Here is a 44,257-nt window from a genome sequence, read left to right as displayed (position 1 = left end):
GGCCACGGGCCGGCGCGCACACCGTCCGTCCCGCCGCAGCCCGGTCACGGTCACTCCGGTTCGGCGCTCGGGCCGCGTGCCGGGAACACCTGGCGGGCGGCTCGATCGCACTTCATCCCGATCGCCCGGCCCTCGATCCGGCGCGGACAGGGACGGTGCTCTTGATGTTGGCGAAGGTGCCGAGCACGTAGCGGCGCGCCCCGACGAACACGCCCTGGTAACCCGGCTCGTCGCCCGCCTCGATCGCTTCGCGCGCCTGGGTGAGCGTGAGCCTTGCCTGGTCGATCAGACCCCTGGCGTGCGTATGCGGCGACGGACTCCAGGTAGCGCCGCTGCGACTCCGCGCAGAGGGTGCCGAAGGCGAGGGAGGACTTGCCCGACCCCGAGGCGCCGGTGAAGACCACCGTCGCGTCGCGCGGGACCGTCAGGTCCACGTCCTTGAGTTTGTGCTCGCGAGCGCCCCGCACCCGGACGTGGGCCCGGACGGGCAAGGGCTGCCGGGGGGAGGGCGGGCGCCGCCGCGTCGGTGATGTCTCGAAGCCGAGGGCGCGCGGAACTGCCCGGGGGACGGTGACGTGGCTGGTCAGGGAGCTTGCCGGGCGATGTCAGGGCGATGGCACGCAGGGCGTGGAGGGTGCGGTTCCGGCGTGCGTAGGTTGAGTGGCAGTCCTACGTTGGGAAGGTCGCCGAGGGCGGGGGTGAGCGACGAGTTCATCATCGACCCGCACGGCCTCATCCCTGCCTGAGGCCCACCTCCCCGGCCCGCAGTCCCCGTTCGGGGAGACCGCGGGCCGGACCCCTGCCCTGCCGCGGGGCCCCGGAAGTGCCCTGCGGCGCACGCTGGGACAGGGCGCCGTGAACGTCGGGCGGATCGGCCAGGAGCAGCCAAGTCGCCGCCGTGACCCAGGAGTGCCGAAGCACTCCGAGCAGGCGCTTCCCGCAGCCGTCGTACGGCGCTCGACATCGTCCTCGGGGTCATCCCAGAAAGCTCAACCGGACCTGACGGTTCGGATTATCGACGTTCGTGTCCACCACGCACACCGACTGCCACGTCCCCAGCTCCAGGCTTCCGCCGATCACCGGCAGGGTGGCGTGGGGTGGGACGATCGCGGGGAGGACGTGGTCGCGGCCGTGGCCGGGGCTGCCGTGGCGGTGCTGCCAGCGGTCGTCGGCCGGGAGCAGGGTGTGCAGGGCGGCGAGCAGATCGTCGTCGCTGCCGGCGCCGGTCTCGATGACGGCGACACCGCAGGTCGCATGGGGTACGAAGATGTTGAGGAGGCCATCGCGGCCCGCCGCGGCCTCGCCCAGGAAGTGCTCGCACTCCTGAGTGAGGTCCACGACCCGCTCGCGGGACCCGGTGGCGATGTCGAGGACGCGCGTGGTGAAGGCAGCTGACATGCCTCCATCCTCACCCGCCGGCCGCGTTTCACGCCCCTCGGCGCGACCGTTCCTCGATACGGGCCGTCCACGGGACGAGACACCGTTGACCGGTGAACGCCCGCCTGGCTAGGTTCACCGGCATGTCGCGTTCAGCCCTGCTCACCACGCGCGGTCACATCGACCTGCTTCGGGTGGCCTCCGCCGCGTGTCGCCGCGGCCGCTGACGCCCTTTCCTCGTTCCATCACCGCCCTCCTTCCGGGCTTCCCAGCGCTTTCCGCACGCCACGCGTGACCCTCCGCTGAGCCGAGGGTGACCGCCGGCGGCGGCGACCAACGCAGCCTCATTTCCCCGCTCTCCACCGCGTGGAGCCGCCATGAGCATCAGCCATGCCCCACCTCACCCCTCCGATACCACCGGTATGCCCAAGACCTCCCCCACCTTGCAGCGCCTCGTCCCCGCCTCCTCCCGGCGCACCCGGCTCCCCCGCTGGCTGCGCCGCACCACCGGCCCGCTCGCTCTCCTCGTCCTGTGGCAACTCCTCAGCGCCACCGGTGTTCTGGCGTCCGATGTGCTCGCCTCACCGGGCCGGATAGCCCAGGTCGCCGGTGATCTGACAGCCGACGGTTCGCTGCCCTCGGCCATGGCCATCTCCCTGCAACGCGTCGCCGCCGGACTGGTCCTCGGCACGGTGATCGGCACCGGACTCGCCCTGATATCAGGGCTGTTCCGGATCGGCGAGGACGTGGTCGACGCCCCGGTCCAGATGCTGCGGACGGTGCCCTTCGTGGGTCTCATCCCGCTCTTCATCATCTGGTTCGGTATCGGTGAGGCCCCCAAGATCGCCATCATCACCCTGGGCGTGACCTTCCCGCTCTATCTGAACGTCTACGCGGGCATTCGCGGCGTCGACTCCCAACTCATCGAGGCCGGAGAGTCACTGGGGCTCTCCCGCCGGGGTCTCGTCCGCCATGTGGTGCTGCCGGGCGCGCTGCCCGGCGCACTCACCGGCCTGCGCTACTCCCTGGGCATCGCCTGGCTCGCCCTCGTCTTCGCCGAACAGGTCAACGCCGACTCAGGCATCGGCTTCCTGATGGTCCAGGCCCGCGACTTCCTGCGGACCGACGTGATCGTGGTCTGCCTGATCGTCTACGCCTTCCTCGGCCTCCTCGCCGATTTCATCGTCCGCTCCCTCGAAAGGCTGCTGCTGCGATGGCGACCGACGTTCACGGGCCGGTGAGCCCCACGACCACCGGGGCCGCCCAGGCCGTCCATGTCGAGGGGCTGACCCGGGCCTTCGACGGTCGCGCCGTCATCGACGACCTCCAGGTCGACCTGGCGCCGGGCGAGTTCGTCGCCCTGCTCGGCCGCAGCGGCTGCGGCAAGTCCACACTGCTCCGGGTCCTCGCCGGGCTCGACCGGGACATCGCGGGCACCGTACTGGTCCCCCGCCGCCGTGCCGTCGCCTTTCAGGCGCCCCGGCTGATGCCGTGGAAGAGGGTGTGGCGGAACGTCCTGCTGGGTCTCCCGGGCAAACCCGAACGCGCCTTGGCGGAGCAGGCGTTGGACGAGGTCGGACTCGGTCACCGGGTGGACGCCTGGCCGAAGACCCTCTCCGGCGGAGAGGCCCAGCGCGTCTCGCTCGCCCGTGCCCTGGTCCGCGAACCCGATCTCCTGCTGCTGGACGAGCCGTTCGGCGCGCTGGACGCGCTGACCCGTATCAACGCCCAGCGGCTGGTGGGTGAGTTGTGGCAGCGCCGGGGCTGCGCGGTGCTGCTCGTCACGCATGACGTGGAGGAGGCCGTACTGCTCGCCGACCGCGTCCTGGTGATGGACGGCGGCCGCATCGCCCATGAGCAGCGTGTCGAACTCGACCGGCCGCGCGACCTGACCGACCCGCGTTTCGCCGCGATCCGCGCCGATCTGCTGGCCCGCCTCGGCGTCACACCGTCGGCGGAAGCGGCCTGAACCCCTTCCCCTTCCGCACTCTGACCCTCGCACTCATGACCCTCGTACTCATACCTCTCACACTCATGCCTCTCGCACTCATGCCTCTCGCACCATGAACGGAACCTTCATGCGACGACTCCTGGTCCCCGCAGCGCTGCTCCTTCCCCTGTCCCTGCTGCTCACCTCCTGCGGTGGAGACTCCGCCGCCGACACGGGCACACGGACCGACGGCTCTGGCTCCCTCGCTCTCAGCGTCGGCGACCAGAAGGGCGGCTCCGAGGCCATCCTGCGAGCCGCCGGCGAGCTGAAGAACCTGGACTACCAGATCAAGTGGTCGACCTTCACCTCCGGACCACCGCTGCTGGAGGCGGTCAACGCCGGGGCCGTGGACATCGGCGGCGTCGGCAACACCCCGCCCGTCTTCGCGGCGGGCGCCGGCTCCAAGATCGCGGTGGTGGCCGCGTGGCACGGCACGTCCCGGGGCGACGCCATCCTCGTCCGGAACGGCTCCAAGCTGACTGACCCGAAGCAGCTCAGGGGCAAGTCGGTGGCCGTCGCCCAGGGCTCCTCCGCGCACTACCAACTGGTCGCCTCCCTCGAAGCCGCCGGGCTCCATCTGAAGGACATCAAGGTCAAGTACCTCCAGCCGGCCGACGCACTCGCCGCGTTCAACTCCGGCAAGGTCGATGCCTGGGCGGTCTGGGACCCGTACACCTCGCAGGTTCTCCAGAGCAAGCAGGGCCGGGTCCTCACCACCGGCGAGGGTGTCACCAACGGGCTCACCTTCCAGGTCGCCTCGCCCGGCGCGCTCCGGAACTCGAAGAAGGCGGCCGCCGTCAAGGACTACCTCGCCCGGCTGCGACGCGCACAGGCCTGGGTGCACGGACATCAGGAGGAGTGGGCCAAGGTGTGGTCCAAGGACACCGGGCTGCCGTACGAGGTGGCGCTGGCCTCTGTACAGCGCACCAACTCCACTCGCGTCTCCGTCGCCGTGGACAAGCCTCTGGTGGCCTCCGAGCAGAAGATCGCCGACAGCTTCACCGAGCTGAAGCTGATCCCCAAGAAGGTCGACTTCGGCGACTTCGTGGACTCGCGTTTCAACGGCGACCTGCCGCCCTCCACCACTCCGGCCAAGCACTGACACAGGAGGCCCCCCGCATGACCGTACGACTCCACTGGTTCCTGCCGACCGGCGGCGACGGCCGCACCCTGGTCGACCGGCACGCCTACGGCTCCAACATCGGCCGCGAGACCCGCGGCGTACGCACGCCCGACATCGAGTACCTGGCGCAGATAGCCAAGGCGGCCGAGCAACTGGGCTTCGAGGCGGTACTCACCCCGACCGGCACCTGGTGCGAGGACGCCTGGCTCACCACGGTGGCCCTCGCCCAGCACACCGAACGCCTGAAGTTCCTCGTGGCCTTCCGCCCCGGTCTCCTCTCTCCCACCCTGGCCGCCCAGATGGCCGCGACCTACCAGCGCCTGACCCGCGGACGGCTGCTGCTCAACGTCGTCACCGGAGGCGACTCGTCCGAACAACGCCGCTTCGGCGACCACCTCGATCACGACCGGCGCTACGAACGCACGGACGAGTTCCTGTCCATCGTGCGCGGTGTCTGGCGTGGCGAGCCCTACGACTTCCACGGCGCCCACTACGAGGTCGACGGCGGCCTCACCTCCCTCCCGCCGGACCCGGTCCCGGAACTGTTCTTCGGCGGCTCGTCCCCGGCCGCCGGACCGGTGGCCGCCCGCCACGCCGACGTGTACCTCACCTGGGGCGAGCCGCCGGCGCAGGTGAAGGCGAAGATCGACTGGATTCGCTCACTGGCCGAGCGGGAGGGGCGCACGGTCCGCTTCGGCATCCGGCTGCACACCATCTCCCGTGATTCCTCCGCAGACGCCTGGTCGACGGCGAACCGGCTGCTGGACGACCTGGACGCCGACAGCATCGCCGCCGCACAGGCAGCCCTGGGGCGCAGCGAGTCGGTGGGACAGCAGCGGATGCTGGAACTCCACGGCGGCTCCCGCGACCAACTGGAGATCTACCCCAACCTCTGGGCGGGCGTCGGCCTGGTCCGGGGCGGCGCGGGTACGGCGCTGGTCGGCAGTCACGCTGAGGTCGCCGACCGGATCGAGGAGTACCACGCACTCGGCGTCGAACACTTCGTGTTCTCCGGGTATCCGCATCTGGAGGAGGCTTACTGGTTCGGCGAGGGCGTGATCCCCGAACTGGCCGCCCGCGGTCTGCTGTCCGCCGACACGGCGTCCCGGACCACCGGGCGCGAGGCCCCACTCCTGGCCGCCCGCGGCCGCTAGCCCTCGGAGCACCGCTCACCACCGGCCGCCCCGGCCGCTCACCGGGGCGGTCGCGTGACCGGGCTCGCGCTGCCGGACGGCGAGCCCGACCGCACGCCGGCCTTCTGCAGGGCGTTGAAGTCGGCCACGTTCCGCAGGTGGCGGGTGTAGTCGGCGGTGAAGCGGGTGTCGCCTGGCTTGACCGTGACGAAGTACAGCCAGTCCCCCTTCGGCGGACTGGTCACCGCCCGCATCGCGTCCTCCCCGGGGTTGTCGATCGGCGTGGGCGGCAGCCCCATGCGCTGGTAGGAGTTGTACGGGCTCTCGATCCGGGTGTCGTCGACGCTGGTGTGGATGGTGCTGCGCTTCAGTGCGTAGTTGAGGGTGGAGTCCATCTGAAGCGGCATCCCGCGCTCCAGCCGGTTGAAGACGACACGGGCCACCTTCCCCATGTCGCTTTTCGTGGCCGACTCGGCCTGGACGATGCTGGCGACGGTCACTGCCTCGTAGACGTTCATCGCGTTGCGCTGCGCCCCGGCGGCGACCGGTGCGCCGTTGAACCTCTGGTCGGCCGTCTCGACCATCTGCCGGAGCAGCGACTCGGCGGTGGCGCCTTCTGTGACGGTGTACGTCGCCGGGAACAGATAGCCCTCCGGGTTTCCTTCGGCGGCGGACGCCAGCTTCAGACCCGCCTTGGCGACGGACTTGCGGGTGCTGCCGGGCGGCAGCTTCAGCACCTTGTCGACCGCGTCGTAGATCTGGCTCGCGCGCCAGCCCTCCGGGATGACCAGGGTGGCGGGCTGCGCGTCCCCCAGGCCCGACAGCGTCAGCGTCACCCCCACGGCGGTGCCGGCCAGGACGGCGGCGGCTCCGACAAGGGCGAGCTTGCCCCGGCGCGTCAGTCGCATCATGCTCCGTGACGGAGTCTTCGTCTGCATGCGGGCACGGTAATACGCACATCACCACAAACCCGGCATATTGTCAGCTTGTCGGCTTTTGATCGCCCGTCATGACTGGTTGTCAGGCAGTGGGTTCGAGCTGAGCGTCGCGGCGCACCAGGGCGGCGTAGCGTCCGTCGCGCTCCAGCAGCTCGTCGTGTGTTCCCAGTTCGGCGACCCGGCCGGAGTCGAGCACGGCTATCTGGTCGGCGTCCCGGACGGTCGAGAGCCGGTGGGCGATGGTGATGGTGGTCCGGTCGGCCGACAGCGCGTCGATCGCCTCCTGCACCGCCGCCTCGGTGCGGGTGTCCAGGGCGCTGGTCGCCTCGTCGAGGATGAGGACGGGCGGGTCGCGCAGGATGGTGCGCGCGATCGCCAGGCGCTGCTTCTCCCCGCCGGAGAACCGGTGTCCGCGTTCGCCGACGATCGTGTCGTAGCCGTCCGGCAGGGCGGTGACGTGGTCGTGGATCTGTGCGGCGCGGGCCGCCGTGTACAGCTCGTCGTCGGTGGCGTCGGGCTTGGCGAAGCGGAGGTTGTCGGCGACAGAGGCGTGGAAGAGATAGGTCTCCTGCGCGACGACGCCGACCGCTCGGGCGAGGGTGTCGAAGTCTAGGTCGCGGACGTCCACCCCGTCCACGGTGACGCGGCCGCCGGTGACGTCGTACAGCCGGGGCACCAGGCAGCCGAACGTCGACTTTCCGGCACCGGTCGGCCCCACGACGGCGAGACTGCCGCCGGCTGGCACGACGAGGTCGATGCCGTCGAGGACCGGGCCGCTCTCGTCGTCGTACCGGAACTCGACCCCCTCGAAGCGGACCTCTCCCTTGATGTCGTCGAGACGGACCGGATCGACGCGCTCGGTGATGTCGATGGGCAGGTCGAGGTACTCGAAGATGCGCTGGAAGAGCGCGAGGGACGTCTGGATCTGGACGCCGGTGGAGAGCAGGCTCACGGCGGGCCGGAACAGACCTTGCTGGAGCGAGACGAAGGCGACGAGCGTGCCCAGCGAAACCCCGGGACCGCCGAACTGGAGGGCCAGCCCCGCTGCCCAGTAGATGAACGCGGGCATGGCCGCCATGACGATCGTGATCACCGCCATGCGCCAGCGGCCTGCCATGCTCGCCCGGACCTCCAGGTCCACCAGACGCTCGGACTCCTCGGCGAAGCCGGCGGTCAGCGAGTCGGAGCGGCCCATGGTGCGGCCGAGCAGGATGCCGCTGACCGACAGCGACTCGGTGACGGTGGCCGCCATCACGGCCATCTGTTTCTGCCGTCGGGTGGTGATTCTCTTGCGCTCGTCGCCGACGCGGCGGCTGATCCAGACGAACACCGGGAGCAGGACCAGCGAGACGATCGTGAGCCGCCAGTCGAGGGCGACCATCGCCACGATCGTGGCGACCACGCTGGTGGTGTTGGAGACCAGGGAAGTGGCGGTGGAGGTGACGGTGGCCTGCATACCGCCGATGTCGTTGGCGATGCGGGACTGCACCTCGCCTGTGCGGGTGCGGGTGAAGAAGGCGAGGGACATCCGCTGGAGCCGGCCGTAGACGGCGGTGCGCAGGTCGTGCATGACGCGCTGGCCGACGGTGGTCGAGATCAGCGTCTGGAGGACGCCGAAGACGCTGGAGAGAACCGCGCTGACGATCATGCCGAGCGCGAGCAGGCTCAGTAGTCCGGTACGGCCCTGCGGGATGGCGACGTCGAGGATCTCCCGCAGGAGAAAGGGCGTGGCGACCGAGACCAGCGAGGAGGCGCCGACCAGCAGGCCGACGACCCCGAGGCGCCCGCGGTAGGGACGGAAGAGTTTGAGGATGCGGCGTACCTGCCGGGGCTGCTCCCCGGTGCCGGGAGGCGACATCCTAGACGTTTCTCGTTCGAGGCTCAAAGGACTCCTAGGGAGGCGAGAAGAGCCGGACCAGGGGCGGCCGACTCCGGTTCGTTGAGCATAGCTCATTGTTACCTATACTCACAATGATCGGGGTCCTGATATTGTTCCCGCATGTCGACCCCAGATCCCGAGGGGGTGCTAGCCGAGCAGCTGTTGCGGCTGACCCGCCGGGTGCACCGCATCCAGAAGCGCCACCTCGAATGGCGGGATCTGGACGTCACTCCCGCTCAGTCCCGCCTGCTGCGCACCCTCGCGTACTACGAGTCCCCTCCGCGCATGGCCGACCTCGCCGAGCGGCTGGAGGTGGTGCCGCGTGCGGTGACGACCCTGGTGGACGGTCTCGAGGCGCACGGCAAGGTCCGCCGGGTCCCGGACCCGGCCAACCGCAGGGTCACCCGGATCGAGCTGACGGACGAGGGCCGTGCCACTCTGGGCGAACTGCGCGGAGCGCGCCGTTCCGCCGCCGAGGAGATCCTCGCTCCGCTGACCGAGAAGGAGCGGCAGGTACTCGGCGTCCTGCTGGACACCCTGGTCGACGGCGACACATCGAAGCGGTGAACGTCCCGCCCTGGGCTCCCTTGGTACTCGCCACCCCCGCTGCTCTCGTCCGCGCGTCCTTGATCTGCGGATAGCCGGGCGGCTGGGCCTGGCCGGAACCCGGCGACGGCCGGGCCGCACCGGTAAAACCGTTTGAAATTCACCTCCACGCAAGGCGAACCTTTCACGGCTTGCCGCCACCTTCCGGTGTCGCCGCAGCCTGCCCCTCCCTGACACGAGCCACTGGGACGCCATGCAGATCCAAGACCTTCCGTACTCAGATCCCGGCGTACCGGACGCCCGCTCCGGCCCCCGCCTGCTGTGGTGGCTCGGACGCAACCAGCTGGGCGGGCAGTGCAAAGCGCTCTTGTGGGGCATGCTGCACTTCGTCTCCGTCTGCGCCCTGCCCTTCTGTGTGGGCCTCGCCGTCCAGGCGGCCGTCGACCGCTCCGCCACCCGGCTGGCCCTGACGGGAGGCCTGATGCTGCTGTGCGGCACAGGCATCGCGGTGGGCGACACCTTCCTGCACCGCGCCGCGGTCACCAACTGGATCACGGCGGCCGCCCGCCTCCAGCAACTACTGGCACGCAAGGCCGCGCACCTCGGCTCCGCGCTGACCCGGCGGGTCGCAGCGGGGGAAGTGGTCACCGTCTCGACGGGCGACGTGGAGAAGATCGGATGGTTCGTCGAGGCGGTGTCCCGCTTCACCGCGGCCGCGCTGACGGTGGTCGTGGTCTGTGTCGCGCTCGTGGTGTACCAGCCCGCGCTCGGCTTGATCGTCGCCGTGGGCCTGCCGGTGGTCGCACTCGCCGTACTGCCTCTGCTGCCACCGGCCACCAGCCGCGCCGACATTCAGCGTGAGAAGGCCGGCCGTGCCACCGAACTGGCCTCGGACACCGTGGCCGGACTGCGGGTACTGCGGGGCATCGGCGGCGAGGAACTCTTCCTCGACCGCTACCGCCGCGCCTCGCAAGAGGTACGGCACGCCGCGGTGCGCAGCGCCCGGATGTGGTCGGTCATCTCGGCCCTCCAGGTACTGCTGCCGGGTCTGCTGCTGATCGTGGTCGTCCTGCGCGGTGTCCAACTGGCCCGCGAGGGCCGGATCACGGTCGGTGAAGTGGTCACCGTCTACAGCGCGGTCACGATCGTCAACTATCCGCTGCGGCACTTCGTCGAGATCGCCATGGCGTACTCCTTCTCCCGGCCGTCCGCCCAACGGGCCGCACGGGTGCTGTCGCTGGAACGCCTCACGGACGCGGAGGGCTCGGGCGCGAGCGACCTGCCGGACGGCGATCTGTCCGACCCGGCCACCGGTCTGCTCGCCCCCGCACATGAACTCACGGCGGTGGTGTGCGGCGACCCCGACATGGCGGGGCGCCTCGCGGATCGCCTGGGCGGCCATCCAGCCGAGCCCGCCCTGTCGGTACTGCTCGGCGGAGTGCCGCTGGACGAGCTTCCTCTCGACCGCGCCCGCACCGTCGTCCTCGTCCAGGACAAGGACCCGGTACTGCTGTCCGGAACCCTGCGCGAACTGCTCGACGTACCCGCCTCCGGCGCCGTCCGCCCGCAGGACGCGCTGTCAGCCGCCCAGTGCGAGGACGTACTGGAGGCCCTGGTGCAGGGGTCGCTGGACGCTTCCGACCCGATGGACGCGCGGATCACCGAACGCGGACGCTCCCTGTCCGGCGGGCAGCGCCAGCGTCTCGCCCTGGCCCGTTCCCTCGTCGCGGACCCGGACGTCCTGGTGCTGGACGAACCGACCTCCGCCGTGGACTCGCACACCGAGGCCAGAATCGCGGACGGGCTGCGCCGGCTGCGCTCGGGCCGTACGACCGTGGTGCTCACCTCCTCCCCGCTGCTGCTGGACCGCGCGGACGGAGTCGTCTTCCTCCACGAGGGCGAGGTCGCGGCGACGGGGACGCACCGCGAGCTGATCGGCACTGAGCCCCGGTACCGCGCCGTCGTGACACGGGAGACCGAGGACGAACAGCGGCGGGCCGAGGACACCACCGGGCCTCCCTCCGCACCGGACCGACCGGCCACCACGGATGGAGCCGCTCTTCTGGGCGCCCTCGCACCGCTCGAAGAGATCGAGGAGAGCGCATGATCGGCGTGACACCACCGGCCTATGACCCGGCGGCTCCGACGACCACCACGACCCTGCCCATCGGCGCGGCGGCGACCGTGCGCGCCTACGTGGCGGAACTCTTCCGCCGTCATCGGCGGGCCTTCTCGCTGCTCATCGCCGTCAACACGATCGCGGTCATCGCCTCCATGGTGGGGCCGTACCTGCTCGGCGGTCTGGTAGAACGCGTAGCCGACCGGGCGCCGAACGCCCGGCTGGGGCTGACGATCGGGCTCCTCCTGGTCGCCCTGGCCGTCCAGGCGCTGTTCACGCTGCAAGTGCGGCTGCGCGGCGCGATGCTCGGTGAGCGGATGCTGGCCGACCTGCGCGAGGACTTCCTGATCCGCTCGGTACGGCTGCCGCCGGGCGTACTGGAGCGGGCCGGCACGGGGGATCTGCTCTCGCGCATCACCACCGACATCGACCGGCTGTCCAACGCCATGCGGGAAGCCGTTCCCGAGCTGGCGATCGGCGTCGTGTGGGCTCTTCTGCTGCTCGGCGGCCTCGTCGTGACAGCCCCGCCTCTCGCGGCCGCCATCCTGCTCGCGGTGCCGGTGCTGGTGGCCGGATGCCGCTGGTACTTCAAGCGCGCCCCCTCCGGCTACCGCTCGGAATCCGCCGGATACGCCGCCGTGGCCGCCGCGCTCGCGGAGACCGTGGACGCCGGCCGCACCATCGAGGCCCACCGCCTCGGCGACCGCCGCATCGCCCTCTCGGACGAGCGGATCGCACAGTGGACGGCCTGGGAGAGGTACACCCTGTGGCTGCGCTCGGTGCTGTTCCCCGTGATCAGCGTCGTCCACATCATCGTGCTGGGCTCGGTCCTCATGGTCGGCGGGGTCCTCGTCCTGCGGGGCTGGATGGACGTGGGTCAGCTGACCACGGGCGCGCTGATCGCCCAGATGCTCGTCGACCCGGTCAACCTGATCCTGCGCTGGTACGACGAGGTGCAGGTCGCCCAGGTGTCGATGGCCAGGCTCGTCGGGGTCCGGGACATCGAGCCGGACGCCGGTGACGCCTCGCTCGTGCCGGACGGGCGGGACGTGGACGCGGACCGGGTGCACTTCGGCTACCGCGACGGCGTCGACGTGCTGCGTGCGGTGTCCCTGCGGGTCGCACCGGGCACCCGGCTGGCGCTGGTCGGGCCGTCCGGCGCGGGTAAGTCCACGCTGGGCAGGCTGCTCGCCGGTGTCTACGCGCCGAGGACCGGTCATGTCACGCTGGGCGGCGCGGAGCTGTCCGGGATGCCCGCCGAACGCGTCCGCTCGCATGTCGCCCTCGTCAACCAGGAGCACCACGTCTTCGTCGGCTCCCTGCGCGACAACCTCCTTCTGGCCCGCACCGAGGCGGGGGACGCCGAGCTGTGGGCGGCGCTGGGCGCGGTCGACGCGGACACCTGGGCGCGGGCGCTGGACGCCGGGCTCGACACCGAGGTCGGTTCCGGAGGTCTGCCTCTGACTCCGGCGCAGGCCCAGCAGATCGCGCTGGCGCGGCTGGTGCTGGCCGATCCGCACACGCTGGTGCTGGACGAGGCAACCTCGCTCCTCGATCCACGCGCGGCACGCCACCTGGAGCGTTCCCTGTCCCGCGTCCTCGACGGGCGCACGGTGGTCGCCATCGCCCACCGCCTGCACACCGCCCACGACGCCGATGTGATCGCGGTCGTCGAGAACGGCCGTATCAGCGAGTTGGGCAGCCACGACGATCTGGTCGCGGCGGACGGCGCCTACGCGGCGCTCTGGCGATCGTGGCACGGGTGAGGAGCAGCCGGACGGACCAGGCAAGGCGCACACGGCGGGGCCGACCGCGGCTGTGCGGCGGACTGGTCCACGGCCGGCTCTCCCGCACCGCACGGCGTTGCCGTTGCGAGGTTCCGAACCGGGGTGGAAGGCTGGATGAGGGCACAGGGCCCGGAATGCGGGTGATGTTTCCCGGCCGTTTCGCGGGACAGCAGGGTCGTGACTGCCAACAGGCCCGCGCAGGTCATCACGGCGCCGGGCCGTGCTTACCGGATGGAGGTCTCCGTGAACAGCGCCGACGGATGGGGTGACGACGTCTACCAGCCCGGCACCGACGAGATCCAGGAGGACTCGGGTGTGCTCGACGTCGAGGACACGTTGGACGCCGATGGCGTAGAGGACCCCCTCGACCGGGGCTGGTCCCCTCCCGAGCGGCCGTGGGCGGTTGAGCACGACGGCGTGACGGCGGCGGAGCGCGCGGCCGGGGAGACGCTGGACCAGCGGCTCGCCGAGGAGTTGCCCGATGCGGCTGCCCCCGACGGCGACGGCCTCGGCGACTGCGACGGCACCGACGGAGAACTGCTCGACAACGAGGTGGGCCTGCGTCGGTCGGGCCGCCTGGTGGCCCCCGACGAGGGCACGCACGAGGACGAGGAGAGCGCGCTCGTGGCCACCGATGTGGGCATCGACGGGGCCGCCGCCTCCGCGGAAGAGGCCGCCGTGCACATCGTCGACGAGGATTCCCTTCCCGGCTGATCCGGACCCCTCCCGTCCCACAGCCTCGATCGAGGAGCCGCCATGCAGCAGGACCAGCAGCCCTCCTACCGTCCCGTCGTCTTCCGCGACCGCTCGGCGGGCTACGCCTTCCTCACCCGGTCCACCGCGGTCAGTGAGCAGACCATCGAGTGGGACGACGGTGAGACCTACCCGGTGGTGGACGTGGAGATCTCCTCGGAGAGCCACCCCTTCTACACCGGCAAGGCCCGCACGCTCGACAGCGAGGGTCGCATCGACCGCTTCGAGCGCCGGTACGGCGGGAAGCCCCCGGAGGCGACCGCCTGACGGCGAGCGCTTCCTCAGATGAAGTTGAGGGCCGCCGCGCCGCCCACTCCCCCGAGCACCATGAACGCGGGCATGAGTACCCGCAGCTCGACCCAGCTGCCCGCCCGAAAGCGCAGCGGCTTCGGCGGCCCGATCGGGTACCAGCGCTTGCGGCCCACCGGGATCGGCCACAGGACGGGACAGCCGGACACGGTAAGTGCGTCCCCGAGATCGTGCACCAAGGCGCCCAGCACGACTGGCAGCCCCAGCCACATGTACTCCTGGCCAGGAGCCGTGAACAGCCAGTTGGCACCCAGGCCCGGCTTGTCCAGCGTGCCCGCCAGGATCCAGGCACTGGTCGCCGCGAGCAGCCAGACCAGGACATCGCTGCTGGACCCACGTGCCGCTCGCCACAGCAGACCTTCGATGGCCAGCACCATGTACACGAAAAGGATGCCCAGGACCCCCCAGCGGCCCCCGGTGATCGCCACCGCTGAGCTGCCAGCGCCGATCAGGACCGCCCACAGCCAGGTGTGGGTGAGGGTGCGGTGACCGCCCGACCGGCGCGCGTCGCCCGGCTTCCGGGTCGCCTTGTAGACGGCGTAGGACAGCTTGTCGACGATCTCGCAGATCCAGCGGGACACCGGCCCGAAGGCCCGTGAGATGGTGGCCGCCTTGTGGTCGAGGTCCGGGGCCAGGGCGGCGCCCGCACAGACCAGGGCGCCCACCAGCAGGACCGGCCAGGGCATCGGGTACCCGGCGGCAGCGGCCGCCGCCCCGACACCGAGCCACGCGGCGGCCCCCGACAGTGAGTGTGCTGGTCCCATCATGGCCGCGTCCCGCCCCATTCCTCATGTGCCGCTGTCCAGTTGACCTGCGGTGCTGATGCCGTGTCGGCGACACAGCGTAGCTTCCATGATCTTGACGCCCACAGCCGATTCCCTGGTTGACGGCACGGGCAGGCAAGATGGGGGCGTGACCCTCATCGATCAGCTGCCGCAGACCGCCGACCCCGACGCCCTGTACGAATCTTTCGAGTCGTGGGCCCAGGATCGCGGCCTCACCCTCTATCCCCACCAGGAAGAGGCGCTGATCGAGGTGGTGTCCGGGGCGAACGTGATCGTCTCGACGCCCACCGGGTCCGGCAAGAGCATGATCGCCGCCGGCGCGCACTTCGCGGCGCTGGCCCGTGACGAGGTCACCTTCTACACCGCTCCGATCAAGGCCCTGGTGTCGGAGAAGTTCTTCGAGCTGTGCAAGATCTTCGGCACCGAGAACGTGGGCATGCTGACCGGCGACGCCTCGGTGAACGCCGACGCACCCGTGATCTGCTGCACGGCCGAGGTTCTGGCCTCCATCGCGCTGCGTGACGGCAAGGACGCGGACATCGGCCAGGTCGTCATGGACGAGTTCCACTTCTACGCGGAGGGCGACCGGGGCTGGGCCTGGCAGATTCCGCTGCTGGAGCTGCCGCAGGCGCAGTTCATCCTGATGTCGGCCACACTCGGTGACGTGTCCTTCTTCGAGAAGGACCTCACCCGCCGTACCGGCCGCCCCACCTCCGTGGTCCGCTCGGCCACGCGCCCGGTTCCGCTCTCCTACGAGTACCGGCTCACCCCTCTCACCGAGACGCTCACCGAGCTGCTGGAGACCAAGCAGGCTCCGGTGTACATCGTGCACTTCACCCAGGCGCAGGCCGTGGAACGCGCCCAGGCGCTGATGAGCATCAACATGTGCACGCGCGAGGAGAAGGACCGGATCGCCGAGCTGATCGGCAGCTTCCGTTTCACCACCAAGTTCGGCCAGAACCTCTCCCGTTACGTACGGCACGGTATCGGCGTCCACCACGCCGGCATGCTGCCCAAATACCGGCGCCTTGTGGAGAAGCTGGCCCAGGCCGGCCTGCTGAAGGTCATCTGCGGCACGGACACCCTCGGCGTCGGCGTCAACGTACCCATCCGCACCGTGCTGTTCACGGCCCTTACCAAGTACGACGGCAACCGGGTCCGCACACTGCGGGCCCGCGAGTTCCACCAGATCGCGGGACGGGCCGGACGGGCCGGCTTCGACACCGCCGGACTCGTCGTCGCGCAGGCGCCCGAACACGTCATCGAGAACGAGAAGGCCCTCGCCAAGGCGGGGGACGACGCGAAGAAGCGCCGCAAGGTGGTGCGCAAGAAGGCTCCAGAGGGCTTCGTCGGCTGGACGGAGAGCACCTTCGAGAAGCTGATCGCGTCCGATCCGGAGCCGCTGAACTCGCGGTTCAGGGTGACGCACACCATGCTTCTGTCGGTGATCGCCCGGCCCGGCAACGCGTTCGAGGCGATGCGTCATCTGCTGGAGGACAACCACGAGCCGCGCAAGCAGCAGCTGCGGCACATCCGCCGTGCGATCGCCATCTACCGCTCGCTGCTGGACGGCGGCATCGTCGAAAAGCTCGACAAGCCGGACGCTGAGGGCAGGATCGTGCGTCTTACGGTCGATCTCCAGCAGGACTTCGCGCTCAACCAGCCGCTGTCCACCTTCGCGCTCGCCGCCTTCGAACTCCTGGACCCGGAGTCGCCGTCCTACGCCCTCGACATGGTGTCCGTCGTCGAGTCCACCTTGGACGACCCGCGGCAGATCCTCGCCGCCCAGCAGAACAAGGCACGCGGCGAGGCCGTGGCCCTGATGAAGGCGGACGGCGTCGAGTACGAGGAGCGCATGGAGCGGCTCCAGGACATCACCTACCCCAAGCCCATGGAAGAGCTGCTCTTCCACGCCTACGACACGTACCGCAAGAGCCACCCCTGGGTGGGCGACCACCCGCTGTCGCCGAAGTCGGTCGTCCGCGACATGTACGAGCGAGCCCTGTCCTTCACGGAGCTGGTCGCCCTCTACGAGCTGGCGCGCACCGAGGGCATCGTCCTGCGCTACCTGGCCGGCGCGTACAAGGCTCTCGACCACACCATCCCGGACGACCTGAAGTCCGAGGATCTGCAAGATCTGATCGAGTGGCTCGGTGAGACGGTCCGCCAGGTGGACTCCAGCCTCCTGGACGAGTGGGAGCAGTTGGCCAACCCCGAGGTGATGACCGCCGAGGAGGCCCAGGAGAAGGCCGACGAGGTGAAGCCTGTCACCACCAACGCCCGCGCCTTCCGCGTGCTCGTCCGCAACGCCCTCTTCCGCCGCGTGGAGCTGGCCGCCCTCGACCGGGTCGACGAACTCGGCGAGCTGGATGCCGACTCCGGCTGGGACGCGGACGCGTGGGGCGAGGCCATGGACAAGTACTGGGACGCGTACGAGAACCTCGGCACCGGACCCGACGCCCGCGGTCCCAAGCTGCTGGTGATCAAAGAGGAGCCGCAGAACGGACTGTGGCGCGTCCGCCAGATCTTCGACGATCCCGATGATGATCACGACTGGGGCATCAGCGCGGAAGTCGATCTCGCCGCTTCCGACGCGGAGGGCCGTGCGGTCGTCCGCGTCACCGATGTCGGCCAGTTGTGAGCACAGGAGAAACCCACCGATGACGAATCCGGCCGAGAGCCTGGTCGACCTGCTCGACCTGGAGCAGATAGAGGTCAACATCTTCCGCGGCCGAAGCCCACAGGAGTCCCTCCAGAGGGTCTTCGGCGGCCAGGTGGCGGGCCAGGCGCTGGTCGCCGCAGGGCGCACCACGGAAGGCGACCGCCCGGTGCACTCGCTGCACGCGTACTTCCTGCGTCCGGGCCGGCCGGGCGTGCCGATCGTGTACCAGGTGGAGCGCGTCCGTGACGGACGCTCGTTCACCACGCGGCGCGTCACCGCCGTGCAGCAGGGCCGCACGATCTTCAATCTGACCGCCTCCTTTCACAAGCCTGAGGAAGGACCGTTCGAACACCAGCTGCCGCCGGCCCGTGTGGTGCCGGACCCCGAGTCGCTGCCGCCGGTGGCCGAGGAGATCCGGAAGCACCTGGGCGCACTGCCGGAGCAGTTGGAGCTGATGGCGCGCCGCCAGCCCTTCGACATCCGCTATGTCGACCGGCTGCGCTGGAACACCGACGAAATCGATGGCGCCGAGCCGCGCAGCGCCGTGTGGATGCGTGCGGTCGGTCCGCTGGGTGACGATCCGCTGGTCCACACCTGCGCGCTGACCTATGCCAGCGACATGACCCTGTTGGACGCGGTCCGCATTCCGGTCGAACCGCTCTGGGGCCAGCGGAACTTCGACATGGCCTCGCTGGACCACGCCATGTGGTTCCACCGTCCGTTCCGTGCCGACGAGTGGTTCCTCTACGACCAGGAGTCCCCGATCGCCATCGGCGGCCGTGGCCTGGCCCGCGGGCGCATCTACGACATCCAGGGGCAACTGCTCGTGTCGGTAGTCCAGGAGGGTCTGTTCAGGTCCTTCTAGCGTGATCGGCGGCGAGAGCGCTCCCGGGGCTTCTGCGACGTAGCCAGGTCAGCAGCCCCCGAGGCGGGCGTGACGCGCCGGCTCCGGACCCGTGGTCGCCTCGCGGCAGCGGCAGCGGCTGGGAGACCGGGGTGCCGGAGCATGCCCAGGCCGTGGCGATGTCGGCCGGCGTTGCCGGCTCGGGCCGATGCGTGGTTGGCGTGGGCACGCGTCGTGCGGGCGGTCGTCGCGTGGTGTGATCCCGTTGGCTCGGCACCGGTGAGGGAACGGGCCCAGGCGCCCGTGTCGCTTCCAGTTGCCGTGCCAGGTCCGCGCTCAGCCAGGCGATCTCGTCCGCGTCCTGCGCGGTCATGATCTGCTCGCTGAGTAGTGCGGAGGGTGATCCGGGGGCACCGTGCTCGGGGAGGGGCGGCCTCAGGCGGTCCAACCTGGCCCGTTCATCTGGACTTTTGGCGATCTCCGTGATCTCGGCGCTCGGCAGGAAGGCGGCGATGGCTCCTGCTCGCGCCCAAGGGTCCTCGGCCTGACACAGCAGGAATCCGAGGTGACGGTCCCGCCAGTTTCTCGGGCGCAGGTCGAGCCCGGCCGCCAACTGGCTCCTCAGTGTCTCGGGGGCCCTGCCCGTGATCAGATCGGCGTGCTCACCGTTCGCCACGAACTCCCGCAGATCCTCCGCCAGATACAGCCAGACCACGGCTCGGTACCGATTGAGGTAGAAGCGCACCGGCACCAGCAGTCCCAGTCGGGCGAGCCTGGCGAACCTGCCTCCGGAGACGCCCATGAGCGAGGCGCCCTCCTTGGTGCCCACGAGGCGCACCCGCTCGCGGAGCGTCTGAGGAAAGCCGGCCTGGGCCTGGAGGCGGGCGATCTCCGGCCGGGCGATCCGTCGGCCGCCGCTTCCCCCGGCCGGCACCGTGCGGATGCGGCCCAGTTCGACCGCCAGGTCGAACTCATAGCGTTTGAGGCCCAGTTCCCTGGCCGCGCGGCTCGGTGCGCACAGCGTGAGGCGCTCGGGCGTCAGGGTGGTGACGGAAGCGATGGTGGTTCCCGGCATGGCTCTACTCCCCCGTGGAGTGGTCGGCTCTCGCCCTGTGCGTTCGCCGTGCACACACCGTAGCCATATCCGCGCACTCCGCGTCGGCCCTGTGGATAACCTTCTTGCTGCCTGAAGCCGCAGGTCAGAGATCAGATACTGGAGTGTGTTCGGGCTGCCGGGTATTCACGCCGAGGTGTTCGCCGACCCGGTTCACCAGCAGCGTCATCTCGTAGGCGATCTGACCGATGTCCGCCTCCGCACCGCTGAGCAGGCAGAGGCAGCTGCTGGGCCCGGCGGCGGTGACGAACAGTACGGCGTCGTCGTACTCGATCATGGTCTGCCGCACGCGGCCCGCGCCGAAGTGGCGCCCCGAGCCTTTGGCCAGGCTGTGCAGTCCTGAGGACACGGCAGCCAGGTGCTCCGCGTCCTCGCGCCGTAGTCCGGTGCTCGCGCCGGTGACCAGTCCGTCGTTCGAGAGCACCAGCGCGTGTCGCACGTGGTCCACGCGCTGGGTGAGATCGTCCAGGAGCCAGCCCAGTCCCTGGTTCTGCGCCATGTTCCGTCTCCCCGTGTGGCCTCTCCCCCTGGCTGGAGGAGCTTTCCGCAAGCCTTCCCCACGTCCGGCGTCCGGGCAAGCAAGATGGGCGTATGGCACAGAAGATGACCGACGAGGAATGGCGGGCGTTCGTCTCGCACGGCACCCGGACCGGCAAGCTGGCGACCGTAAGAGCCGATGGAAGCCCTCATATCGCCCCGATCTGGTTTCTGCTGGACGGCGACGAGCTGGTGTTCAACACCGGTGGGGAGACGGTGAAAGGGCGCAATCTCGCCCGTGACCACCGGGTCGCGCTCTGCGTGGACGACGACCGGCCGCCGTTCTCGTTCGTGATCCTGAACGGCCAGGCCCGGGTGTCCGAGGATCTGGACGACATGCGCCGGTGGGCCACCCGGATCGCCGCACGGTACATGGGCGAGGACCACGCCGAGGAGTTCGGCGCCCGCAACGGCGTTCCAGGTGAACTGCTGGTGAGGGTGCACATCGACCACGTGGTCGCGGTGCGGGATCTCGCGGACTGAGTCGGGCTCAGCTCACCGAGTCGAGAAGCCGGGCCGTGTGCATACGCCCGGCGTACTCGACGAGGCGGATCAGTACTTCCTTGCCGGAGTCGCGGTCACGGGCGTCGCAGAGCACCACGGGAGTTCCCTGGTCCAGGTCGAGGGCGCATGAGACGTCATGGGCGCCGTAGGGGCGCGCGCCGGGGAAGCAGTTGACGGCGACGACAAACGGAATGCGCCGGTGCTCGAAGTAGTCGACCGCCGGGAAGCAGTCCTCCAGCCGGCGCGTGTCGGCGAGGACCACGGCTCCCAGGGCTCCCTGCGAGAGCTCGTCCCAGATGAACCAGAAGCGGTCCTGTCCCGGCGTCCCGAACAGGTACAGGGCGAGGCCGGAGCGAATCGTGATACGGCCGAAGTCCATGGCCACGGTCGTGGTCACCTTGTGGTCCACGCCGTCGGTGTCATCGACCAGCTGACCCGCCTCACTGAGCAGTTCCTCGGTACGCAGGGGCCGGATCTCGCTGACGGAGCCGACCATCGTGGTCTTGCCGACCCCGAATCCCCCCGCCACCAGTATCTTCAGCGCCAGGGCGGAGATGTCGTCGGCGGCTTCGACGTGCTCAGAGGCCATGATCACTTCTCTCGGGAGGGCGGCTGCGTTCGATGTGTCCGGGGCGTGAGGTCAGCATCATGACAACTTCGGCACCGCCTCGGGAGTTCGGACTGAAAAGCACCACATATGACCGACTCACGGCCGATTGGTCACCGGCAGCGCGCGGAACGGCGACCGAATAGGTGCCGGGTCGGTCGTCAACGTTCATCTACAGGGCCCTCAGCCCTTCGATGACCTCGCGCAGAATCCGCTCGTCGGGCAGCTGGGCCGGCGGCACGGGACGGCTGACGGTGACGAAGCCCAGTTCCAGCAGGTCGCCCAGCAGGACCCGGACCACGCCCAGGGGCAGATCCGCGTCCGCCGCGAGTTCCGCGACCGACTGTGTCTCGGTGCGGCACAACTCCATCAGGGTCCGGTGTTCCGGACCGAGCGCGCTGTCCTCGTTGGTGCCGGGCGCCGCGGGGTCGAGGGTGACGAGGGCGATGAGGTCGAAGGGCACTCCGGTGGGGCCGGGCTGGGTGCGTCCGCCGGTCATGGCGTAGGGGCGCACCAGTGGCCCCGCCTCACCGTCATACCACTGGCTGCCCTCGTCCCGGAGGTCGCCCGGCGGGTTGTCGGTCATCCGCTCCGGCCTTCCCGGTCAGCCTGCGGCGGGTGGCCGTGAGGCGACGCGCGGGGCGGAGTAGAGGTGTTCACCCACGCGTCTGACCAGGCGTGCCATCTCGTAGGCGACCATGCCGATGTCGGCGGTCGCCGCCGTGAGGACGGCGAGACAGGAGCCGTCTCCCGCCGAGACCACGAAGAGGAAGGCGTCGTCCAGTTCCACCATGGTCTGGCGGACGCCGCCCGCGCCGAAATGTCGTCCTGCGCCCTTGGCCAGGCTGTTGAAACCCGAGGCCACGGCCGCGAGGTGTTCGGCGTCGTCGCGGCCGAGGCCGGTGGAGGACCCGACCGCCAGGCCGTCGTTGGACAACACGACGGCATGGCGCACCTCGGTCACCCTCCTGACCAGGTCGTCCAGGAGCCAGTCGAGTTCGCCGGATCGCTCGTTCGCGGTCGTGTTCGGCTCCTGGATCATGCTGGTTCTCCTTCGGTGCTGTCGCTGCCCGTTCCGGGCGCTGGTGCGACGCGGCCGGGGCGTCGGCCACCGCCGCGTACCCAGCCGTCGCGGTAGGCCGCCATCCGGTCCCGTACGATTTCCGGGGTCCGTCCCTCGTCGCCGGGCGGTTCGGGTTCCGCTGCCGGCTCGGCCGGGCGCTCCTTGCGGAGCTGAGGCGCGAGGCTGGCCTGGCGCACGCGGCGCGGAAGGTCTTCCGAGGATTCGGAGTCGGCCGGCGGGCGGTGGGGCCTCAAGGTGCTGGCTCCGGGAGGCGTCGTGTCCGGGGCGGGTTCGACGGGCGGTGGCACAGTGGCGGCCGATGGCGCGGTGGCGGCCAGAGCGGGCCGCTCGGCCTGCGCGGTCACCGCGGCCGGGTCCGGTGGGGGAAGATCGGGCACGCGCGCGTACTCGCGTTCCGGCTCCTGGCCGAGCGGGGGATCTTCCGCCGGCTGTGCCGAAGTGGTCTGGTGCACCAAGGCGGTCGGCAGGAGCACGACTGCGGTGGTGCCGCCGTACGGGGAGGTGCGCAGGTGCACCTTGATGCCTTGGCGGGCCGCGAGTCTGCTGACCACGAAGAGACCGAGACGGTCGCTGTCGAAGAGGTCGAGGGCCTCGGACTGCTCGATGCGCCGGTTGGCCTCCACCAGGGCTTCGGCGCTCATGCCGAGGCCCCGGTCCTCGACCTCGATGACGTAGCCGTTGCCGACCGGTTCACCGGACACGCGTACGCGCGTGTGGGGCGGCGAGAACTGGGCCGCGTTCTCGACCAGTTCCGCGAGCAGGTGAGTGAGGTCGGCGACGGCGGCTCCGACGACGGCCGCCTCGGGGAGCTGACGGACCTCCGCGCGCGCGTAGTCCTCGATCTCCGAGACGGCCGCGCGGACGACGTTGGTCAGGGACACCGGCATGCGCCATGCCCGGCCGGGCGCCGCCCCGGAAAGGATGATCAGGCTTTCGGCGTGGCGGCGCATGCGTGTGGTGAGGTGGTCGAGCCGGAACAGGTCGCTCAGCTCGTTCGGGTCTTCGGAGCGGCGCTCCATGCTGTCCAGCAGGCTGAGCTGGCGGTGGACCAGTACCTGGCTGCGGCGGGCGAGATTGACGAAGACTCCGGAGATGCCGTTGGCGAGTTCGGCGCGCTCCACCGCAGCGTGCAGTGCGGCCCGGTGCACGGTCGTCAGGGCTTCCGCCACTTGCCCGGTCTCGTCCTCCGCGGGTGGTCCGGCGGGGGCCTCGGCGCGGATGTCGATGTCCGCGCCCGCGCGGAGTTTCCGCATGGCCGCCGGAAGTTTACGGCGGGCGATCTCCAGAGCGTCGTTGCGCAGACTCACCAGCTCGACCACGAGCGTGCGTCCGATCCGGACCGAGATCACGAGCGAGGCCACGACAGCGGCAAGGCCGAAGAGCACGGCGGCGCCGGCCGGGCTGAGCAGACCGTGGGCGAACGGGTCGGCGCGGCCCGCGACGGTCCGGCTCGTGGCCGCCGCGGTGGTGCTCATGTCCGCCCGCACGCGCGCGTGGGCGGTGGCCCAGGCCGAACCGGGCGACGTGTCGACCGCCTTGGCGCCGGAGCCAGCGGCGAGGATGCGGTCCTCGGCGGCGGTGAGGGCGAGGTAGGCGCCACCCCGGGCGGTGCGGTTCCAGGCGGCGCGCTGGGCGGCGGGCAGATCGGCGACGGCTATGTGGGTCAGGGCGCGCCGGTTGGCGACGGCCCCGCCCAGCAGCCGCAGACGTAGGCCGCGAAGCTCGCCGTCGGGGCGCGCGCCGGCGAGCACCGCGTTCTCCTGGGCCAGCGCCTCGGCGGCCCGGGAGAACTCGAGCAGCACGCGCGCGTCGGAGCCGACATCGGCGCGCTGGATGCCGGATAGGGCACCGTCCACGGCGAACGCGGCATCGATGGTCCTGGAGTACCGGTCGTAAGCCTTCGCCCAGTCCGCCTCACGGCTGAGCACGTCGGCCCGCAGCCGGCGGAGCTGCTCGGCTCCGCCGACGAAGGTCTCCAGACGGCTGCCGACTCCGGCGGGGAGCTGCTGGCTTGCGGCGACGGTACTGTCGTCGCCCAGCCGGAGCCCGGACACCGCCCGGTCGGTCGTGGAGGTGAGGCCGCGGAGTTCGTTCCCCTGCGCCGCGTTCGGTTCGGCTGCGTACCGCACAGCGGCTGCCCGCTCCGCCTGCAGAGCGGCTACGGCGGAGGCGACGGGAGTGCGCAGCTCGGCGTCGATGCGCTGCGACTCACGCAGTTCGGAGACGTCCTGCGCGGTGGTCACGGTGGCGTACGCCCACAGCGCGAGGAGGGAGACGACGGGCACCATCAGGAGGCAGACCACCTTGGCGCGCACGGTCCGGGGGCGCATGTGCCAGCGGCTCGCACGCGGGGGCGCGTAGTCCGGCGGCATGTCGAAGTAGAGGTCCGGTCTCTCGTCGGCCGGTGGCCCGGCGTGCGCGCGTCGGCCGCGTAGCGGGGTCGGGGACTGCGCCGGCGGTCCGGCCTTCGGGGTGCTACGGGGTGGGCGCATGGCCTCCTCGCTCGGGCAGTGGGTCAGGGCTCTGAGGGCGGGGCGGGCGCTAGCGGGCGGCGCCCTCGACGGGCCGTTGGGCCGTGGCGGACGCCTGCCGCTCGTCCGCCGTGGGCGAGAGGGCGACGAAGGCCGAGGTGATGAAGAGGTAGGAGCCGAGACCCACGGCCAGCGGGAAGATGAACTGCATGGCCGTGGCTCCCGGCAGGGTCGCGCCCGAGGGGTTGACATGGACGCTCACCGCGAACATGCCGCTGTAGTGCATGCTGCTGACCGCCGCGCCCATGACGAGGGACGCGAGGGTGACCGCCAGCGGGGACTTGATGTTGAGTGCCGCCCAGAGCGCGGCCGTGGCGGCGACCACCGCGATGGCGATCGACAGGCCGACGAGGACGGGATCGTAGGTCACGCTCCCGTGCAGCCGGACCGCGGCCATGCCAAGGTAGTGCATGCTGGCGACGCCGAGGCCGGTGGTGAGGCCGCCGATCAGAAGGGCGCGGTTACGGTCCTTGCTGTAGCCGACAGCGAAGACACCCGCGCATACGACGACCATGGCGACGACGAGGCTCAGGATCGTCAGGGGCACGTCGTAGCGGATGTCGGTGCCGCTGACGCGGAAGCCGAGCATGGCCACGAAGTGCATGGTCCAGATGCCGGTCCCGATCGCTGAAGCGGCCGTGATCAGCCAGTTGCGCCGAGCCCGGCCGGCCGTGGCCAGCGCGCGCACCGTGCAGCGCAGGCCGAGTGCGGCGCCGATGCAGGCCATGGCGTAGGAGAGCGCCGGAGTCAGCCATCCGAAGGCCGCGTGGTCAAGGTGTCCCATGGCCTCCGGACGCTAGTCGGGGCAGGGGCTCACAGATGGGGCGCATTTCGAAAGCTGGCACAACATGACACAGAAGGTGTCCGAACATGACGTGGAGTTGTGGTGAAAAGATCGCACCGGGCCCGATCCATGCGCGTGCGGCGCCGAGGGGGACGGCGGGAGATCATCGGAGTATGAGTGACGACCACACACACGTCCAGGAGTTCTTCAGCACGCGGGCGGCCGACTGGGACAGCAAGTTTCCCGACGACGGCCCCGCCTATGCGGCGGCGGTGTCCGACATGGGGCTGGGCACGGGCGGCCGGGTGCTCGACGCGGGGTGCGGCACGGGACGTGCGCTCTCATCGCTGCGCGCCGCCGTGGGATCTTCCGGGACGGTGATCGGGGCGGATCTGACTCCGGCCATGCTGCAGGCCGCAGCGCGGGCCGGGCGGGGCCGGCACGCTGCCCTGCTGCTCGCGGATGTCACCACGCTGCCCCTGCGGTCGGAGTCCCTGGACGCCGTCTTCGCGGCGGGTCTGATCGCGCACCTCCCCGAGCCGAGCCCGAATCTCCGCGAACTGGCCCGCGTGGTACGGCACGGTGGCACGCTCGCCCTGTTCCACCCCATCGGCCGGGCAACCCTTGCCGCTCGCCAGGGTAGGCAGCTCAGGCCCGAAGATCTGCGAGCTGAGACCAACCTCGGCCCTCTGCTGGCACGTTCCGGGTGGCGCATGACGTCGTACGTCGACGAGCCCGACTACTTCCTCGCGTTGGCGTTCCGCGAGTCCTGAGACCGGACCGGCGACGGCCGCAGGTCCAAGCGACGGCTCGTCCGGGGGCCGGCTGGCCGACCGATGTCATTCACTCGACTCACTCCACCGCGTCGGTCGGCTTCGCCTGCCGCACCAGGCAGCCGCCCATGCCCGGCATCGGGCGCGTGCCCAGGTCGGCGGTGCGGTAGCCGAGGGAGTAGCTCTTGATCTCCCGGTTCTGCCGGGCGAGATGAGGCGCGCGGCGCGAAGGCAGCAGCCTGACCGGCCGTCCGCGTGTCCGTACCGCGTGCCGCGCCAGAGAGATGACCATCGGACTTGGCGTTCATAATGGAAGGCACGCAGCAACGGCCCTTCGAGCAGGGTGAGGGTCGCCGAACGCAGTAGCGGTGCGAGCGGTCGCGGATACCAGGACGCCATGAGGTCGAGCGTCGCGTCGGACACCCACCGGGCCTGCTCGTCCCATGCGAAGTGCTGCCTTTCGTATGAGTCGAGGAGCGCCTCCAGCTCCTCGAAGGGCGGTGTCGTCGCACCGCCGCTGCGAGCGTTCGGTCAGCTCCGCCGTCTCGGCGAGGAGCCGGCCGATTCCAGGGGGCGGCACAGGTGCGGTACAGGACCAGTTCCAGCGCTCGTGTGTAGTCCCAGAGGAATTCGAACGCGGCACTGAGACGATGGATCTCCGCAGCGCCGGTGACCGGGTCCAGCCGCCGGATCCGGTCGAACTGCTCGAAGCGTTTCACCGCGAGGTCCCCTTATGCCACGGAAATTTCGACTCTACTTTGAGTAATGAGACGTGCGCGATGAGCGAGACCCCGACCGGGGGAAGGTGGTTCACGTGTTCGACATGCTGCGTAAGTACGCTGCCAGGCTGGGTACTTCACCAGGCGGGGAAGCTCTCGCCGAGCGAAAAGGGCGTGGACACAACCTTTTCGAGGCTGCGGCCGCCTACGTGGCGGCCCGTGCGCAGGACGACCAGGACGGAGTGGACGAGGCGTCATCGTGGGTGTCACCGGAAGCGCTCTCCTTCGGCGTCGGCGAACTGGCGAGCCGAGCTGTCATCACCCTCGCCCGAGAGCGTTCCATGACCCCGAGGGCGGTGGCACGCGACCTGCTGGGACTGCCGGCGGATTGAGGAGGGCACTGCCGGACAGGGGGTGTCTCGCCCCTGTCCGGCTGGAAAACCGCAGCTCTCCCTGGTGCGAGGAGTCGTGACAAGCCTCTCCCCCGGGCACTATGGTGCCCGCCGACGGACAACCACTGGGGAGACTGAGATGGCCGGGTCGGACGATGCACCCGTGGCTGCCGCTGACGAAGCGCTGTATGTGCTTACGGCGGCGCTGCTGACACCGGCGCAGTTCCCGAGTGTCCTGGGCGACGACTATCCCGCTGCCTGCGCGGCACTGGGTCTCACACCGCTCGACGAGGGGTACGGGCTGGTTCTCGGGCAGGACGGTGAGGGAGCCCGCTGGACGGCCGTCATCGACGATGTCTCTCTGGTGGCGGTGGCGATAGCCTCCTGGGACTGCGGCATGGAGTACGAACTGTCGCCCGACGGGCGCACGGTCGTGGCGGCCCTCCCGGGCTGGCCCCTGGCACTGGCCGTCGCGGCGCCCGACGTACCCGCCCCGCACGACCCGGTCACCGACGCCACCGATCAACCTCCCCTTACCCCACCCGACACCAGGACCTGGGGGGCGGCCCAGCGGCGCCTCGCTGCCGACGAGATAGCCCTCCGGTGGGCGGAGTGGCGCGGTCGGCTCGATAACGCCGCAGTCCTGCCCGGCGAGCGGCCTTCCGGCACCGCAGCACCCGCATTGGAGACCGCGCCCGACACACAGCCAGAGCCTGAAGGTACGGCCAAGCGTGGCCATCCAGGCGTACGACAGGCGCTGGCGGAGGCACACGCCTACATCGACACGCCGCCGCCCCTCGGACGTGTCCGCTCGTCGTTCGCCCCAGGAGACGCGCGGACGCTGCGGGCCGACGGTCCCGGCTGGTCGATCGTGGCCCGCACCGACGACATCGCGTTCGTCCTGCTCGACGCGGAGCCCGGCGAGGTCATCCCCGTGGGGCGGGGCCCGGAACTCCCCGGCCTGCTGGAAGGGCTCGACAAGATCGCCGTACGTCCGCTCTGACACCGATCGGCTCAGCGGCCGATCTCCTTGCGCGTGACCCGGCGCAGCCTGCGCCGCTGCGAGGGGTCCAACGCCAGGTACGCCGCGGCGGGAACCCCCACCACGATGAGGAACGCCACCCACCAGGGCAGCCATATCAGCAGGAGCAGCCCGACCGCCACGCCACCCACAGCGATCTTCGCGTTTCTCGACATGCGCTCCGCCTCCTTCGTCACGACCACTGCCACTCTCTGCATGGAAAACGGTCCCGGGCACCTCCCGGTTCCGGCCGCCGCCCCTGAGAGATCCCTGAAGCCCGACCCTGAGGAACCCCTGAGAAACCCTTCGGAGGCTGAAGACCGTCGCGGTGCCCCCGCTGGGGTGTGTACCCGCTCCCGCCACCAGCGACGCCGCTTCCCCGCGCTCACCCCTCAGGGGAAGGAGGCAGGTCGCACGTGGCCGGTCACAGCGGGCCGACCACGCGCGCACCCCGTCAGCCGCGGGCGCCGAGCAGGTGATCCATCGCGAGCTGGTCGAGTTGCTCGAAGGCCATGCCACGCGCGGCGGCGGACTCGACGTCGAAGTCCTCGAAGGCCGAACGGTCGGCGAGCAGATCCTCCAGGCCGGCCGGGGCCGTGGGCTGCGCCAGTTCGTCCAGCCGTGAGGTACGCAATGCTTCCTGCACCTCCGGGTCGGCCCGGAAGGCGGCCGCGCGGTCCTTCAGGATGAGGTAGTTGCGCATGCATCCGGCGGCTGAAGCCCAGACTCCGTCGAGGTCCTCGGTCCGCGGCGGCTTGAAGTCGAAGTGCCGGGGCCCCTCGTACCCGGCGCTCTCCAGAAGGTCGACGAGCCAGAAAGCGGCCCGAAGGTCGCCGGCGCCGAAGCGCAGGTCCTGGTCGTACTTGATGCCCGACTGGCCGTTGAGGTCGATGTGGAAGAGCTTGCCCGCCCACAGGGCCTGCGCGATGCCGTGCGGGAAGTTGAGTCCGGCCATCTGCTCGTGCCCGACCTCGGGGTTGACGCCGTACAGCTCGGGGCGCTCCAGGCGTTCGATGAAGGCGAGGGCGTGACCGACGGTGGGGAGCAGGATGTCGCCGCGCGGCTCGTTGGGCTTGGGTTCGATGGCGAAGCGGATGTCGTACCCCTGGTCGGTGACGTACTCGCCGAGGAGGTCGAACGCCTCCTTCATCCGGTCCAGGGCCGCCCGCACGTCCTTGGCGCCACCCGACTCGGCTCCCTCGCGGCCGCCCCAAGCGACATAGGTCTCCGCGCCCAGTTCGACGGCGAGATCGATGTTGCGGATCGTCTTGCGGAGCGCGTAGCGGCGTACGTCGCGGTCGTTGGCGGTGAACGCGCCGTCCTTGAAGACGGGGTGGGTGAAAAGGTTTGTGGTCGCCATCGGCACGGCCATGCCGGTGGCGTCCAGCGCCTGACGGAAGCGCTTGACGTGCGACTCGCGCTCGGTCTCGGAAGCGCCGAAGGGGATCAGGTCGTCGTCGTGGAAGGTGACCCCGTGCGCGCCGAGTCCGGCCAGCCGCCGCACGGTTTCCACCGGGTCGAGGGCAGGGCGGGTGGCGTCGCCGAACGGGTCCCTCCCCTGCCAGCCGACGGTCCACAGGCCGAAGGTGAACTTGTCCTCGGGGGTGGGCTGGTAGCTCATGCCGCGGCTCCTCATGCGTACGACTATTTCGTCATGGCCGTTTACAAATTAGTATGCGGAAGCACCTCTGGGAAGGGACCAGATGTTTTCCACGCCAGGGCGCCATCGATGAGCGGCGTCGCTGCCGGTCGATGACGCCGCGAAAGAGGGAGAGCCCGATGTCAGCAGCCGAGGGTCCGCTCGTCGTCGGTGTGGACACGTCCACCCAGTCCACGAAGGCACTGGTCGTCGACGCGTCCACCGGACAGGTGGTGGCGAGCGGCCAGGCCGCGCACACGGTGACCTCCGGCACGGGGCGGGAGAGCGATCCGCGTCAGTGGTGGGACGCGCTGTGCGAGGCGCTGCGGCAGTGCGGCGAGGCGGCGCACGAGGCGGCGGCCGTCTCGATCGGTGGCCAGCAGCACGGCCTGGTCACGCTGGACGCGCACGGCGAGCCGGTACGCCCCGCGCTGCTGTGGAACGATGTCCGCTCGGCGCCCCAGGCCCGGCGGCTCGTGGAGGAGCTGGGCGGCCCGGATGCCTGGGCGGAGCGCACGGGCAGCGTGCCGGGCGCGTCGTTCACGGTGTCGAAGTGGGCGTGGCTCGCGGAGCACGAGCCGGACGCGGTCCGCGCCACCCGGGCTGTGCGCCTCCCCCACGACTACCTCACCGAACGCCTCACCGGCCTGGGCACCACCGACCGCGGCGATGTCTCCGGCACCGGCTGGTGGGCGTCGGCGACGGAGTCGTACGACGAGGAGACCCTCGCGCATGTGGGGCTCGACCCGGCGTTGCTCCCCCAGGTGGTGCGGCCCGGCGAGGTGGCAGGCACCGTGCGCGACGGCCACGACCTGCCGTTCTCCAGGGGCACGCTGGTGGCCCCAGGCACCGGGGACAACGCGGCCGCCGCGCTCGGTCTGGGTCTGCGCCCCGGTACGCCGGTACTCAGCCTCGGCACGTCGGGCACGGTGTACGCGGTGTCCAAGCGCCGCCCCACCGATCCGACCGGCACGGTGGCGGGTTTCGCCGACGCGCACGGCGACTGGCTGCCGCTGGCCTGCACCTTGAACTGCACCCTCGCCGTCGACCGGGTCGCGGCCCTGCTCGGACTGGACCGCGAGGCCGTGGAGCCCGGCACCTCGGTCACGCTGCTGCCCTATCTGGACGGTGAGCGCACCCCGAATCTGCCCCACGCATCAGGGCTGTTGCACGGTCTGCGTCACGACACGACCGCCGGTCAGGTACTCCAGGCCGCCTATGACGGTGCCGTGCACTCGCTGCTCGGTGCGCTGGACCTGGTCCTCGACCAGGACGCCGACCGCACCGCTCCCTTGTTGCTCATCGGTGGCGGCGCCCGTGGGACGGCGTGGCAGCAGACGGTGCGACGGCTGTCCGGGCGGCCGGTGCAGATCCCGGAAGCGAAGGAACTGGTCGCGCTCGGCGCGGCGGCTCAGGCGGCGGGTCTGCTGACCGGCGAGGATCCCGTGGCCGTCGCTCGCCGCTGGAGGACGACGGAGGGACGGGTCCTGGACGCCGTGGAACGGGACGAGGAAGCCCTGTCCCGGATCGCCGGGGTACTCTCCGACGCGTCCCCACTGCTGGAACGGGGGACGGACTCCCGCTGAGCCCGGCCGGGTGCGTGCCGGGTACGGCCGGACTGCCGGGAAGGACCGAACGCGAGGCCCGGCAGCGGGCGGCCGGCCGGACCGCGAGCCACGCACCCTCCTGCCACGGACACCGAGAATCGACGGAGGCATGACCGCACCGCCGCACGACACGCGACAGACGGGGAGTGGGCGCACCCTGCCGGACACCCAGCAGGGCATGCGTCGCCGCAACCTGGCCAGGGTCATGCACGCCGTCAGCGCGGACGGTCCGTTGTCGCGCGCCACTGTCGCCTCGCGTATCGGCCTCACACGGGCGGCCGTGTCATCCCTCGTTGACGAGCTGATCCGCTGGGATCTCCTGGAGGAGCTGGGGCCCGAACGACCGAGCCGGGTGGGAAGGCCCGGCTCCTCGCTCGCGGTGAGCGGCCGGGGGCCTGCGGGGATCGGCGCGGAGATCGGCGTGGACCACCTCGCGGTATGCGCTGTCGACCTCAACGGCGCTGTGCGCGCGCGTGCCGTGCGGCGCGGCGCGAACAGGGGGCGTTCTCCGGAGCCGGTGGCCCAGGAACTCACTCGGCTGATCCAGCAGGTCACAGCGGAGGTGGAGAAGGGCGGCCTATGGGTCGCCGGGCTGGCGGTCGCCGTACCCGGTCTGGTCGCCCGCGACGGCCGTACCGTCGTGCGCGCCCCCAATCTCGGCTGGCATGGCACCGACCTCGGCAGCATGCTGCCCGGCAGACTTCCGCTGACCGTGGACAACGAGGCCAACTTCGGCGCACTGGCGGAGCTGTGGCTCGGCACCGGAACGCCCGACGACTTCCTGCACGTGTCGGCGGAGATCGGCATAGGCGCCGCGATCGTGGTGAACGGCCAGTTGCTGCGGGGCACCCGCGGGTTCGCCGGCGAGCTGGGCCATATACCGGTCCGGCCTGACGGTCCCCCCTGTCCGTGTGGAGGCAGCGGCTGTCTGGAGCAGTACGCAGGAGAGGAGGCCGTGCTGCGGGTGGCCGGGATCGAACACCGCGAGGACGTGGTGGAGGTACTGGCGGAGCGAGCCGAAGCGGGCGACGAGGACGTGCGCGCGGCGCTCGGCGAGGCCGGCGCGGCGCTCGGCATCGCACTGACCGGGGCCGTCAATCTCCTGGACCCAGACATGGTCGTCCTGGGTGGTGCGCTGGCGGCCCTCTCACCATGGCTTCTTCCCTCTCTGCAACTCGAGCTGCGCGGTCGCGCGGCCGGTCCGGCATGTCCTGTGGCGGTGTCCGAACTGGGCCCGCAGGGTCCGCTGCTCGGTGCCGCGCACTCGGTGGTACGGGCCGTACTCGACGATCCGGCGCTGGTCGCGGAACGGACCTGACATTTCGGGGATGCCCGCGGCGACCGACCGCCAAGCCCACTGCTGCCCGAAGTCCCTCGAACGTGTGACCGACTTATCCACAATCCGCGACTTGTCCACGGACCCGGCGCTCACCCTTCTGCCCGACTCACCCGCGTCGTACCGTGATTCACGCGAGCCACAGCCGCTGTCCACGAGCGGCGGAAGTGCAGGCCGCACACATGCCAAGCACCGACCGACAGCGGCATCAGGGGGGAACATGTACACGAAATCGACCGGGTCGCGACGCCAGCGCCGACACCACCACGTCCCTTCCCGATTTCCGCTGGCGCGAGCTGACACTGTGTCGGTCATACGTGCAGGACTCCACTGAGCTGTACGTGCACCACCTCGACACCTCTGCACCTTTGCGCATACCCGCGCGACGGCTCTCAAGGGCGTGCGCGCATCCACGCGCTCAACTGCCGCCTGATCTGCGTCAGACGACTCCCATACTGCTGAAGGGCAGCCGACGATGGAGATGAACCAGCCCCGTAACCACCTCACCCGACGCGGCATCCTGCAGGGCGCGGCCTTCGCCGCCGTCCCCTACGCACTCCTTCCCGGCCCGCAGGCGGCCGCGCAGGGCGCAGTCGACCATCCGTCCAGCGAGTGGCAGCCGGCTAGCAGCGGTAACTACACGGCGTCCAGCCGCCCGGCGGCCTACAAGATCGACCGAGTGATCATCCATGTCACTCAGGAGACCTACACCGGCACACTGGCCATTTTCCAGAACCCGGAGAAGAGGGTGTCCGCGCACTATCTCGTGCGCTCGGCGGACGGCCATGTCGCCCAGTGCGTCCGGGAGGCGGATGTCGCCTGGCACGCGGGCGACTGGGGCTACAACACCCGCAGTATCGGCATCGAGCACGAGGGCTGGGTGGACCAGCCCGCCTACTTCACGAACGCCCTCTACGAGCAGTCCGCCGGACTGACGGCCGCGGTGTGCGACAAGTACGGCATCCCGAAGGACAGGGAGCACATCATCGGCCACTTCCAGATTCCCGGCACCGACCACACAGACCCGGGGGTGAACTGGGACTGGGTCCGATACATGGGGCTTGTCAATTTCTCCTGACTCACGTCGACCTGGTTGTCCGGGGAGGAGTCGCACGTGACGATGGCCCAGTCGATTCCCACGCAGGGAGGACGAGTTGACCGATCAGTGGGTGGCTCTGGAGCCGGGAGCCGACCCAGGCGAAAGAGTCCGGGCACTGCGACGGGCGCATGAGACCTTCACGACCCTCGGCACGGTTCCGCGCCCGGTCCGGCCGGTGGTGGCCGAGTCATGGCGGCGCAGCGCACGGGCCGGCGTGGGGCCAGAGGGTACAGCGAGCGTGGAACTGACCGACGACGACCTCGGCGCCTACCGCGCCGGGCATCCCCTGGCCCAGGTCATGCCACTGGTCCGGGAACTGGTGGGCACGTTCGCCGCCGACGGTTCGCATCTGCTCGCGGTGTGCGACGCACACGGCAGACTGATGTGGGTCGAAGGACATCCGACGACACTGCGGCGGGCTGACCGGATGAACTTCGTGCCGGGGGCGCGGTGGTCGGAGGCGGCTGTCGATACCAACGCGCCGGGCACGGCGGTGGCCGTGGATCGCCCGGTGCAGGTGTTCGCGGCGGAACACTTCATAAGGCGCGTGCAGCCATGGACCTGCGCGGCCGCGCCGATCCACGATCCGCACACCGGCCGGGTCCTCGGCGCCGTCGACATCACCGGAGGAGACGGGCTGGCGCATCCGCACAGCCTGGGTTTCGTGCAGGCGGTGGCCCGCGCGGCCGAGTCACAGCTCAGCCTCCTCGTTCCGCCGGCGCAGACGGAAGACACCGTCACGCTGAAGGTGCTGGGGAGCGACGAGGCGGAGCTGCGGCCGGGTGGCGGTCGCCGGATCAGGCTGAGCCGTCGGCACAGTGAGATCCTCCTGCTTCTGGCCCGCCATCCCGAGGGCATGACCGGAGACGAGCTGCTGTGCGCGCTGTACGCGGATGAATCGGTGACGCCGGTGACCTTGCGCGCCGAGCTGGCCAGGCTGCGCCCGCTGCTGCCGCCGGGCCTGCTGGCATCCCGGCCGTACCGGCTGTCCCTGCCGGTCGAGTGCGACGCGACGCTGGTGGAACGGCAGCTGGAGGCCGGCGCGCTCACGGCCGCCGTACGGGCGTATCGCGGCCCGCTGCTGCCGGGCTCCCAGGCCCCCGCTGTCGTACGGCTGCGGTTCCGGATCGCCGCGGCTCTCCGGACGGCGCTGATCAGCCGGGGCGATCCCGATCTGCTCGCGGACTGGGCCCATGCCCCGTGGGGTGAGCACGACCTACTGGTCTGGCGGGCCCTGGCCACCGTACGGCCGACAGCTCCGGTGCGGGCTCGGATCGCGGCGCTGGAAGCCGAGCTGGCCGTGCCCGGAGTACCGAGCCGTCGCCCTCAGGTCCGCCAGACACCCTGGGTGACCAGCGGTGCAACATATTCGCAACGTCCGCCCGTCTAGCCTCATGACGGGAGCTGCCCAACGGCGGGCAGCGCTGCATCGGGAGGCAGACCAGCATGACCCGTTACGCGACGCCCGGCTCCGAGGGCTCGATCGTCTCCTACCAGCCGCGCTACGACCACTTCATCGGCGGGGAGTACGTGCCGCCGGCGCGCGGGCAGTACTTCGAGAACCCGTCGCCGGTCAACGGGCAGCCGTTCACCGAGATCGCGCGCGGCACCGCAGAGGACGTCGAACGGGCACTCGACGCGGCGCACGCGGCCGCACCCGGCTGGGGCAGTACATCGGTGACGGTGCGTTCGGACATCCTGCTGAAGATCGCTGACCGCATGGAGGCCAACCTCGAGGCCCTGGCGGTGGCCGAGAGCTGGGAGAACGGCAAGCCGGTCCGCGAGACACTGGCCGCTGACATCCCGCTGGCCATCGACCACTTCCGCTATTTCGCGGGGGCGATCCGCGCGCAGGAAGGGTCGCTCGGCGAGATCGACGACGACACCGTGGCCTACCACTTCCACGAGCCGCTCGGGGTCGTCGCTCAGATCATCCCGTGGAACTTCCCGATCCTGATGGCGGCCTGGAAGCTGGCGCCCGCGCTCGCAGGGGGCAACGCGGTCATCCTCAAACCCGCCGAGCAGACCCCGGCGTCCATCCACTACTGGATGAGCCTGATCGCCGACCTGCTGCCGCCGGGCGTGCTCAACATCGTCAACGGTTTCGGCGTGGAGGCGGGCAAGCCGCTGGCCTCCAGCCCCCGGGTGGCGAAGGTGGCGTTCACCGGGGAGACAACGACCGGGCGGCTGATCATGCAGTACGCCTCGGAGAACATCAAGCCGGTGACGCTGGAGCTTGGCGGCAAGTCGCCCAACATCTTCTTCGACGACGTGTGGGCGCACGACGACGACTTCCGGGACAAGGCCCTTGAGGGCTTCACCATGTTCGCGCTCAATCAGGGTGAGGTGTGCACCTGTCCCTCCCGGGCGCTTGTCCAGCGCGGCAACTACGCCGACTTCCTGGAGGCGGCCGTGGCCCGTACCCGGCAGATCAAGCCGGGGCACCCGCTCGACACCGACACGATGATCGGCGCCCAGGCGTCCAACGACCAGTTGGAGAAGATCCTCTCCTACCTGGACATCGGCCGGCAGGAGGGCGCCAAGGTGCTCACCGGCGGCGAACGCGTCGAGTACGACGGCGAACTGAAGGGCGGCTACTACGTCCAGCCGACCATTTTCGAGGGCGACAACCGTATGCGGATCTTCCAGGAGGAGATCTTCGGCCCCGTCGTCTCGGTGACGTCCTTCGGCGACTTCGATGACGCGATGAAGCTGGCCAACGACACGCTGTACGGCCTCGGCGCTGGCGTCTGGACCCGCGACATCAACACCGCCTACCGTGCCGGCCGCACGATCCAGGCAGGCCGCGTCTGGACCAACTGCTACCACGCCTACCCCGCCCACGCGGCCTTCGGCGGCTACAAGCAGTCCGGAATCGGCCGCGAGACGCACAAGATGATGTTGGAGCACTACCAGCAGACGAAGAACCTCCTGGTGTCGTACTCGCCGAAGAAGCTCGGCTTCTTCTAGACAACCCAAGTGGGCACCTGACCTGGGGAAATCCCCGGCGGGCACTTATTTCTCTACGACCAGCGGTTGCGGGGCATTTCAGCGCCAGGGTTCCGCTTGGACGGCATTTCACTTGACTAGTCCGCGGTGATATATGCGGGTTGCGGCGATGGGCGTGAAGGGACAGACGATCGCCCCCGGTCTCCCCGGAGGCGATCGTCATCCCGCGTGACGGTGGTGTTGGTGGCCTCAGTTGTGGGGATGGCCGTTCGCGCCGGCCAGGTCGCGCGGGGTGAGCGGGTTCATGGCGGTCACGTCGCGCGGGGAGAGGGAGAAGCCCTGCCAGTGCACCGGCATCGGCTGCTGGTCCTCGTCGCGGGCGATGTGGTGGAAGCCGATGTTCACCCAGGTGATCGGGTGGGTCAGCGTCTCCCCGTTCACGAACCTGTCCACGCTGGTGGGGCTGCCGTTCGGGCACCCGGGATTGTTGCTGGCGTACTGCTCGCACGCCTTGTACTGGGTGAAGAAAACGTCGTGCCTGGTGTACGGCCGCCCGGGGTGCTTCTGGCTGGCGCCGGGCACGATCTCGTACGAACGGGGGTGGCCGTCCTTGTTCTTGCCGGCGGTGCTCACCACCCGCCACCAGCGCATGTCGGTGCGGTCACCGCTGAGTTCCTTGGTGATCTGCGTGCGGCGGGTACTGGTCGTCGGGCTACCCCGGCCGCTCGGCGGGGTGACCTTGGAGTCGTACTGCTCGGCCTTGGTCCTGGTGGAGCCGTCCAGGGCGAAATCCAGCCGCCAGAAGACGTTGTGGGCGTGGCTCTCGGCCTTGGCCTGGGCGCCCTTGCCGATGGGCCAGCCACGGGTGTCGCCGCCGTCGAAGTCGTAGGGCGAAAGGCTGCCGGTGGCACCGACGTTGGAGCTGATGGTGCCGTCGGAGGCGAAGCGCCACTCGGTGATGTACTCGTACCACGACGCCTTGTTGACGGTGTAGACGAGCAGATCCTTGCCCTGGGCGGTGTAGAGACGGCCGTTGCCGTCGGTGCTGGCGTCATTGTTGAGACGGTAGGCGTGCCCACGGGCGCGCGTGGTGACGCACAGCCCCGGGACGACGCCCCGGTCGGGGACCTTCACGGACTTGATGGTGCCGCCAGGGCATTCGTCGGGGCGCAGCTTCTGCAACTGCTGTCCGAAGTCGGTGCCGGTGACATCGTCGTACTCCGCCTTCCCGTCGTCATAAGGCACATGGACCTGGGCGAGGCGGGCGCTGGCGAGTACGCGGATGGGCTTGGCCTCGCCCTTGGGCTGGTAGCCGACCTTGTCCAGGATCAGGCCGGAGAGCGTGTTGTAGTGCCAGCACATATGCCAGGTGGTGCCGCCGTCGAGGGTCTGCTCGATCTTGTACGCGGTACTGCAGTCGGCCGGGGCGGGAGCGGCGGACGGTGCCGCGGCCGCGGGGCTCGCCAGGGCGGCCGGTGAGCCGAGGAGGGCGACGGCCGAGAGGATCGACGCTGCCCGATTTCGGGCATGCCGGAACAGGGTGCCGTACGGGACATGCATGAGTGGTCGGCTCCTTCGCCGAAGAGAGGGGATCAGCCGAGACGGCCGACGGAGCGGGCGCTGAGGTCGACGACGAAGGCCCGGGTGTCGATCCACGGGCCGTTCCTGACCTTGGCCACGACCTGAAGACAGCGGTGCTCACCGCACGTCTCGAGGGCGGCGGGCAGTCGCTCGACGGTTTCCTCGCGGAAGACGAACCCGCTGAGATCGAGGTCCAAGGGACCGGTGAGGTCCTTCCCGGTGGCCTTCCGGTAGTCCTGCTTGAGCCCCTTGCCGTGCGGGTCGGCGATCAACACACGGGCAGCCTCGGTGAGTTCCTCGCGGCTGGGCGGTGGCTGCACGTGCCGTGCGGTGGTGGTGGCCGTGACCTTGCCGGTGCCCAGGTCCACCGTCCTGGTGATGGTGACGTTCGCCTTGTAGTCGTAATAGATGATCTCCGCGCGCCGGGCTCCCTTGCCCGTCGGGTCCTCGGCGAGGTTCGTGGCGATGCGCTGCGGACCACGGTCTCCCTCGACGTCCCGCGCGGCGGCGCTCATGCCGCTGCCGCGCAGTGCGATCTTCTCGGCGCGCGCGGTCTCGGTGTCGGTGAGCGGGTCGCTCCCGACGCCGTGCTCCTTCTCCTGGGGCGCGGCCTCGACCTTGCCCGCGGGTGCCACGGCGTCCTGACTCGCCGTGCTCGCCGACTCGCTGCGTACCCCCGGGTCCGGCTGATTCGGCAGCGTGACGGCTAACAGCAGGGCAGTCGCGGCCACGGCGAGCGATCCGCCCGCCACGACCTTGCCGAGATGACGTTCGACAACTTGCCGCACACGATCCTCCTGTCCGACTCGGCACCCCTTGTCGCGGATGTGCCGACGGTGCATTCAGGCGGATAGACGGGCACAGCTCCCGAGGCGTTGCCTGTGGACGCGGATTGGGTCGGGAATTCCTTCACGGCCCGGTCAGCGGTCAACGGTCAGCGGAGACCAGAGCGCGTCGACTTCATTAGTCGAGCCGGTGAACTCCGTCTCCGCGGCGCGACCGTTGGCGCGCTTGCCAGACATCGCCAGCAGTCGGTACGGCGTGGTCGGTACATCGAGGCCCACGATCCAGGAGACGTCCGCGCCCCAGCAGCGACACGGCGGCGCCCCGGCCGCCGAACTGTGCCCATGACCGGATCATCTGACGAGGGCGGTGATCTGCCCGCGCCCCGCGCCAGAGTGTGAGCTGGCTGAACGCCCCGCCGTGTCGCTCACCGTCCGGCACCACGTCGATGGACTGCCGCTCGACCACGCCGTCGGTGCGGGCGAGGCCACTCGTGGTGCGCACGTGTCCCACTCCTTTCGGTGCCTCAGGCAGAGGACCCCCATGACTACGCCGACAGGGATGAACATGCCGATGGCCAGGTACGGGGACCAGGACGGCCCATCCGGGCGATTGCCCTCCGCCAGAAACGCTGCGCACATGCCTTCCTCTCGGTGGTAGCCCTGAGCCGTTCAGCCGACGACACCACCGGCATACATGACTCCGAGCGCCGCCGGCCCAAGCCCGGCGATGACGTTCACGCGCTCGGGCAACTTCACGTTCCCCGGCGCTGCCTGTTTGAGATCTCATCGGCCCAGCCGCCTGCCCGCGCGTCGGCCCACCTCGCCCCCTACGCTGGTCCGGTGCGCACACTGGAGCTGCTGCCCGACGAAGCGACCGAGGCGCGGGTGCGGCGGGTCTGGGCGCGGCTCGCGGAGCTGGGGATGCCGAGTCTGGCTGGTCACCGGCATGCGACGAATCGGCCCCACCTCACATTGACGACCACGCCCGAGCTGCCGTGGGACGTGCGGCCTTCGCTGGCCGAGGCGCTGTCGGTGCTTCCGCTGCCGCTGCGACTGGAGGGGACACTTCGTTTCGAGGGACGAACTTCGGTACTGGCCTGGCGTGTTGCGCCCGATGCCGGGCCGGCCGCCTTGCAGCGGCGGCTGTGGGAGCTGCTACCCGGTGCCGGGAATCCGCTGTTCGAGCCCGAGCGCTGGGTGCCACACATCAGCCTCGGCCGTACACGGTCCGGCGCCGGCTCATGGCCGGCGGAACTCCTGCCCGCCGAACTGTCCGAGCCCTGGGAGGGAACGTTCACAGCGGCGCGGAGCTACGACACCGAGTCGCGAACCGTGGAGCGGCTGCCCTAGGCGCTCAGGTCGCCCAGGCGTTCTTCACCCACGCCCTCAACCTCGGGGCCGCACTGTTCTTCCTCAGTATCGTGCGGCAGTACGTCCAGGGTGGCGGCTCGACGACCCGGCAGATCCTCTTCCAAGGCATCCTGGACGGGCCGATCCGCGTCGTCCGCTGGTTCGCCCTGGCCGCCGTCGCCGCCCGGCTGCGCGCGCTGCTGGCACGTCCGCAGTTCCGACTCCGGGGAAAACCGACCACCGGGTGGATGATCCTCGCCACCGGCAACGAAGTCGCAGCGACCCGCCCGACCGACGGAGCGACGGGGAGTACGTCGGCCCCGTGTGCTGCGGTCTCGGTAGCGTGACCATCAGCTGTGTGGAGCGTCCGCATGGTCCGCTGGTCCGGCAGTCGGCTTTCGGCGAACAGTGATGAGGTTGCGGTGAGTGAACGGACGAAGCCCGAGGTCGATGTGCCGGTGGGGGATGCCCCTACGGAGCTGACCGTCCGGGATCTGGCCGTCGGGGACGGGGCCGAGGTCAAGCCTGGCATGGTGGTTCGGGTCCACTACGTCGGTGTGACCTTCGCGTCCGGGAAGGAGTTCGACGCCTCCTGGGACCGGGGGGAGCCGTACAAGTTCGCCCTCGGCAGCGGCAAGGTCATCAAGGGCTGGGACCGGGGGGTGAGGGGGATGAGGGTCGGCGGCCGGCGCGAGATCATCGTCCCCCCGCGCCTCGGCTACGGCGATCAGTCACCGTCGTCCCTGATCCCACCGGGCTCAACCCTGGTCTTCGTGGTGGACCTGCTGGACCTGTACTCCGGCACGACCGGGTGGAGCAAGGGCTAGCTGGGGTGCCCGGCCCGGCGCACGCACCTCACGGGCGGATTCCGCCGGTGCTGTCGGCCCGTCCCAGGCGGAGTGCGGAGACCAGGAAGAAGACCCCGCCCAGGAAGGCGTAGGCCGCCGGGGAGCCCAAAAAGGCGTCCGTCTTGGCGGCCTGGGCGATGAACGAGGTTCCGGCGAGGGTGGAGATCGCTCCGCTGAGGATCATCGGCCACTGTCCGGCCATGCCGCGTCGGCGTCGCAGGGCGCCGACGATCAGCTGGACGGCTCCGGCGCTGATGGCCCAGGCGCCCCAGACCCGCAGGACCGCCGGGATGCCCGAGGCGGCTGCGGCGGCCAGACCCGCGGTGGTGAGGGTGCTGAGCGCGATGTTCGCGTAGAGACCGCGCACCGGGCCCTGGCTCGCCTTGGCGTACCTGGTGTCGACGGCCGCGCACGCCACATCGAACAAGGGATAGATCACCAGCAGAGTCGCACTGAGGGGGCTCAGGGTGTGGGCCGTCGCGAACATAAGGACCGCCCACACAGAGGCGAACGCGAAGCGCAGGAAGTACAGGCGGCGCAGCGCCGCCGTGTCGTTCTTGGTGGGGGCGCGGGAGGTGACTAACGAGGCCATGAGATGCCCTTTCCGGAGCATTCGAGATAGAGGGAGAACGTTCGGTCTCCCTCTATCATCCAAAACGCCAACCCTCCGACTGTCAAGACCGAACGTTCTCCCTCCCCGCCTGCTACCGTGGCCGTCATGAGCACGGGCGCAGCAGGTAAAAGCACGTCCGAGGCGCGGGCGCGGCTGCTCGACACGGCGACCCGGATCTTCTACGCGGAGGGGATGCACTCCGTCGGCGTCGACCGGATCATCGCGGAGGCCCAGGTCACGCGCGCCACCCTGTACCGGCACTTCAAGGGCAAGGACGAGCTGATCCTCGCCTACCTCCAGCAGGCCGATCACGGCATCCGGGGACAGGTGGACGCCATCCGGGCACAGGGTCTTCCGGCGGCCGAAACGGTCCGGGCGGTGGGCAGGTCCATCGCCGAGGGCATCCAGTCCCCCGGCTTCCGAGGCTGCGCCTTCCTGAACGCGGCGGCCGAGTATCCCGACCCGGCACACCCCGTCCACCGAGCCGTGCTGGCCCATCGGCACTGGTTCCTGGAAACCGCCACGCAGCTCATGGAGGACATCGGCCGCTCTCCCGCCGACGTGACCGGCCGGCACTTCGTCATGCTCCGGGACGGCGCCATGGCGGCCGGCTGCCTCTTCGACCCGACGCTGATCCGCGCGACGTTCCTGGACGGGGTCGAAGGCATCCTGCACACCGGCACAGCACCGGCCACCTGATCCCGACTCCCGCCCTCCGCTGCCCATATGGCCATCCCGGCGGGAAGCGGAAGGGACAGCACGGGCCAAGGGCGCGGCTCGCGCACAGCGGCCTGCCGTCGAGGTACAGCGGCGGGACCGGTGCACCCGGAGCGGCGGGGAGGATCTCGTCAGGCGTGCGAGACGGAATACCCGTACGGTCCCGGCGCCACACAGTCCCGGCGCCACGGCCGCCAGCCCCACGGCGGCGCCCACCTTGACCTGCCGCCACCCTCGCAGCGCAGCGCCGGCAACCCCCCGCAGCCCATCACGGCACACCCCCCTGGCCGCCCACACGCGCCGGTCGCCCGAGGAGAGCGCCACGGCGGTCATCAGGCTGGTGGCGCCCGGCGTGGACGGTCCTACGGGCACCCTTCAGGACGAGAGCGGGGAGCTGCCCTGGTGGTCACCGGCGGAAGAAGCGGTGCATGCCCACCGAGGCGGGTGCCGTCTGTTCGAAGCCGAACTTCTCGTACAGGAAACGCGCGTCGCCGTCGGCGATCAGGGAGGCGTACGTGCCCTGCGGCGCCCGGCGCTCCAGTTCCCCCACCAGCTCGGCCATGATCCGCTTGCCGAGCCCGCGGCCCTGGTGCTCGGGCAGGACGCAGATGTCGACGATCTGGAAGAAGCAGCCGCCGTCCCCGATGACGCGCCCCATCCCGACCGGCCGCCCCTCGCGGAACACGGTCACGGCGTGCCACGAGTTCGGCAGGCCGATCCGCGCGGCCTCGGGCGTCTTGGCGCTGAGCCCCGATTCGGAACGCAGCCGGAGGTAGGTCTCCACGGAGGGCACCTGGGCCCGTACGTCGTAATAGTCAGTACCTTGGTTCACCTACTACACGCTACGGATCGGGCAGGAAGAACGCAAAGCCGTCCCCCCGCACCCGCCCCGCCGCACCCGCCCCGCCGCATCCGCCTCGCCGCATCCGTCCGACCCCCACCCGGCGAAGTACTGTGCGGGCGTACGTGGGACGGGAGGCATGGCGTGGAGATCCGAGGCGCACGCATACTCGTCGCCGGGGCGACCGGTGACATCGGGTCGGCGCTGGCCGAGCGGCTGGCCGGGCTCGGAGCGGTGACCGCGCTCGCGGGGCGCGACCCGGGCCGGCTGGCCGGGGTGCGCGAGCGGTGCGGTCCTGGTCCCTCCCGGACCTTCGACGCCTGGGATCTCGACGGCGCCGAGGGCGCGGCGGCCTGGGCGGCCTGGGAACTGGGCGGGCTCGATGCGGTGGTCGTATGCATGGGGGTGGCCGCGTTCGGGCCGGTCGGTGAGATCGGCGAGGCGGTCGCGGAGCATGTGATGGCGGTGAACGCGCTCGCGCCCATGGCGATCCTGCGCTCCGCCTCGACCCATGTGTCCTCAGGCGGCCTGCTCGCCGCCGTCACGGGGACCGTCGCCCGCTCGGCACCGGCCGGCATGGC

General features: G+C 70.2%; 43 protein-coding genes and 2 pseudogenes. 26 read left to right on the top strand and 19 right to left on the bottom strand.

Annotated features, from left to right (window positions below; genetic code table 11):
- Positions 1 to 191: 191 nt before the first annotated feature.
- A pseudogene (locus ACFWN1_RS08935) lies at positions 192 to 491 on the bottom strand (ABC transporter); the annotation flags it as partial.
- 484 nt (positions 492 to 975) lie between these two features.
- A complete protein-coding gene (locus tag ACFWN1_RS08930) occupies positions 976 to 1,398 on the bottom strand; it encodes a YjbQ family protein (RefSeq protein WP_384359439.1) in 423 nt (140 codons plus the stop codon).
- A 122-nt stretch (positions 1,399 to 1,520) separates the two neighbouring features.
- Here ACFWN1_RS08930 and ACFWN1_RS08925 point away from each other — a divergent pair, with 122 nt between their 5' ends.
- From ACFWN1_RS08925 to ACFWN1_RS08905, 5 genes are all read left to right on the top strand, one after another.
- Positions 1,521 to 1,604, top strand: coding sequence for a putative leader peptide (locus ACFWN1_RS08925; RefSeq protein ID WP_356129427.1), 84 nt, complete (start codon positions 1,521 to 1,523; stop codon positions 1,602 to 1,604).
- A 150-nt stretch (positions 1,605 to 1,754) separates the two neighbouring features.
- Positions 1,755 to 2,618, top strand: a complete 864-nt coding sequence (locus ACFWN1_RS08920; RefSeq protein WP_384359438.1) for an ABC transporter permease — start codon at positions 1,755 to 1,757, stop codon at positions 2,616 to 2,618.
- Positions 2,591 to 3,346: an ABC transporter ATP-binding protein gene (locus ACFWN1_RS08915; RefSeq protein WP_384359437.1), complete on the top strand. Its 756-nt coding sequence runs from the start codon at positions 2,591 to 2,593 to the stop codon at positions 3,344 to 3,346. Before ACFWN1_RS08920 ends, ACFWN1_RS08915 begins: the two co-directional genes overlap by 28 nt.
- A gap of 109 nt (positions 3,347 to 3,455) precedes the next feature.
- Positions 3,456 to 4,469 (top strand): ABC transporter substrate-binding protein, encoded by a 1,014-nt coding sequence (locus ACFWN1_RS08910; protein ID WP_384359436.1) that lies wholly within the window; start codon positions 3,456 to 3,458, stop codon positions 4,467 to 4,469.
- 17 nt (positions 4,470 to 4,486) lie between these two features.
- Positions 4,487 to 5,644, top strand: coding sequence for an LLM class flavin-dependent oxidoreductase (locus ACFWN1_RS08905; RefSeq protein ID WP_384359435.1), 1,158 nt, complete (start codon positions 4,487 to 4,489; stop codon positions 5,642 to 5,644).
- A gap of 38 nt (positions 5,645 to 5,682) precedes the next feature.
- Here ACFWN1_RS08905 and mltG read toward each other — a convergent pair whose 3' ends face one another.
- Together mltG and ACFWN1_RS08895 are read right to left on the bottom strand one after the other, a co-directional pair.
- Positions 5,683 to 6,561, bottom strand: coding sequence for an endolytic transglycosylase MltG (mltG, locus tag ACFWN1_RS08900; protein WP_384359434.1), 879 nt, complete (start codon positions 6,559 to 6,561; stop codon positions 5,683 to 5,685).
- Between the two features lie 82 nt (positions 6,562 to 6,643).
- On the bottom strand, positions 6,644 to 8,419 hold the full coding sequence (locus ACFWN1_RS08895) for an ABC transporter ATP-binding protein (protein WP_384359433.1): 1,776 nt from the start codon (positions 8,417 to 8,419) through the stop codon (positions 6,644 to 6,646).
- A 141-nt stretch (positions 8,420 to 8,560) separates the two neighbouring features.
- Here ACFWN1_RS08895 and ACFWN1_RS08890 point away from each other — a divergent pair, with 141 nt between their 5' ends.
- The 5 genes from ACFWN1_RS08890 (at position 8,561) to ACFWN1_RS08870 (ending at position 13,912) form a co-directional block, all read left to right on the top strand.
- Positions 8,561 to 9,007, top strand: coding sequence for a MarR family winged helix-turn-helix transcriptional regulator (locus tag ACFWN1_RS08890; protein ID WP_384359432.1), 447 nt, complete (start codon positions 8,561 to 8,563; stop codon positions 9,005 to 9,007).
- A gap of 232 nt (positions 9,008 to 9,239) precedes the next feature.
- Complete coding sequence (locus ACFWN1_RS08885; RefSeq protein WP_384359431.1) at positions 9,240 to 11,093, top strand: ABC transporter transmembrane domain-containing protein; 1,854 nt, start codon at positions 9,240 to 9,242, stop codon at positions 11,091 to 11,093.
- On the top strand, positions 11,090 to 12,871 hold the full coding sequence (locus ACFWN1_RS08880; protein WP_384359430.1) for an ABC transporter ATP-binding protein: 1,782 nt from the start codon (positions 11,090 to 11,092) through the stop codon (positions 12,869 to 12,871). The genes ACFWN1_RS08885 and ACFWN1_RS08880 overlap by 4 nt, the downstream gene beginning before the upstream one ends.
- A 264-nt stretch (positions 12,872 to 13,135) precedes the next feature.
- A complete protein-coding gene (locus ACFWN1_RS08875) occupies positions 13,136 to 13,606 on the top strand; it encodes a DUF5709 domain-containing protein (RefSeq protein ID WP_384359440.1) in 471 nt (156 codons plus the stop codon).
- A gap of 42 nt (positions 13,607 to 13,648) precedes the next feature.
- On the top strand, positions 13,649 to 13,912 hold the full coding sequence (locus ACFWN1_RS08870; RefSeq protein ID WP_384359429.1) for a type B 50S ribosomal protein L31: 264 nt from the start codon (positions 13,649 to 13,651) through the stop codon (positions 13,910 to 13,912).
- Between the two features lie 14 nt (positions 13,913 to 13,926).
- Here the strand turns inward: ACFWN1_RS08870 and ACFWN1_RS08865 are convergent, their stop codons facing one another.
- A complete protein-coding gene (locus ACFWN1_RS08865; RefSeq protein WP_384359428.1) occupies positions 13,927 to 14,721 on the bottom strand; it encodes a metal-dependent hydrolase in 795 nt (264 codons plus the stop codon).
- A 145-nt stretch (positions 14,722 to 14,866) separates the two neighbouring features.
- Here ACFWN1_RS08865 and ACFWN1_RS08860 point away from each other — a divergent pair, with 145 nt between their 5' ends.
- Positions 14,867 to 17,380 carry a DEAD/DEAH box helicase gene (locus ACFWN1_RS08860; RefSeq protein WP_384359427.1) on the top strand — a complete coding sequence of 838 codons (2,514 nt, stop codon included), beginning with the start codon at positions 14,867 to 14,869 and terminating at the stop codon, positions 17,378 to 17,380.
- A 19-nt stretch (positions 17,381 to 17,399) separates the two neighbouring features.
- Positions 17,400 to 18,266, top strand: a complete 867-nt coding sequence (locus ACFWN1_RS08855) for an acyl-CoA thioesterase (RefSeq protein ID WP_384359426.1) — start codon at positions 17,400 to 17,402, stop codon at positions 18,264 to 18,266.
- Here the strand turns inward: ACFWN1_RS08855 and ACFWN1_RS08850 are convergent.
- Together ACFWN1_RS08850 and ACFWN1_RS08845 are read right to left on the bottom strand one after the other, a co-directional pair.
- On the bottom strand, positions 18,253 to 19,320 hold the full coding sequence (locus ACFWN1_RS08850; RefSeq protein WP_384359425.1) for a DUF6397 family protein: 1,068 nt from the start codon (positions 19,318 to 19,320) through the stop codon (positions 18,253 to 18,255). The two genes, ACFWN1_RS08855 and ACFWN1_RS08850, sit on opposite strands and share 14 nt — an antisense overlap.
- Positions 19,321 to 19,444: 124 nt before the next feature.
- Positions 19,445 to 19,858, bottom strand: a complete 414-nt coding sequence (locus tag ACFWN1_RS08845) for a roadblock/LC7 domain-containing protein (RefSeq protein ID WP_384359424.1) — start codon at positions 19,856 to 19,858, stop codon at positions 19,445 to 19,447.
- Positions 19,859 to 19,950: 92 nt separating this feature from the next.
- On the opposite strand from ACFWN1_RS08845, the gene ACFWN1_RS08840 reads away from it, so the two are divergent.
- Positions 19,951 to 20,379: a PPOX class F420-dependent oxidoreductase gene (locus tag ACFWN1_RS08840; RefSeq protein WP_384359423.1), complete on the top strand. Its 429-nt coding sequence runs from the start codon at positions 19,951 to 19,953 to the stop codon at positions 20,377 to 20,379.
- A 7-nt stretch (positions 20,380 to 20,386) separates the two neighbouring features.
- On the opposite strand, the gene ACFWN1_RS08835 is transcribed toward ACFWN1_RS08840, so the two are convergent.
- The 5 genes from ACFWN1_RS08835 to ACFWN1_RS08815 all read right to left on the bottom strand — a co-directional run bounded on the left by ACFWN1_RS08835 (position 20,387) and on the right by ACFWN1_RS08815 (position 25,406).
- Complete coding sequence (locus tag ACFWN1_RS08835; RefSeq protein ID WP_384359422.1) at positions 20,387 to 20,989, bottom strand: ATP/GTP-binding protein; 603 nt, start codon at positions 20,987 to 20,989, stop codon at positions 20,387 to 20,389.
- Between the two features lie 190 nt (positions 20,990 to 21,179).
- Positions 21,180 to 21,593: a DUF742 domain-containing protein gene (locus ACFWN1_RS08830; RefSeq protein ID WP_384359421.1), complete on the bottom strand. Its 414-nt coding sequence runs from the start codon at positions 21,591 to 21,593 to the stop codon at positions 21,180 to 21,182.
- An 18-nt stretch (positions 21,594 to 21,611) separates the two neighbouring features.
- A complete protein-coding gene (locus tag ACFWN1_RS08825) occupies positions 21,612 to 22,049 on the bottom strand; it encodes a roadblock/LC7 domain-containing protein (RefSeq protein ID WP_384359420.1) in 438 nt (145 codons plus the stop codon).
- Positions 22,046 to 24,583 (bottom strand): nitrate- and nitrite sensing domain-containing protein, encoded by a 2,538-nt coding sequence (locus tag ACFWN1_RS08820; protein WP_384359419.1) that lies wholly within the window; start codon positions 24,581 to 24,583, stop codon positions 22,046 to 22,048. Before ACFWN1_RS08820 ends, ACFWN1_RS08825 begins: the two co-directional genes overlap by 4 nt.
- A 49-nt stretch (positions 24,584 to 24,632) precedes the next feature.
- Complete coding sequence (locus ACFWN1_RS08815; protein ID WP_384359418.1) at positions 24,633 to 25,406, bottom strand: MHYT domain-containing protein; 774 nt, start codon at positions 25,404 to 25,406, stop codon at positions 24,633 to 24,635.
- Positions 25,407 to 25,579: 173 nt separating this feature from the next.
- On the opposite strand from ACFWN1_RS08815, the gene ACFWN1_RS08810 reads away from it, so the two are divergent.
- Positions 25,580 to 26,179, top strand: a complete 600-nt coding sequence (locus ACFWN1_RS08810; RefSeq protein ID WP_384359417.1) for a class I SAM-dependent methyltransferase — start codon at positions 25,580 to 25,582, stop codon at positions 26,177 to 26,179.
- A gap of 79 nt (positions 26,180 to 26,258) precedes the next feature.
- Here the strand turns inward: ACFWN1_RS08810 and ACFWN1_RS08805 are convergent.
- Positions 26,259 to 26,898 (bottom strand): annotated as a pseudogene (locus ACFWN1_RS08805) (hypothetical protein).
- A gap of 95 nt (positions 26,899 to 26,993) precedes the next feature.
- Between ACFWN1_RS08805 and ACFWN1_RS08800 the strand changes: the two are divergent.
- A complete protein-coding gene (locus ACFWN1_RS08800) occupies positions 26,994 to 27,290 on the top strand; it encodes a hypothetical protein (RefSeq protein WP_384359416.1) in 297 nt (98 codons plus the stop codon).
- 139 nt (positions 27,291 to 27,429) lie between these two features.
- Positions 27,430 to 28,293 (top strand): hypothetical protein, encoded by an 864-nt coding sequence (locus ACFWN1_RS08795; RefSeq protein ID WP_384359415.1) that lies wholly within the window; start codon positions 27,430 to 27,432, stop codon positions 28,291 to 28,293.
- An 11-nt stretch (positions 28,294 to 28,304) separates the two neighbouring features.
- Here ACFWN1_RS08795 and ACFWN1_RS08790 read toward each other — a convergent pair whose 3' ends face one another.
- Both ACFWN1_RS08790 and xylA read right to left on the bottom strand, forming a co-directional pair.
- On the bottom strand, positions 28,305 to 28,487 hold the full coding sequence (locus tag ACFWN1_RS08790) for a hypothetical protein (RefSeq protein ID WP_384359414.1): 183 nt from the start codon (positions 28,485 to 28,487) through the stop codon (positions 28,305 to 28,307).
- A 278-nt stretch (positions 28,488 to 28,765) separates the two neighbouring features.
- Positions 28,766 to 29,932 (bottom strand): xylose isomerase, encoded by a 1,167-nt coding sequence (xylA, locus tag ACFWN1_RS08785; RefSeq protein WP_384359413.1) that lies wholly within the window; start codon positions 29,930 to 29,932, stop codon positions 28,766 to 28,768.
- 158 nt (positions 29,933 to 30,090) lie between these two features.
- Between xylA and xylB the strand changes: the two genes are divergently transcribed.
- The 5 genes from xylB (at position 30,091) to adh (ending at position 36,962) form a co-directional block, all read left to right on the top strand.
- On the top strand, positions 30,091 to 31,536 hold the full coding sequence (xylB, locus tag ACFWN1_RS08780) for a xylulokinase (protein WP_384359412.1): 1,446 nt from the start codon (positions 30,091 to 30,093) through the stop codon (positions 31,534 to 31,536).
- Positions 31,537 to 31,666: 130 nt separating this feature from the next.
- Positions 31,667 to 32,875 carry an ROK family protein gene (locus tag ACFWN1_RS08775; RefSeq protein WP_384359411.1) on the top strand — a complete coding sequence of 403 codons (1,209 nt, stop codon included), beginning with the start codon at positions 31,667 to 31,669 and terminating at the stop codon, positions 32,873 to 32,875.
- Between the two features lie 499 nt (positions 32,876 to 33,374).
- On the top strand, positions 33,375 to 33,971 hold the full coding sequence (locus ACFWN1_RS08770; RefSeq protein ID WP_384359410.1) for an N-acetylmuramoyl-L-alanine amidase: 597 nt from the start codon (positions 33,375 to 33,377) through the stop codon (positions 33,969 to 33,971).
- 76 nt (positions 33,972 to 34,047) lie between these two features.
- Positions 34,048 to 35,382 (top strand): GAF domain-containing protein, encoded by a 1,335-nt coding sequence (locus ACFWN1_RS08765; protein WP_384359409.1) that lies wholly within the window; start codon positions 34,048 to 34,050, stop codon positions 35,380 to 35,382.
- Between the two features lie 56 nt (positions 35,383 to 35,438).
- Complete coding sequence (adh, locus tag ACFWN1_RS08760; RefSeq protein WP_384359408.1) at positions 35,439 to 36,962, top strand: aldehyde dehydrogenase; 1,524 nt, start codon at positions 35,439 to 35,441, stop codon at positions 36,960 to 36,962.
- A gap of 228 nt (positions 36,963 to 37,190) precedes the next feature.
- On the opposite strand, the gene ACFWN1_RS08755 is transcribed toward adh, so the two are convergent.
- Entirely contained in the window at positions 37,191 to 38,501 is a 1,311-nt protein-coding gene (locus ACFWN1_RS08755) for a copper amine oxidase (protein ID WP_384359407.1), read from the bottom strand.
- A gap of 32 nt (positions 38,502 to 38,533) precedes the next feature.
- Positions 38,534 to 39,310, bottom strand: coding sequence for a Tat pathway signal sequence domain protein (locus ACFWN1_RS08750; RefSeq protein WP_384359406.1), 777 nt, complete (start codon positions 39,308 to 39,310; stop codon positions 38,534 to 38,536).
- Between the two features lie 837 nt (positions 39,311 to 40,147).
- On the opposite strand from ACFWN1_RS08750, the gene ACFWN1_RS08745 reads away from it, so the two are divergent.
- The 3 genes from ACFWN1_RS08745 to ACFWN1_RS08735 all read left to right on the top strand — a co-directional run bounded on the left by ACFWN1_RS08745 (position 40,148) and on the right by ACFWN1_RS08735 (position 41,484).
- Entirely contained in the window at positions 40,148 to 40,657 is a 510-nt protein-coding gene (locus ACFWN1_RS08745) for a 2'-5' RNA ligase family protein (protein ID WP_384359405.1), read from the top strand.
- 71 nt (positions 40,658 to 40,728) lie between these two features.
- The gene (locus tag ACFWN1_RS08740) at positions 40,729 to 41,004 is read left to right on the top strand and encodes a hypothetical protein (RefSeq protein ID WP_384359404.1); all 276 of its coding nucleotides are present in this window, start codon (positions 40,729 to 40,731) and stop codon (positions 41,002 to 41,004) included.
- A gap of 75 nt (positions 41,005 to 41,079) precedes the next feature.
- Positions 41,080 to 41,484 carry an FKBP-type peptidyl-prolyl cis-trans isomerase gene (locus ACFWN1_RS08735; RefSeq protein WP_384359403.1) on the top strand — a complete coding sequence of 135 codons (405 nt, stop codon included), beginning with the start codon at positions 41,080 to 41,082 and terminating at the stop codon, positions 41,482 to 41,484.
- A 28-nt stretch (positions 41,485 to 41,512) separates the two neighbouring features.
- On the opposite strand, the gene ACFWN1_RS08730 is transcribed toward ACFWN1_RS08735, so the two are convergent.
- Positions 41,513 to 42,097 (bottom strand): hypothetical protein, encoded by a 585-nt coding sequence (locus ACFWN1_RS08730; protein WP_384359402.1) that lies wholly within the window; start codon positions 42,095 to 42,097, stop codon positions 41,513 to 41,515.
- A 126-nt stretch (positions 42,098 to 42,223) separates the two neighbouring features.
- Here ACFWN1_RS08730 and ACFWN1_RS08725 point away from each other — a divergent pair, with 126 nt between their 5' ends.
- Positions 42,224 to 42,817, top strand: coding sequence for a TetR/AcrR family transcriptional regulator (locus ACFWN1_RS08725; protein WP_384359401.1), 594 nt, complete (start codon positions 42,224 to 42,226; stop codon positions 42,815 to 42,817).
- Positions 42,818 to 43,241: 424 nt separating this feature from the next.
- Here the strand turns inward: ACFWN1_RS08725 and ACFWN1_RS08720 are convergent, their stop codons facing one another.
- Positions 43,242 to 43,667 (bottom strand): GNAT family N-acetyltransferase, encoded by a 426-nt coding sequence (locus tag ACFWN1_RS08720; RefSeq protein ID WP_384359400.1) that lies wholly within the window; start codon positions 43,665 to 43,667, stop codon positions 43,242 to 43,244.
- A gap of 153 nt (positions 43,668 to 43,820) precedes the next feature.
- On the opposite strand from ACFWN1_RS08720, the gene ACFWN1_RS08715 reads away from it, so the two are divergent.
- Positions 43,821 to 44,257: SDR family NAD(P)-dependent oxidoreductase (locus tag ACFWN1_RS08715; protein WP_384359399.1), on the top strand; the 437-nt coding region annotated here is incomplete at its 3' end.

Source organism: Streptomyces sp. NPDC058459 (assembly GCF_042721685.1).
Taxonomy (GTDB): domain Bacteria; phylum Actinomycetota; class Actinomycetes; order Streptomycetales; family Streptomycetaceae; genus Streptomyces.
The sequence above is the reverse complement of the archived record's forward strand: the minus strand, read 5'-3'. Positions and strand labels throughout refer to the sequence as shown.

Excerpts from the sequence above, each read along its gene's own strand:
- ACFWN1_RS08930 (WP_384359439.1), bottom strand. The coding sequence starts at position 1,398 with ATGTCAGCTGCCTTCACCACGCGCGTCCTCGACATCGCCACCGGGTCC.
- ACFWN1_RS08925 (WP_356129427.1), top strand. The coding sequence starts at position 1,521 with ATGTCGCGTTCAGCCCTGCTCACCACGCGCGGTCACATCGACCTGCTT.
- ACFWN1_RS08920 (WP_384359438.1), top strand. The coding sequence starts at position 1,755 with ATGAGCATCAGCCATGCCCCACCTCACCCCTCCGATACCACCGGTATG.
- ACFWN1_RS08915 (WP_384359437.1), top strand. The coding sequence starts at position 2,591 with ATGGCGACCGACGTTCACGGGCCGGTGAGCCCCACGACCACCGGGGCC.
- ACFWN1_RS08910 (WP_384359436.1), top strand. The coding sequence starts at position 3,456 with ATGCGACGACTCCTGGTCCCCGCAGCGCTGCTCCTTCCCCTGTCCCTG.
- ACFWN1_RS08905 (WP_384359435.1), top strand. The coding sequence starts at position 4,487 with ATGACCGTACGACTCCACTGGTTCCTGCCGACCGGCGGCGACGGCCGC.
- mltG (WP_384359434.1), bottom strand. The coding sequence starts at position 6,561 with ATGCAGACGAAGACTCCGTCACGGAGCATGATGCGACTGACGCGCCGG.
- ACFWN1_RS08895 (WP_384359433.1), bottom strand. The coding sequence starts at position 8,419 with ATGTCGCCTCCCGGCACCGGGGAGCAGCCCCGGCAGGTACGCCGCATC.
- ACFWN1_RS08890 (WP_384359432.1), top strand. The coding sequence starts at position 8,561 with ATGTCGACCCCAGATCCCGAGGGGGTGCTAGCCGAGCAGCTGTTGCGG.
- ACFWN1_RS08885 (WP_384359431.1), top strand. The coding sequence starts at position 9,240 with ATGCAGATCCAAGACCTTCCGTACTCAGATCCCGGCGTACCGGACGCC.
- ACFWN1_RS08880 (WP_384359430.1), top strand. The coding sequence starts at position 11,090 with ATGATCGGCGTGACACCACCGGCCTATGACCCGGCGGCTCCGACGACC.
- ACFWN1_RS08870 (WP_384359429.1), top strand. The coding sequence starts at position 13,649 with ATGCAGCAGGACCAGCAGCCCTCCTACCGTCCCGTCGTCTTCCGCGAC.
- ACFWN1_RS08865 (WP_384359428.1), bottom strand. The coding sequence starts at position 14,721 with ATGATGGGACCAGCACACTCACTGTCGGGGGCCGCCGCGTGGCTCGGT.
- ACFWN1_RS08855 (WP_384359426.1), top strand. The coding sequence starts at position 17,400 with ATGACGAATCCGGCCGAGAGCCTGGTCGACCTGCTCGACCTGGAGCAG.
- ACFWN1_RS08850 (WP_384359425.1), bottom strand. The coding sequence starts at position 19,320 with ATGCCGGGAACCACCATCGCTTCCGTCACCACCCTGACGCCCGAGCGC.
- ACFWN1_RS08845 (WP_384359424.1), bottom strand. The coding sequence starts at position 19,858 with ATGGCGCAGAACCAGGGACTGGGCTGGCTCCTGGACGATCTCACCCAG.
- ACFWN1_RS08840 (WP_384359423.1), top strand. The coding sequence starts at position 19,951 with ATGGCACAGAAGATGACCGACGAGGAATGGCGGGCGTTCGTCTCGCAC.
- ACFWN1_RS08835 (WP_384359422.1), bottom strand. The coding sequence starts at position 20,989 with ATGGCCTCTGAGCACGTCGAAGCCGCCGACGACATCTCCGCCCTGGCG.
- ACFWN1_RS08830 (WP_384359421.1), bottom strand. The coding sequence starts at position 21,593 with ATGACCGACAACCCGCCGGGCGACCTCCGGGACGAGGGCAGCCAGTGG.
- ACFWN1_RS08825 (WP_384359420.1), bottom strand. The coding sequence starts at position 22,049 with ATGATCCAGGAGCCGAACACGACCGCGAACGAGCGATCCGGCGAACTC.
- ACFWN1_RS08820 (WP_384359419.1), bottom strand. The coding sequence starts at position 24,583 with ATGCGCCCACCCCGTAGCACCCCGAAGGCCGGACCGCCGGCGCAGTCC.
- ACFWN1_RS08815 (WP_384359418.1), bottom strand. The coding sequence starts at position 25,406 with ATGGGACACCTTGACCACGCGGCCTTCGGATGGCTGACTCCGGCGCTC.
- ACFWN1_RS08810 (WP_384359417.1), top strand. The coding sequence starts at position 25,580 with ATGAGTGACGACCACACACACGTCCAGGAGTTCTTCAGCACGCGGGCG.
- ACFWN1_RS08795 (WP_384359415.1), top strand. The coding sequence starts at position 27,430 with ATGGCCGGGTCGGACGATGCACCCGTGGCTGCCGCTGACGAAGCGCTG.
- ACFWN1_RS08790 (WP_384359414.1), bottom strand. The coding sequence starts at position 28,487 with ATGTCGAGAAACGCGAAGATCGCTGTGGGTGGCGTGGCGGTCGGGCTG.
- xylA (WP_384359413.1), bottom strand. The coding sequence starts at position 29,932 with ATGAGCTACCAGCCCACCCCCGAGGACAAGTTCACCTTCGGCCTGTGG.
- xylB (WP_384359412.1), top strand. The coding sequence starts at position 30,091 with ATGTCAGCAGCCGAGGGTCCGCTCGTCGTCGGTGTGGACACGTCCACC.
- ACFWN1_RS08775 (WP_384359411.1), top strand. The coding sequence starts at position 31,667 with ATGACCGCACCGCCGCACGACACGCGACAGACGGGGAGTGGGCGCACC.
- ACFWN1_RS08770 (WP_384359410.1), top strand. The coding sequence starts at position 33,375 with ATGAACCAGCCCCGTAACCACCTCACCCGACGCGGCATCCTGCAGGGC.
- adh (WP_384359408.1), top strand. The coding sequence starts at position 35,439 with ATGACCCGTTACGCGACGCCCGGCTCCGAGGGCTCGATCGTCTCCTAC.
- ACFWN1_RS08755 (WP_384359407.1), bottom strand. The coding sequence starts at position 38,501 with ATGCATGTCCCGTACGGCACCCTGTTCCGGCATGCCCGAAATCGGGCA.
- ACFWN1_RS08730 (WP_384359402.1), bottom strand. The coding sequence starts at position 42,097 with ATGGCCTCGTTAGTCACCTCCCGCGCCCCCACCAAGAACGACACGGCG.
- ACFWN1_RS08725 (WP_384359401.1), top strand. The coding sequence starts at position 42,224 with ATGAGCACGGGCGCAGCAGGTAAAAGCACGTCCGAGGCGCGGGCGCGG.